The sequence below is a fragment of the Pelorhabdus sp. sgz311002 genome, from assembly GCF_056134285.1.
The window spans coordinates 1-57,671 of record NZ_JBWBCL010000011.1 but is presented as its reverse complement, the minus strand read 5'-3'; the positions used below and the strand labels follow the sequence as shown (position 1 = coordinate 57,671).

Below are 57,671 nucleotides of genomic sequence, written 5' to 3'. Positions count from 1 at the left end.
GTTTTTTCATTGCAGCCTCTTGTTGAAAATGCCATTCGCCACGGATTAAGCCGCAAAAAAGGCGGCGGTCAAGTTGAGATTAAAGCGTGGCCGGAAGGTAAGTTTTTATATGTACAGGTCCAGGATAATGGCGTAGGTATAGCCAAAGAGACGTTACAGTCTTTTGAGCAAGGCGAGATGGTGCTGCCTTCTTCTAGCGGTACAGGGATTGGTTTACAGAATGTGAATAAACGGTTACAGTCGCTTTATGGCGCTGAATATGGTTTAGCGATTACCAGCCAAATTGATGCAGGGACGACAGTGACTGTTTGTTTACCTTATATGATTACAAGGGGGAATCCATAATGAAAGCGCTTACGGCTGTAGTTGTTGATGATGAAGCTGTTATGGCTGATTTGCTCCGTCGTATCTTAGAGGAAAACTGCAATACTCAGGTTCTTGGCATTGGCTATGATGGCGATGAGGCTTTGACTTTAGTAGAGAAATTTAAGCCTGATTTACTCTTTCTGGATATTCAGATGCCGGGACAAAGTGGTTTAGAAATTGCGGCTCAATTAGCAAAAGCGACGGACAGCCCTTTGATTGTTTTTGTGACAGCTTATGATGACTATTCGCTACAAGCCTTTTCAGTGAATGCGCTTGATTATGTATTAAAGCCTTTTGACGAAGAAGATATTCAAAGGGTTCTGCAAAAAATCCGCAAGCTCTATTTTAAAAGTATTCTGATTGATAACCGCAGCCGCAAGCAGCAGTCTGTGCCTTATATTAAAAGGCTGGGCGTTACGGCTAATGAGAAAACAACGATTCTTGACGTAGAAAAGATTCAGTTTATCTGTGCAGAAAACCGTGAAGTGTTTCTGCAGACTGTAGATGGTGATAAATATTATACAAAGTATTCCTTGCAGGAGTTTGAGCAGAAGCTTGATCCTGCCAGCTTCTTTCGCTGTCATCGCAATTATATTGTCAATATGAATGAGGTACGGGAAATTGCATCATGGTTCAATCGCGGTTATTTGTTGAAGCTGGGCGGTGCTAAAGGAGCAGAGATTCCTGTGAGCAGAGCCAATACGAAGCGTCTTGAATTCTATGTGAACTTATAACGAGTCTTGCGTGAATAAACGACCGCTTTGTGGTTGCTTTTGGCTGATTCAGTGAAAATTTTGCCACAAAAATCAAAAAAATTATTATAATAAGGCTAAGATGAGATTGTGATGAGGGGAGATAAGTCGATGAATTTGCCTACGATGTATCGCGTAAAACAGGTTTTCTCACGTCCCTTAGTGAACGATTTGCCAAAAACGGTAGCAGAAGAACTAGAAAAACTCAATTTGACTGTCAAAATTAAACCAGGACAAAAAATTGGAATTACGGCGGGCAGCCGTGGCATACAAAATTTGCTGCCACTACTCAAACTGACAATTGATTTTGTGCGGGCCTTAGGCGGCGAACCTTATTTGCTTGCCGCGATGGGAAGCCATGGCGGCGGTACGGCGGCAGGGCAAAAAGAAATGCTCGATGGCCTCGGTATTACGGAAGAAGCTCTTGGGGCGCCTGTTCTGACTTGTGCTGAATCGAAGCTCATTGCCCGTACGGTAAGCGGCCTTGCTACGTATATGCTGGAGTCTGCTTTGTCTATGGATGGTATTATCGTCGTAAACCGCGTCAAAACCCATACTTCCTTTAAAGGAACTGTAGAGAGCGGTCTCATAAAAAAACTCGTTGTCGGCCTGGGAGGCCCGAAAGGCGCCCAGCAGTTCCATAGTTTTGGCCCGGCGGAATTGCCGCGGCTCTTAACCGAAATCGGTCAAGTAATTTTAGATCATGTACCTGTTCTCGGCGGTCTGGCTATTGTGGAAAATGCCTATGAAGAAACAGCGCTTATTCAAGGGATTGATCGGGAAAATATGATTGAAACAGAAAGTAAAGTTCTTGAATACTCGAAATCGCTTATGCCTGCTTTACCAGTTTCCGAGCTGGATCTATTAATTATTCAGGAAATGGGAAAAAATTTTAGTGGTACAGGCATTGATACGAATATTATTGGCCGGGCTCGGATTCATGGTGTGGCCGAGCCGGAGTCGCCGTCGATTCAGCGTATCGCCGTACTTGATTTGTCGGAAGAGTCCCATGGAAATGCCACCGGCGTGGGGATGGCTGATTTTGTGACGGAAAAATTAGTGCAAAAAATGGATCGACCGAAAACGTATCTTAATTGTCTTACAAGCACTTTTGTCGTGCGAGCGGCCATACCGATGTATTTTGCTACCGAAGAAAAAGTGATGGAAGCAGCACTCTATAGTTTATCCGGTATTGAACCGGAAAAACTTCGCCTAGTCATTATCCCTAATACGCTATTCTTGTCAGAGTGTTTTGTATCGGCAGCGATTGTGCCAGAACTTTCGGAACGGTCCGATATAATCATTGGGGAAACATATCCCCTTACTTTTGATCAGGACGGAAATATAGCGCTTCGTATTTAGTATTTTTGAAATCTTAACTTGTAGATAACTCGCCAGGTAGTAGATCGAGCGAGTTCTATTTAGCTAATCAAAAAAGAAACGGCAGTCTCATCAACAAAGTATGAGACTGCCGTTTTTTCGTATTCTTATTTATTTATCTATCGAGGTGTTATTTATTATTATCTAGCGGATTATTTAGCAAGGTGAAGCGTTCATCATCGGTTACGGTGAGCGGCTGCTTTTGCTGCAATTGGTCAATCAAAATATCTTGTACATCAATCCCTGTATCTTCGCGATTTCTAGCGGTAGTAAAGCAGGGATAGCCGTCGCCGCCGCTGGCCAGAAAATCATTCGTAACTACTTTATAAAACTTATCGGAATCAAGGGGGCTACCATCGGCGAGGGTTGCTGAGATAATTCGTTCATTCGGCTCCTGGGCAGTATCATAGACGACAGTAAGCCCTGAGAATTGAAGCATGCCTACCTTTGGGTTTAGGATGCCATAACTGAGAATTTGGCGAATTTCTCTGCCGGTAAGCTCCATGGTACTTAACGTATTATGGAAAGGAAGAACTTCATAAAGATTGCCTAAAGTAATCGGTCCAGTAGCGAAACTGGCGCGGAGACCGCCGCCATTTTGAAAGGCCACATCTGCTCCGGTCGCCTGGCGCATGGCATCAGTGACCCATTGTCCCATAAGTGATACGCTGGGATGATACCGTTCGTGGACCATCGGGGCGCCAATTTGGCCGATGACTTGTTTTTTCGTTGCCGCTATCTGCGCTTCATAGGTGCGAACAATGGTTTTTACAGTAGGATCAGGCGTGAGGGAGAGTTTAGTGAGATCAAACGTTTCTTCTTGGGCGGCAACGACTCGTTTTTCTTTTTTCGAATAGGTGAGCCGAATTTCTCCTACATGTTGGCCGCGATAGCCTGCTTGGACTATGGGAATCTCATTGACGTTGCCAGCGACAACGAGATGCGTATGACCTGTTACGATGGCGGCCACAGCGTTTTTAGGCAGTGCATTCGCCAGATCAGCCGCCTCGCCAGTAATTCTTCCCGTATTGTCTTGAACGCTGCCAATATGGCCTAATAGGATCACAAGATCGGCTCCGGACTGTTTGATGGCTGGCAGTAGATTCTTTACCGTCGTAGCGGGATTTTCAAAGGAGTAGTCTTTTACGATGCGCGGATTGGTTTTGGTTGTTGTTTCTGGTGTGGTCAGCGGAATAATAGCAATTTTCAAGTGATCTTTTGTTACAATCATAAAAGGCTGCTTTGTGTTAGGGTAAGGCAGAGCAAAGGCGGGAATTTCTTCTTGCAATCTAATATTGGCGCCGCCCCAAGGAAAGCGAGAGTTTTCTTTTAGTTTCGTTAAAGCAGGTATTCCCCAGTCAAATTCATGATTGCCAATGGATAGTGCATCAAAGGCAAGAGCATTCATCATGGCTAGGACCGGTTTGCCATAAAGCAGGTTGGAATCAACTGTTCCTTGGAACATGTCACCAGCCGATAGCAGCAGTGTACCTGTTGGATTTTTAGCGCGTTCTTGCTGAATAAATGTAGCTAATCCAGCGGCGCCTGGATCTTTGCCAGGACCTTTATTGGCAAGGGCGCCGTGAAAATCATTTACAGAAAGGATCGTTAAGTATACTTGTTCCTGATCTTCCGAAGCCAAGACCAGACTATTGATGGAGAGCAGTAAAATGGTAAGGAATGTTAGCAGGAGCGGCCGAAAAGAACAAAGCAATACCTTTGATTTTTGCAAAGTTAGAACCTCCCGAGGTTACGGTTAGAATTTATTTTTTAAGAAGACTTGTTTGGATGTTGTTACATTTACACTTTGATCACCGTCTTGATCCAACTTAATTTCTACGGTCTGATTATGAACGGAAACATTTGGTGAGACGTGATATTCTTGTTTTTTAGGCTGTTTAATTGAGTAGTCGTAGTCTGATAAATTGGGTGATGGAGCTGGTTTATTAAAATTTTTATTTAGCTGAGGCTGAAATGTTTCTGCTTTTTCTTCGCTTGGTTCTTCTAAACTTGGTGATTTTTGCGATACTGAAGCATCAGATGGTGCTTTTTCGCTTGTTTTGACTGGTACCCCAGTGGGGGGCGGCGGTGCGGTCGGATAAACAACTGCTTCTTCCTTGGCAGCTGCGGGTGGCTCGTTTGGCGTGAGTAACATATAAGAAGCGGCTCCTGTTATCAAAGCGACTGAGGCGGCGAGTGCGACAGTGAAAGATTTGCGCATTATCTTTCTCCTTTCTAGCACGAGCTTTTTTATTAGCTCTTGCTTTATTCTCCAGAAAAGGAAACGTTCCTTTTTGATTGGATAAAATCATTCTAAATTATATATCGTAGAAAGAGATGTTAAGACTTATTCATTAGAATAATAAATTCTAATGAATAATATGTATTATGAATACACATAACTTTTCTATTGCTAAAGGTAGATAGACGCTATATAATAAAGACAAGTAGAAGATAATAATAACTACTTACGAAAGCGACTTAGATTGAGAGGGGTGAGTCCAATGGGACAGGATGTTGAAATAGAACAGCCGGAATCCAAGGGGGTTGATCCATTGAATCTCTCAGCTAAACCGGTGACAACTGAATAGATTTCAACAATGGCGTTTTCATGAAAACGACAGTAACTACGATCCATATCGTAGATAGAAAGAATAAAGAGAAATGCGAGAGCATTTCTCTTTTTATTTTATCTACGAAAGAATAAATTTCAAAGTCTGGCAGTTAAGTAAAAAGCGAACAAACTATCGCCATGTGGATAACGAAGCAAGTTTTATCGACTGAATTTGTGGATAAATGATGCGAATAAAAGAATTAGGCTTGTTTAAATGTGGATAACTCTGTTGATAAGGTGTTGAAATGGTGTATAACTTTGTTTTTTCTCTTTGTCATAATTTTGTCATAGAAATAAAGTATGATACATACAAAGATAAGTTGTGGTTAAAGCTTATCGAAAAAAGTATAAAATATTGTCAAGGATGACAAGGAGGTACATAATTATGAAAAAAACAATTATGGCTATTGTAACAGGGACTCTTTTAACAGCTGTTCCGGTATTTGCTGCTCCATTAAGTGATGTACAAGAAGGGCAAACTGTACTTGGCTACAATCATTATAATTTAGATCAAAACGGTAATTCTGTGAAGGATGATAGCTTTTATTTGGAAGCCGGCGTTGCTCCCAAGATAATTGTTGGCGTGGAACGAAATGGTTATGCGTTTCCCAACAATTATGATGCAAAGACAACTGATGTTTATGCACAATATAAAGTAAATGACAATGTTCGTTTGATTGCTGGTAACCGTGATTTCAGCAATGGCGGCGGCGACAAATTCTTTTATGGAGTGGGTCTGTCAGCCAATTTAGCACAAAATGTAGATGGCTATGTATCGGCTACCACAAATAGCCGTTATACGGAATGGCAGACTGGTGTCAATTATAATATGGACAATCAGACAACTTTGAATGTAGGGTATAAGTCTTATAAAGAAGATGGCAGCTCGCGGCTGGATGGAGTCGGCTTCGGCATTAGCCATAAATTCTAAGAAGAAAGCAGGCCTAGAGCCTGCTTTTTTCTTGTAGTCTTTAAAAAATTGGGAATTTGTGTTATACTAAACACGTTATTAAAATTTTTGTGGGGGCGTAGCTCAGATGGGAGAGCGTTTGGCTCGCATTCAAAAGGTCAGGGGTTCGATCCCCCTCGTCTCCACCACTAAAACCTATGCTGCTCGGGGCTTTCAAGCCTCGGGCAATTTTTGTTTATGTAACCTTGTCCCTTATACTGTCCCTTACGAACAATTTTCGCGGATAGTGTGCCACGTGTTGCGGCCACACTTCCACATGATCAGAAAGCCAGTGTCAATACGGTAGCAAGAATTATGGGTGAAAATCGATGGCATTCAAAAACAATGAAGCAGTATTAGGAGGGAGTACAAATTATTATAATATACTTGGAAGAACGCATTGGGGGAAGGAAAAGAAGTTAAGGTTAATATTGAGCTGATTTATCAATGAAATTCAATGAGGCCCTCTAAATTTAAAGTAGATTATACTATTGATGGTAAGGCGTATTCTGAGCGAATTTCGAACTAAAAGGGGGAAAACTAGTGGATAATAGAGGAATGAAACAGTTATTTCAAAAAATAGCGGAATCGTTAATCAATATTATTCCGGATGATTGGGATAAAATTTATTTGTATGCGGAAATAAGAGATGGATATGAAAAAGTATTCTTTTATTATTATACAGAAGAAAGTAGTTCCTCTGTATATAGTCTTGACATTACGGATAAACATAATATTGATAAAAGAGAGTTTGATGAAAGGGAAAATGATTTATATGATTGCTTTAGGGAATTATATAAAAATTTTAAAGTACAGGGACAGGAACCATGGACAAATCTTACATTTATTTTAGACAGTACAGGAAAAATGAAGATTGACTATGGCTATGAAGATATTTCTCAAATAAGTTCAGTAGAAAAGCAAGAAAAATGGGAATCTAAATATTTATTATGTAGGAATTAATAACTACAATGCTTATGTGGCAATAAACGAGATAAGTGGACGTGAAAAATCTGCTGACCTAAATAACTAAAATCAGAAATGAAGAAAAAGTCTGTAAATAAAAGATGCGGGTCTTCTATGATAAAATCATGTGACTAAAAGGTATATCAATGATTATTGATAGGTGTAACGAGTGTAAAATTAATGTCGCGACGGTCACGTTACACTTATCAAAGGTTTTTTGAATCAGACACTTTAATATAGTAATCAAATTAAATAATCAGAGTCACCATAATTATTGCAGTAGGAACAGGTTTAACCAGTACAATAGATATGGTAAGGGGAAATTTTACTACAAAAACATTAAAACAGTTGAAGTAAGTAGTTCCGATTGTAAAATGAGAATACAAAAACCGAAGCAACTTAGAAAATTTTAAGGCGATGATTTTTGGATTAGTGATTTATATTCAACATTTAAGCCATTAGATCTGAGGTGATTAGGCGATGAAAGTCAAATATATAGATTCAACCGAGATGGTACAAAATTTAACGCTAAATAAAAAATATATAGTTTTTGCCATTGAATTTAGTAATAATTTAGCTGATTCAGGAGAATTTATTAAATTTTGTTTGCAGAATGATAGCGGAAGTATAGTTCCTTACTCTGCAAAATTATTTGAAGTTGTAGCAGATAAATTAAGTTCCGAATGGATTTTTAATCATAAGAGAATAAATAATTATTGGATTTTACCAAAAGAAATATCTTATAATTCTTTCTGGGAAGACTTTTATAACGATGAGATTATTGCACGAAAAAAATTCAATCATGTTAAGGAAATACTCTACTTGGACGAATTAGAAGATGATGAATTAAAAGATATCTTTGATAGTAATAAGGAAGATGAGATTGAATTTATCCTAAATCTTTTAATGAAAGAAAAATGCGTTAAGTATGTAAATATTGTTATTAATTATGCCTTAACAGAATTGAGTGGCTACAGAAAAAATAGTACGTTGATTGCTGCTTTTAAATATCTTAGTAATTTTAAACAAAAAGAAGTGGATGATTTTTATATAGAATACTTAACCAATATAGAAAAAGGCAGTGACGAACTAACAGAAATTATTAATGCTTATTTTCAAGATTAAACGATTCGTGAGGTCGGTTATGTCTTGACTGGTAAAAAAGGAAAAAGGTAGAGGGGAATTCAGTGAAGATCTAACTCTTGGTCCATCTCGAAAGTTGTTGTTTCACCTCGTACAATTTTTTTCATAACCTGTTTTTTAAATTCTCGGTCATACTTTGGGTTGATCATTTTGAATACCTCTGTTTTCTTCTATCGTATGAGGCATTCTCCATGTTTATCAAATCTGGTTAAGGTTATAGACGGTAAAATGGTTTTAAAAGCTAATGTTGAGTATGCTACGAATGAAGGCTACAAATATGTAACTGATAGTATAGTAAAGGCGGTTTAATGATGGCAAAAAAAATCAAACTATACCGTGGGGATGTTTTAGAGGTGGCTTTAGATGATGATGGTTTTAGAGGATACCTTGTATTTCTTGATGTACACAAAAATTGGAAAAGTTCTTTATTTGGTTTAATTGCTGTTGAACCAAGACAAGAAGGATACAAAATAGAAGAATTAATTGGACGAGAGTATGTTGCACAACTTATGGTTTTTGTTGATCCGAAATGGCCTAAAATCGGTACATTATTATTACCGGATAACTTTGTGTGGCCTGATTTATATAGTAAGAGCCTTACACATAAGGGGAAAATTTTTGTGTACAAATATGGAGAAGGTGAGCCTTACAAGGAAATTAATGAAGGTGATGATCTAGGAAATGCTCAGCCGCGTGATATATATTATTCAGGTGCGTTAACAACATATTATCGAAGGTCTCTTCGCAAGCATGGTCTATATAATAAACCTGAACCTTTACCAAAGCCAACAACACCGATGACAGAAGCTGGAGAAATGTCAAATGCTGGCATATATGGTGATGCATGGTCTTATTATCGAATCCAGGTTCATAAAAAGAAAAGAAGTATGACAGAGGCTACAAAAGCTACTAAACGCAAGTTTTCCGACGAACTTCTTTGCTCCGACACTGCATTACAATTATATTTGGGAATCGCTAAAGCTCAGATAGAATTTGATCATTTATTACCGGAAATAAAGGATGAGGTTCTGAAACGTATCGAAGAAGAAAAAAGTTATCTTGCTAATGAAGAATGGTTATCTAAGCAGGTCGATAAAATTAGGGGAAAGTTTTTAGATAAATAGGGCACATGTTAGGCGGAAGGGGTTATTGACAACCTAAACCGGGTCATGGGGATAAGAGCAGTGTCCCTGGAATATAGGTATATCAGTGTAAAAAAGAACGAGATCCTGGGAAAATCCGTTAAACTCCTTTGATCTCTGGTTTTATAAGACTGTCAATATCTATGGCGGACAGGATATCACGGACGGTGTACTCAAGAAAATAACGGGTAAATAAAACATTCAGAGGGTAAAGGACAATCAACCATGAGAGCATTAGAGAAGATTTTGGAAGAATTTATAGATGCATGCTTGAAGGAGGAAGATTCTCTAAAACGGGGTGGCTCTAAAACGGGAAATAAACAATATCGTATAATCCAGGGAATTAGACGTGATTTGAGAGAGAATCCTATTTATGGGTTAGAAAAATTAATTCCTTTTTTAGAACATCCAAGTGCAAATGTTAGGTTGAATACCGCATTTACTTTAATCCCAATATTACCAGAACAAGCAAGAGCGGTGTTGCAGGTATTGGCAGCCGGTAGAGGAACAATTGCATTTACTGCAGAAATGACTTTGTCCGAATGGGAAAAAGGGAATTTAAAGTTTGATTTTTAGATATTAATATAAAAAAATGAGGGCAACGGATAATCAATCATCCGTTACCCTCTGTTTTTATATTAGTGACTTCTGGTAATATAAAATCATAGTGGCCAAAGTCTAGGAGACGAAAATATAGGGGTGACTGCGGTATAAACAAAATACAATTGCAAGCAAGGCTGACTATTGGAAACATTAGACAAGATATGTACTCACTTAAGGGTGGTTTTCCAAATGAAGCGTATTGCCTTTCTGAAGTGAATAGTAAATGGGAAGTATATTATAGTGAGCGAGGAAATAAAAATGAGTTAAAAGTATTCGAAGACGAAGAAGAAGCTTGCGAATATTTTTATGATTGGATGACACGAGTTTTAAAAAATATGAGGTTGATATAGGCATCCTTTTCATAGATGAAGCAAAGTCATTGGAAGAAAAAATCTGCTGACCTGGCTTCGGCGTTAGTATGGGCAGGTTGATGGGAAATATTTAGCTCTCGGAACTGCAGGGCAATCGATAAAGTAACAATGGCGGCGTGAATGGTTCATTCACTATAGGAAAAACTGACTCTAAAGGAAAAGCACAAAACTATTTACAGACCCGAGACATGTTTATCTATTTTCGGCCAGATTATGATTCTGTTTTATAATATAAAGGTGTTATAAATTATATTATGCGTTTACTTATTGGCCAGATTATGATTCTTTTATCGGCCAAGATATGATTCTAGTCACAATATCTCAGAACCCTTTTTGTATATTAAACTAGAAACATAGTAGGATCATTCATTATATTGAGATCAGAAAGTATAGCGTAAAAGGATGGGGAATCAATGGATACGATGCATCTGGAGTATTTTATCGAAGTGGCCCGCCAAAAAAATTTTAGTAAAGCTGCAGAAATACTGCATATATCTCAACCATCTGTCAGTAAAGCAATCAAAGATTTAGAAACTCAGTTGGGAGTAACCTTGTTTTATCGCAATACAAAATTTGTTGAATTGACTGATTCCGGTAGAGCCATTCTGGAGCAAGCGCAGCAGATCGTATCTTCTGTTCATAATATTACGGCTCGCTTAGATGGTCTGACTAAATTGCAGTCTGGTAAAATCCATATTGGTTTGCCACCTATAACTGGGATCACTCCTTTTTCTAAACTGCTCGGATTATTCAAACAAGAATATCCCAATATAACGATCCAGTTATTTGAATATGGAGCAAAAAAGATTGAGCCTGCAATCAATGATGGGCTCTTGGATTTTGGCATTAGTATTCCGCCGGAAGATAGCAGCACCTTTGAACGAATTAGTTTTTCCTGGGATTCACTTCAGATCATTATGAATCAAGACAATCCTTTATCACACGATAAGGTAATTGACTTTGCTACGCTGCGGGAAGAACAATTTATATTGTATGATCAGGATTTTAAACTTCATGATAAGATTATTGCGCGTTGTAAAGAAGCCGGATTTTATCCTAAGATTGTATTTGAAACAGGACAACGTGAGTTAATGGTTCAAATGGTTGCTGCGAATTTAGGTATAGCCTTGCTCCCTAGTGCGATATGTAAAGCGTTTGATAGCAAGGCAGTTATTTCACGTTCCTTTAATGATTCACAGATCTATTTGGAATTGGCGTTAGTTTGGAAACGAGAACGGTATCTTTCTCATGCTGTTCGTGAATTCTTCAAATTTGCTAAGGCTTTTTTTGCCGCAGAATCATCAGCTCCTTACTTATTCAAAATCTAAATACACTGAATTATATATAAGAATTTCACTTTTCAGTCTTAATTCAGTATAATTCAAAGCAAAAGTGGTAGAGGAGCTGGCTTACTATGAAACCAATGAGACTGCATCATGTGGGGATCGTTCTTCCTACAGTAGAAAAAGCGCATAGCCTAATGGAGAAAATTGGTTTAGAAGTGGATTATACCGGATTTGTTGAAGCTTATCATGCGGATTTGATTTTTACGAAATATAAAGAGAATGAGAGTCCTCTCGAGTTCATTATTCCGAAAGAAGGGGTTCTTACCGAGTTTAATAATGGCAAAGGCGGCATTGCTCATTTGGCTTTTGAAGTGGATGATGTGGAGGCCGTACGTCAAGAATTTGAAGCAAAAGGTTTAGGTATGCTTGAACAGCATGCTGTGCAAGGAACTAGCGATATTATCGTCAATTTCGTCCGCCCGAAGCATACGGAAGGCATTTTAGTTGAATTTGTCCAGACTGTCGGAGAAATTAAACGGTAACGAATCGTACGTGGTCGTATTTATTGTGGTTATTCCCTCTATAGGACTTATAATGATTGATGTGATAGGAAGCAGAAAATGGCTGGATGGCCAGGCTCTGCTTCTTTTTTATTGCAGACTGCGATGAATTTTACACCTAAAACAAGAAACTATTAATTTTTAACTGGATAACGTTTTCCGCTAGCAATATCAAATTTAGGTTTATTTCAATAAAGAATTTAAATAAAAAAATGTAGTTTTTCGTAATCAATATATGATTTATTAAAGGGGAAAATGCTGATTTATCTAGGATTTTAGGGGGTAGCTAGGTGATTACAAAGAATATAGAAAATAGTAGGAAAAATTGAAAAAATATCTTGACGATTGTCAGAAAAGTAAATATAATAAAAAACAAGGAAAACGTTATCCGTAAGTTGCTTGCTGAATACTTACTTGCTCAGAGTGCGCGCCGAACAGGAAAGTATATAAGCAAGATTCAATAACTTCAAACTATAAAATAAAGAGGAAGTGTTAAGAATGAGTGAAAAATGGATGGGATTGAACCCCGCAATTATGGTACCTTTGAATGATGACTATTCAATTAATGAAAAAGAATTAAGAGCTTATGTGGAATGGCTGATTACACACAAACATATCACTGGCTTAGTTACTAATGGCCACACCGGAGAAATTACGGGCTTCAATCGGGAAGAAAGAAAATTAGTTACGCAGATTGTAGCTGATCAGGCTAAAGGCCGAGTTCGCGTTATCTCTGGCGTATGCGCGGAAGGTACTTTTGAAGCGATTGACCATGCCAAAGATGCTAAAGAAGCAGGGGCAGATGCGATTCTTCTGATGCCGCCTCATCTGTGGTTGCGTTTTGGCATGAAACCTCAGACTCCAATCAAGTTTGTAAAAGATGTTGCCGAAGCAGCTGATATCAATATTGTAATCCACCTGTATCCTTCTAATACCAAAGGTTTCTATCCGGTAGAAACGCTTGTAGAAATGACGAAAATCCCGCAAGTTGTAGCAATTAAAATGGGAACAAGAAATCAGGCTCTCTATGAACGCGATGTAAGAATTCTGAAAGAAAAAGCGCCTCATGTAGGATTGTGGACTTGTCATGATGAATATCTCATGTCTTCCTTGATCCAGGAATTAGACGGAGCATTAATTGGCTTCTGCGGATGCGTACCTGAACTGATCAGCAATCTCTATCAAAAAATTCAAGAAGGCGATTTGAAAGAAATTTTAAAAGCCAATACTCCTGTATCGAAAATGTCAGCAGCGATTTATGGTGTCGGCGAACCTACTGGCGAAGCCCATGCTCGCATGAAAGAAGTTTTATATCAGCGCGGTATCTTTAGCTCCGCATTAATGCGTCCGCCTATTATGCCTTTGTCACAGGAGGAAAAAGACGGAGTAACAGCAGCCATTAAATTAGGCGATGTAGAAAAGGTCAAATTGGCATAAAAAACTCAGATACATTTGCGCTGCATCTGAGAAAGCTTATAGGCCTTGCTAACCAATAGCCTAATAAATTGACTATAGCATAAGCTACTTAAACAATTTATAACGAATGGGAAACTCGATTTTTCATGAATAATCGGTTTCCCCTTCTTTTTAGTAATTCAACGTTACAGGATATCGATTTCCCATTTTTCATATGTATTTTCACATTATCTTTATAGTTTAATATACACAATTATATTATGATTGACTGTATAGGAAAAACCTATATAATAAATGTCGAAGAAAACGTTATCCTTAGAGTTATTATGAAAGATCAATGTGTAAAGTGAATACGTATGAATAAAAGGGGATGTTAATTTGGCGAGAATCTCAATAGATGATGTGGCGAAGCGAGCTGGAGTTTCTATTCCAACTGTTTCTAGGGTAATTAATAATTCCAGCCATCCTGTTTCGGAAAAGACTAAAAAGAAAGTAATGAAAGCAATTCAGGAATTAGATTATCGGCCTGATATTTCGGCACAAGGTTTGCGGCAGTCCTTTAATAACATTATTGCGCTGATTACGCGAGATATTTCAGACCCTTATTTTGGTGAAATGGCTAGAGGTGTTACTGAAACTGCCAATAAATACGGAATTTTGACATTTGTCTGTAATACAGGTAGGAATCCAGAAAATGAAATTCAATATCATGAATTGCTCTGGCAGTATAAAGTTCGCGGGATTATTTTAGGTGGCGGCGGACTTAATTTAGAATCTTATAAGCAAAAATTACTACAGCAAATCAATCGTTTTCAAAATAACGGTCATAAGATTGTTGCTTTAGCGCCGCAAGGCCTCGATATGGACTATGTCGCGATTGACAATCGCAGCGCCGGTGAAGTGATTACCAATTACTTAATTGAACGAGGCCATACTTCCATTGCCTATCTTAGCGGTCCTGAAAATACGTATACCGCCCTGGAAAGGTTAGACGGATACAAATTAAGTATGAGAAATCATGGCTTGATGGTAGATGATTTAATGATTGCTTACAGCGATAACTCCTGGAAAGGCGGTTATGAAGCAGCAAATCTTCTATTGGATCGGGCACTACCTTTTACTGGGGTATGTTGTAGCAATGATAATATTGCTATAGGTGCGCTGCGGGCTTTGCGAGAAAGAGGTTTTGAGGTTCCTGATGATATTTCTATGATTAGTATTGGGGATTTACCAAATGCGAATTATATTACGCCGCCGCTTACCGCTTTAAAGGTTCCGCTTTATGATATGGGGGCGAAGGCGGTTGATGTCATCATGGAAGGCGAAAATCAAAAATATAATGCCAACATTATCTTCAATACTGCCATTATTGAAAGAAAGTCTGTAAGTGCGATTTAATAACTTTAAATTGTGAAAATGAGCATAAAAAAGCTCAGATACATTTGCGCTGTATCTGAGAAAAAATGTAGGCCTTGCTAACCAATAACCTACTACTTTGACTATAGCATAGTCAAAGAATTTAAGCAATTTATAACGAATGGGAAACTCGATTTTTCAGCAATAATCGGTTTTCCTTTCTTTTTCACTGAAATTTAACAGAAAAAAATAAATATCGAAAAAAATCCCAATATTCTGCTTTGGTTAAGTTGGATGCAATAGTATAAATAAAAAGCAACCAGGTTGATGGGAAATGGAGATGATAACTTGAATATTACACTTTCTCTAGCTGATTGGGTTTATATGCTTACTATTCTTGTGATACTGATTACCCTGGCAATGCGTAAGGACGCTCTGATTCCTTCGGTTGTAGGGCTTATCATAACTGGTTCTGTCTTAAAAGGGAATATTTTTGAAGGGCTAGTCGTTGCTTTTAATGCTATTTCTGCAGCAACGATTGATTTACTGAGTATCATTATGACTATTGCTTTTGTGGTTATGATGAATAAAGTCATGGAGGATACCGGAGCCTATCGCGTGCTTATTGCACCGTTACGGAATTTTTTAAATAACCCCTTTATTGCCTATTGGGTTATTGGACTTACCTGTTTCTTTCTTTCCTTATGTATTAGGCCAACCTCTACTGTATTATTAATTGGTACGTTACTTGTACCAGTGGCTATTGTGGCAGGCATGCCGCGGATTGTTGCTGGTATGGCCCTAGCTATATATGGCAAAGGGATCGCTTTATCGGGAGACTTTATTACGCTTGGTACAGCCAATATCACAGCAAAGTCCACGAATTTACCGATTATGGATGTCTTAGCGGGCATTACTCCGGTATGGGCGGCAACATCAATTGTAGCTGTTGTTATTACAACCATTATTTCTTATCGAATTATTCATAAACGGCGAGGCGAAGATGCTGCTTGCAGTGAGATGCAAGAAAAAGCTCGTTTGGCCTTTGAAGATGTACAAGCTAGTATGGTAGGAAAGGTTATGGCCTTCCTTATGCCTTTGTCCTATCTCATCGACATTATTGTTATGCTGAATTACAAAGTGTTTCAAGGCGGAAATGCCATTGCTTTGATTGGTGCAACGACACTAGCATTGGCTATCGTTGCCGGGATTGGTCAATATAAAGCCGAAGCTTTTGATAAATTAATTGAATTTTCAAGAAAAGGTTGGGCTTTTGCTTTTACGGTATTTGGGCCTGTGGTAGTTATTGCGGGGCTCTTTTGGCTGGGCGGCGATCATATTAAATCGATTGTGGGCAATCCCAAATTGCAGGGACTTACATATGACTGGGGATATTGGCTTGCTGCCCATATTCCGCTAAATATATTTGCCGTTGCCGCGATTTGTATGCTTGCTAGTGTATTGGCAGCTTTTGACGGTTCTGGTTTTGCTGCCATTCCGCTGGGAGCCACACTAGCCGTATCGTTAGGTACTGCTATTGGCGCTAAGGTAGTTTACTTAGTAGCTGGGGCGGTTATGGCTGCGATTTGGACAGGGGCGACGCTTGTACCATGGGGATTTCTTGCTGTATCTGCCGCAATGGTGGGAGTCGATACACAGGATCTGGCGCGTAAAAACCTTATTCCTTGTGGTCTCGGACTAGTAGGCGCTTATTGCATGGTTGTATTTTTGGCGTAATTTAAGCTGTGTTTATTATTAACTTTTAATTTAGGAGGAGATTTTTCGTGAGAAAAATTACGTATATATTGCTATTCCTGTTGGTACTATGCTTTTCTACTACGGCCTTTGCCGCCGAGAATTATAGTGATGTAAGTCCCTCTCACTGGGCTTATCAAGCAGTTAAACAGTTAAGCAATGCGGGAATTATTACTGGCGTTGAGAAAGATACTTTTGCTGGTGATAAGTCCATAAGTCGTTATGAGATGGCTCAAATGGTATTTAGAGCCATGGAGAAGTATGATAAAGCCGATGCAAATCAAAAGCTACTAATTGATGCGTTAAGAGCGGAGTACAACGATATTTATAAAAAACTGCTTGATCATGATAAACGGCTGGGAAAATTAGAAAGTGATCAAGGCAAGGTTTTATTTACAGGTATGCTGAGTGCTAGATATAAAAATCAAGATTATTCTTCTAAAGCAGCAACAGATCAAGTATTAAATCAATACCGTATTCGTTTGGATGCCAAGGTAAAAGTTGATGAAGATTCTTCAGTTGGCTTTCGTTTTGTAACGAAGGCTCCTAATAAAAATAATCTCTGGAATGATTCATGGACAAGTGCTGGCGGGGAAAATCAAACCACGGCGAATGGCACTAATAATACCTATAGTAATTTGATTGATCGCTACTACTATACGACGAAGCTAGGGAAGGATACTTCGTTTACTTTAGGGGAACAAGCCTTAGTGCTTGATCCAATGAATATCATTGTTGACAGTACGTTTTATAGCTATGGCGGCGGTAAAGTAAGTCATAAAATTAAGGGGCTTGGCGATGAAGCTAATGTTACAGCACAGTATGGGACTTTTTATAAAGGCGTAACTCTCACTGGTTTTACTGGTTGGGGCAATAAAAAAGCTACCGATTTTAATAATGTAAACATTGCATCCATCGTTCTGAATGGAAAAGTAAATGGTGTAAAATATCAACTCGGCTATGCTGACTTTAAAAATGATACAGCGAAAGTCGATTTGCTAAGATATACATTTGCTAATGTGGGCTTCCTTGTAGCGCCTAAGGTCGGTCTTGACTTTGAATATGGTAGAAATAGCGCCGACGTACAAGGGCGATTTGCAACGGCCAAAATTACCTATGGTGATCAAGTTCTGAAGAAAAAAGGACAATGGAATGTATCATACCAATATCTTGATGCCCAAAAGAATGCCATCTTCAACCGCTATGCTATGTTGGAAGGCGCTTCCGGTGCGAATGTGAATCATGCGCAGCAAATTACTGATGCGAGAATTAATTATGCTTTTTCACCGACAACCTCGTTTTACATTCAAAGATTAGCAATCAATGATAAAGATGCGCCGAATTCTGTAAACGATAGTGTAATCTGGAAGGCTGAACTTGATGTGAAATTCTAGATAGGGCGCTTCAATGCGTTAGCCAATATTATTATCAAAAAAGAACTTTGGGCGTAGACTCTTTAGAGTTCTGCGCTCAAAGCATTTGGAACAGCGTGGGAGGCTGAAAATATGCCAATTGGCGTTATAACAAACGCGACTACTGTATTGATTGGCGGGATTATTGGCGGCTTGCTGGGGCATAAAATTTCCCAACGATTGCGGGAAAAGTTGCCTCTCATACTTGGTGCGGCCTCTATGGCCATGGGAATTGTAAGTATGGAGAAGATACAGGATCTTCCAGCCGTTGTATTAGCCGTGATTTTGGGAACAGCCCTAGGGGAATTTGCTAAGCTTGAAACAGCTATTGAATGGGGCGCTGGAAAAGTCCGTGTTTTATTAGACAAAGTTCTATCAAATAAAGAAAGCAGCCAAGATGAAGCGGATTTTATGGAAAAGTTTATTGGTGTTCTAGTGTTATTTTGTGCTAGTGGCACAGGGGTGTTTGGCGCATTACAGTCAGGTATGACTGGCGATCAAACGATTTTACTGACAAAATCAATCTTAGATCTATTCTCAGCCATCATATTTGCCGCGTCGTTGGGATTTATTGTGGCAGTTATTTTTATTCCGCAATTTTTAGTCCTTATGACGTTATTCTTGGGAGCTACCTTGATTATGCCCATGACTACACCAGCCATGCTAGCTGATTTTAATGCTGCCGGAGGTATTCTTATGTTGGCAACAGGCTTTAGAATTTGCGGTATACTGTCGTTTCCTATTGGGAACATGCTTCCAGCTATGGTAATTGTTATGCCCTTATCCTATGTATGGTCGCAATATATTATGTAATTGATTCATAATGGAATGGAGCTGAAAAAATGTACTTTTTAACTTATGAGATAAATGGTTCACAGGAAATTGGCGTACTTACAACTGATAAACAGAAGATCATTCCACTATTAGCGGCAGAAAGATACTATTTTGGGGAGATTACTTTACCGAATAGTATGATTGCGTTCATTGAAACGGGAGATACTGCTTTATTACGAATTGAATTAATCGCTAAGCGCGTTGTAGCGGATACTAAGTTTCCGTTGTTAATTCCAGTAGACCAAGTTAAGGTTTTAGCACCGATTCCAAGGACAAGGAAGAATATTTTTTGTATTGCTAAAAACTATAAAACTCCTGGGGAGTTACCACCGCACCCAGTTATTTTTACGAAGGCGCCAACGTCAATTATTGGCGATGGTGATACAATTCCTTGCCATAAAGAAATAACACAGTCCTTGGACTATGAAGGAGAAATGGCGGTTGTTATTGGAAAAAAGGCTTCTTACGTTACCAAAGAAGCTGCAATGGATTATGTCTTTGGCTACACCATAATCAACGATATTACAGCAAGGGATTTACAGAAACAACATGTCCAGTGGTTTAGAGGAAAGAGCCTTGATGGTTCCGCACCGATGGGGCCTTATTTGATTCATAAAAAGGATATTGTGAATGTCAATGATTTGACTATTGTTACAAAAGTGAATGGTGAAGAACGACAAAATGGCAATACTCGAGATTTTATTTTTGATATTCCTACTTTAATTAGTCTTATTTCGGCAGGTATTACCTTGGAACCGGGAGACGTTATTGCTACAGGAACGCCTGAGGGAATGGGCGCAAGTCTTAATCCACCGCAATTTCTAAAATGTGGTGACGAAATTGAAATAACCATTCGTGATATTGGGACACTCAAAAATTGCGTGGAATAGCTTTAATAAGGAGGAGTTGCAGTGAACAGCCTTCGTACTCGCTTACTCGTCATGGTTTTAACCATTTTGGTTATTTCATTAGGCATACTAGCGAGTTTAAGTTATTATTTTTCGAAACAATATCTTGCCGCAAGCGTGGAAGAAACTGCGATTACTATGGGAAATGGCTATGCGAAACGAGTGGAAAGCGCCGTTCAAGAACGAGTCGATTTTCTCCAGGGAATTAGTAATGATCTGAATCTGCGGCCGAATCGTAATCGCGCTACAATGGTTGCAACTTTAGCAAGGGCCTTAAAAAAGAGTACCATGTTTGATACGATCAATTTTGTTTTTTTAGATGGAACTACAGTTCGTTTTGATGGAAAAGTGATTAATCTAGCGGATCGCGCCTATTTACAAAAAGCGATCCAGACAAAGGAAGTTGTTGTTTCTGAGCCGGTTATCGGACGCGGTACTAATAAGGCTATGATCGTTATAGCAGTACCAATACTAGATAATGGCAACTTAGTTGGAATTCTTAATGGAACAACTTCTTTAGAGATTTTGAGTGAATTTGTTAATGAAATTCATTTTAAAGAGTCCGGTTACGGCGCTATTATTGATCAGACGGGACTTTTGTTGACTCATAAAAATCCAGAGATAATCGGGAAGATTAATTTCTTAGAGAACAAAATAGATTCCAGTATTTCTGTAAAATCGAATGGAATCGATAATCGCTTTACAGAGTTGCTAAAGAACAGTTTGGCTAGTGACAAACCGGCAAGTGGAAAGTTTGCTTCTATCGACAATATCCCTAGCGTTGGGATCGTTTCATCCATTCATTTGCCAGGAAATCAGCGCTGGGCTTTCGTAATCTCCGCGCCAGAAGCCGAAGTTACAAAAGAGGTCGGTATCTTAACGAAGCTATTACTGGTAATCACTTTAGCAGCTATTGGCCTAGCAGGCAGCCTAATTTATTTCTTTAGCAAAAAATTTGCTGAGCCGATTATTGTGCTTAGAGATGAGGCGCTACTAATGGCACAGGGAGATTTGCGTCAGCGAGAGATAAGTGCTAATACGAAAGATGAAATCGGGCAGTTATTTAAAGCGTTTCAAAGTATGGGGAAAAACTTGCGAGAATTTATTGGGAATGTGCAGAGTCGCTCAGAAACTGTTGCAGCATCAAGTCAGCAATTAACGGCAGTTTCCTATCAATCGGCTGAAGCTGCTAGTCAAGTTGCTAATTCGGTTACGCAGATTGCAATTGGGTCAGAGCGACAATCCGGTGTTGTGAAGCAGGCCGCTAGAGCGACAAGCGAGATTGCAGAACATATTGATCAGATTTCTAGCGCTAGTAAAGATGTGGCTCAGATTACCCAAGAAGCCTTTGAGTTTACGCGACAGGGTCGCAGCGCCATAGAAAGAATCACGTTGCAGATGGACACCATTGTAAGTGAAGCGGAAACGGTACGAAGTATTATTGGCGAATTGGCAAAAGGGTCAAAAGAGATTGGGGAGATCATCAGCCTTATTTCGTCAATTACTGGTCAGACCAATTTATTAGCGCTCAATGCTGCTATTGAGGCGGCGCGGGCTGGCGAAGCTGGGCGAGGCTTTGCCGTTGTTGCTGAGGAAGTTCGTAAGCTGGCGGAGGAATCGAATCAGGCGGCCCAAAGGATTTCAGAACTGATTCAAAAAAATCAGGTTGATATGCAAGGAGCAATTCGAGCGACGAATGCCAACAGCGACAGTGCGAAAAATGGCATAGAAGTCATTACTGTAGCGGATAAGAATTTTCATGAGATTTCCTCATCAGTAGAACATTTATCAGAACAAGTTCGCGGGATTGCGGCATCAATTGATCGAATAGCTGTAAGTAGCGACTATCTAGTTGCATCAATACAAGAAGTTGATAAAATTAGTCGAGAAAATGCGGCAGAAACAGAATCGGTGTCGGCGACGACGGAAGAACAATCGGCAACAATGGAGGAAATCGCTGCTTCTAGTCAGGCTTTGGCGCAGATATCAGTGGAACTAAATGATGCAATTTCTAAATTTAAGTGTAGGTAAAGCTTGTATTATATGACTGGGGACAAGATTTTTCTTGTCCCCAGGATTGCATTTTATGTTATTTATCATTATCGGCAATAAGACTTACAATTTGCAGGGATGCGTTGCTCCTTTCCCACTCGAGTGCTACAATGGGCGTGAAAGGAGTCTTTACATTGGATTATTTATGGTTAATTTTCGCGTTATTATCAGCCGTTACGGCTTCATTGGTCGCCATTTTTGGGAAAATCGGCTTACAGTCCGTTGATGCCAATACAGCTACCGCGGTTCGATCTATTGTTATGGCGATTTTTCTCATTGCTGTTGTGGTCTATCAGGGGAATTTAAAGCAGATACCGCTGGTCATTGCGGATAAGAAAACCTTTACTTTTATTGTTTTGAGCGGCATCGCCGGAGCTTTATCCTGGCTGTTTTACTTTTTAGCGTTAAAGTATGGCAAAGTAGCGCAGGTTGCGCCGATTGACAAGCTAAGTGTTGTAATAGCTACTATTTTGGCTGTTATTGTATTAGGCGAAAAAATAAATTTGCTCAATGGAATTGGCGTTGGGTTTATTGCATTAGGCGCTGTATTAGTTGCCTTAAGTTGAAGTTTCATTTCAACCTTTATTTCAGTTGCAGTTCTAATTGTGTGATTCGTTCTGTTAATTGCTTGATTTGCTCAGCCGTTGGATCAGGTTTATTAGACTTATCCGTCTTATCGGGATTAGTCTGCTCAGCTTGATTATCAAGCGATTCTCGCTGGGATGCGGCAATTAATAAAACACAGCCAATACCGACAAGATAATTTCCTAATACGTTTTCTTTATCCTTGTCATTAAGGTATACGATCAGTGCAAGCCCTAAGATACAGCCTGTGACAGCTAAGGCTAAGCCACTTAGATTCCATAGGTTCATCTCGGGACACCCCGCTATCAGGATATTCTAGCGGGGGCTTTTTTGTGAAGAGACATAATTGTTTTGTTATTTTCGTTTGAGGTTAAAGAGGCTGCCGTGGAAGTTTTTGTTTTCTGCGGCAGCCTCTTTACGGTTATTTGTTTGTCGCTGTCTCCAGCATGAAATCGCGAAAGAGTAAAGTTAATATATACAGTATATATAAATCTTGTGAGTTGAAAATTAAAAAGTTTAATGATAAAATTTAATTATATTAAAAAAAGTATAAAATAATAAACAAAAAATAATAGAATAGTGAACGAGAAATAAAGAAAAATGAAGCGGATGGCATGTTGAGTGAATGACATATGAAGCTGATAACTTATGAAGCTGATAAGGTTTAAATGATACATAAAAATTAACAGGGAAGTACTTACTTAGCGACACTATTTAAAAGTATTCTATATATAAGATAAAGATAAGGGCGGTGAAAGTATTGAAAAGTATACGTACTAAATTAGTGGTTATTATGGCAGCAATTTGTTTGAGTTCCTTACTCCTACTTGGCGGTTTAAATTATTGGCGGGCTTTAGATGTGATTACTGATAATGCGAAAAATAATATGAGTGAACAGGCTATAACGTCAGCGGAAGATGTTGGAAGCTGGCTCAATGCGAGAAAAGCGGAAATTAATTTTTTAGCGGCGGCGCCAGTGATTCAGGGAGGGAAAGCCGAAGAAATTCAGCCTTTTTTGCGTGCGGTGATGAAAGCAAATCCGGCCTATGGGATTCTCGGATTTATTTATCCCAATGGGTCTTCGGTTAATACGTTGGGAACATCAGTAAATTTAGGCGATCGGCCTTATTTTAAAGCGGCTATTCAGGGGAATATAGCAGTTTCTGATCCTTTAATACCGAAGTCAGGCGGCGGTCTTCTGACAGCAGTAGCTGTACCGGTGAAAGTGAATGGGCAAATCATTGGCGTGCTTTACGGCAGTATCAATATGCAGGACTTGACGCAAAGAGTACTAGCAATGAAAACAGGGAAAACAGGCTATGCTGTGTTGACGCAGTCTGATGGTCTTACGATTGCCCATGCAGACCCGCAAGTGGCGATGAAAGAAAACATTTTAACGAAAGAGACTGTATCAGAGCAGGAGAAAGAGACGAATCGTAAGATTGTCGCTGGCGAAAAAGGAATTGTACGAGTCAAAGAAAATGGGATTGATAGTTTTATTGCGTATGCGCCTGTACCAGGAACTTCTTGGGCGTTAAGCCTTCATGCTCCTGTTGCTGAAATGACGAGCGGCGCAGCTTCTTTAACTATGATTTCGCTACTGACAACAGCTGTAATTTTATTTTTAGCTATTTTATTAATTAGCCGCTATGCCAAGAAAATCGCAGCTCCTATTCAAGCAATGGCCTTAGTTGCTCAGCAGGTGGCGGACGGCGATTTACGAGCTTGTACGATAACTACTAGAAGTGATGATGAAATTGGTCGACTCAGTCAGTCCTTTGTAACAATGACAGGAAATCTTCGTCAACTGATTCAACATATTTCAGCAATGACAGAACAAGTGGCAGTCTCGTCAGGCGAACTGACGCAAAATGCGGAACAGTCGGCTCAGGCTTCCAGTCAAATTGCTGGCTCGATTACGACAGTAGCAGACGGCGCCACAAATCAATTGCAGGCAGTGAATACGTCAATGACGTTGAGTGGTCAAATGGCGCAAGAACTGCAAACAGCAGCGCTTAGTGCGGAAGCTGTGGCGGAAAAGTCATCACAGGCTTTAGATAAGACAGCGAAAGGTCGTCAAGCTGTTTCTCAGGCTGTACAGCAAATCAATGAAGTATCAGATACAGTTAACTCTTCGGCGCAAATAGTAGAAAAGCTAGGCGAGCGGTCTAAGGAAATCGGCCAGATTGTTGATGTAATTTCGAGTATTTCCAATCAGACGAATTTGCTTGCTTTAAATGCTGCGATTGAAGCAGCCCGGGCTGGCGAGCAAGGAAAGGGATTTGCTGTTGTTGCGGAAGAAGTGCGCAAGCTTGCTGAACAATCGCAGGAATCGGCGAAAAAAATTGCCGATTTGATTCGTTTTGTTCAAATAGATACGGAACAGGCTGTAGCCGCTATGGCCCAGGGAACGGAACAAGTAAGATCAGGGGCTGTTGTCGTAAATCAAGCGGGTCAGGTCTTTAGTGAAATTGAAACCTTTGTTGCTACTGTAGCTGATCAGGTGAAGCAAGTTTCCGTGATTATTGCTGAAAATGCCGCCAAAGGGCAGCAAATTGTTACATCAGTCAAGGATGTGGAATTGTTAAGTAATAAAGCGGTCAGTGAAAGTCAGATTGTATCAGCGGCAACGGAGGAACAATCAGCGTCCATTGAGGAAATCGCTTCAGCAAGTCAGATTTTAGCCAATACGGCGCAAAACCTAAAGGAGGCAGCTAGTAAATTTAAAGTATAAAGTGAATGACAAAATAGAAAATCTTACGAAAAGAAGCGGCAGTTTTGTCGCTTTTTTTTATTTTTTTTCAAGGCAGGCAATTGCTTTTTAGGCTACATAAAATAAAGTAAGCGAAGAAAGGAGGTTGAATACCTATGGATCTGAGCTGCCCCTATTGTGATCGCTGGCGTCGTTATCACGGCCACTATGGCTTTGGCGGCGGGCTGGCTTTGGGACTTGGCTTAGGTTATTTAATTGGCGGTCCTGGTTACTACTATCCACATTACTATTACACTTATCCAGGGTATTATCACGGTTACTATCCAGGCTATTATATTCGCCGGTGACTTTTGGTTTAGCTCATCGAAAAGCCGTTTTTGCTTTCACTTTTATCAGCAGTGAAGCAAGGACGGTTTTCTCTTTTCTACCTAAGAAAAGAGAAGTTATGATGGCGGTGAACCAAGTAGCTTTTTATATTTATCTATGAATACTGTATACATTCGAAAAACGAATATATTGCGGCAAGATTTTATGTTATAGTGAAACTATGAAAAGATATAATTTAGCAAGTCAAATTACCCATTCACAACGATCCCTGCCAACTATGCTTGTAGGACTGATTCGGGAATCGATTCTTTCCGGCGAAATTAAGGAGGGAACGCAGTTAAAGCAGGAAGAGCTTGCTGTTAAATACGGCGTAAGTATTAGTGCTTTGCGGGAAGCTCTGAAGGGCTTAGAAGCCGAAGGTCTTGTAAAATTTTACCCGAATCGCGGCGCCATGGTGACAGAACTATCAGTCGAAGAAGCCCAGGAAATTTTTGATATTCGTCTATTTCTCGAATTGGGAGCCTTGGAGTTAGCTATTCCGAATATGACGGAAGCAGATTTTACAGCAGCGGCAGAAATCTTGGCAGCTGCCAATGAAGAGGGCGCTGGAGCCAAATGGGGCGAACTCAACTGGCAGTTTCATGAAGTTCTCTATCGTCAAACAAAACGGCCCAAGCTTTTGGAACTGATTCGCCAAATGCACAATAATGTGGAACGGTATATGCGACTCTATTTATTTACGCTTCATTATCAAACCTGTTCGCAAGCGGAACATCAAGAATTGCTTGCTGCTTGTCGCAAAGGGGATATAGCTCTGGCGCAGCAGTGGCTGAGGCGGCATATGGCGGCAGCCAGTGAACGGCTTGTAGAATATTTACTTCATACACACAACGCCTAAGGGGGAAAAAAGATGTCAACAGAAAGAATTGAACGTTTTAAACACTCTTACATTGAATCAAAACCGTCAATCAGTGTAAAGCGAGCCGTGGAGTTTACTAAATCCCATCAGGCGAGTGAAGGCGAATCGGTCATTGTTCGTCGGGCTAAAGCTTTTTTTGATGTGTGCCATACGATTCCTGTGACAATTTTTGAGGAAGAAGTTTTAGTCGGCGCGATTGGGGAATTCCGTCGTAGCGGCATTGTCTGCCCAGAATATTCCTGGCAGTGGGTCGATCGCGAAATGGATTCTTTTGAAACAAGAACGCAAGACCCTTATCAAATTGACGATATTTCCAAGCAGATTCTGCGCAAAGAAGTATTTCCTTATTGGAAAGGAAAATCTCTTGAAGAAACTTTCCTGGCTCGTCTTAATAAGGACACAGCGAAAGTGGTTGTTGATACTGGTATTGTCGATAATGATTCCAAATGGCGCAGCGCTGTTGGCGAAGTAACGGCTGATTACCAAGATATTGTTTTCAAGAAAGGCTTTAGCGGCTTGCAACAAGAAGCTTTGGCCCACTTAGCGCAATTAGAGCCAACTTCCATTGAAAATATGGATAAAATCGACTTTTATCGCTCGGCAGCACTTGTAGCTGAAGGGATCGGCGTTCTCGCGTCACGCTATGCCAAAATGGCGGCTGATCTTGCTGCAAAAGAAACTTCGGCAGAGCGCAAAGCGGAACTCTTGGAAATCGCAGCAGTTTGTAGCAAAGCGCCGATGAACCCGCCAGAAACTTTCTATGAAGCGATTCAGACTGTTTGGTTTACTCAGCTTGGCTCCATCTTATCGGAAAATTCCCTGGCCTTAAATATCGGTCGTTTCGATCAGTATATGTATCCTTACTATGCGGCAGATATTGAAGCAGGTCGCATTACCAAGGAAAAAGCTCAGGAACTAATTGAAGCTTTATGGATTAAATTATCAGAATGGGTTTGGGCGATTTCAAGTAATACAGCCCAATTTTTTGCAGGCTATAATTCTTTCCAAAACTTGACGCTTGGTGGCAGAACGCGCGACGGTCAAGATGCTACGAACGAACTTTCCTATATGTGCCTTCAGGCTACGGAAAATGTAAAAACCCATCAGCCTGGTCTCAGTGTGCGGATTCATCCTGACAGTCCTGATGAATTTTTGCTCGCTGTCTGCAAGCTGATTCGTGTGGGTACTGGCTTCCCAGCGGTTCATAATGACCGTGTCGGTTCGGCTATGCTTATTGCTGCTGGATTGTCACCGGAAGACGCTCGCGATTGGAGCAACTGCGGCTGCGTCGTACCTCATTTCCGGAAAATCGGCGAATGGACTTCCGCAGTAAACATTAACTTTGCTGCAGCGATTGAATATGTATTAAGTGACGGCGTAAGCCGAGTAACTGGCCAGGAAATCGGTCTGACCGAAAATGGCGAGCTCGTAAGCTATGAAGCAGTAAAAGCTGCCTTCTTCCGTCAATTAGAGAATCTTGTGAAGCATGGCGTAATTGCTACGCTTACGGCACAGCAGATTCATTCAGAAATTGTACCGCGTCCTTATTTGTCACTGCTTGTTGACGGCTGCATGGAAAAAGGAAAAGACCTTAGCAAGGGCGGCGCTAAATATAATGTAGGCCCAGTCTTAACGGGTATTGGCGTAGCTGATTCGGCCAACTCATTGGCAGCGATGAAAAAGCTCGTCTTTGAAGAACAGCGTTATACGCTGAGCGATTTTAAGGCCGCTCTAGCCGCCAATTGGGAAGGCTATGAAGAACTGCGTCAGGCAGCGCTGGCTTGCCCGAAATATGGCAATGATGATCCTTATGTCGATTCGATTGCTGTAGAAATTACTGATTTTTATCATAAAATTGTTCATGATTATAACGATTTCTTCGGCTCTCCCTTTAACTCAGCCTTTATGGGTATTTCCAACTATATCCCGGCAGGCAGCGTAATTGGTGCAACGCCTGATGGCCGCAGAGCGAAGAGTCCTTTAACAGAAGGTGTTTCGCCCCATGCTGGTACGGATTTGACAAGCCCTACGGCGGCAATGCGTTCCGCCGCAAAAATCAACCATGATATTCATTCTGGCGGTACTTTGCTGAATGTTAAATTCGCACCGGAACTGCTAGCATCTGACCGCAGTCTGAAAAACCTTGCCTCGCTCATTCGCGCGTACTTTGCCCTTGGCGCCTTCCACGTACAATTCAATGTTATTTCGACAGAAACGCTGCGCAAAGCGCAAGAGAAGCCAGAAGAATATAAAGACCTGCTTGTTCGTGTTGCTGGTTACAGCACGCAGTTTGTAAACTTGTCCCGGGAAGCGCAAGACGCGATTATTGAAAGAACGACCTATGAAACCCTCTAAAGAAGGAACTATTTTTCAAGTACAGCGGTGGTCCGTCCATGATGGTGACGGCATTCGGACGACAGTCTTTTTTAAAGGCTGTCCGCTCCGCTGTCGCTGGTGTGCGAACCCTGAATCGTGGCAACGCGATAAGGATATCTGGTTTTTTGCCGATAAATGCGTTCACTGCGGCCGCTGTATGAATGTATGTCCGCAGCAGGCGATCTTCCAAGCCGATGGCAAGATTCAGTTTGATCGAACGAAATGCAACGGTTGTGGGAAATGTGCTTCTGTCTGTCCGACGGGAGCGAGAAAGCTGCTCGGAGAAACGGTTTCAGCTGCCGAACTAGTGCGCCGTCTTGCCAGAGATGCTGTCTTTTACCGGGAATCAGGCGGCGGAGTGACCTTTTCTGGTGGTGAACCCTTTATGCAGCCAGAGTTTTTGCGCGAACTTGTTTTCGCTTGTAAGCGCCAAGGAATTGATACGGCTGTAGAAACTTCCGGTTTTTTTGAACTCGAACCGGTCAAGGATATTATTGAAGCTTTAGACTTTATTTTTATCGATCTTAAAGTAGTAAATTCGCAGCAGCATCAGAACTGGACTGGAACAGAAAATGAACGGATTTTAGCGAATATCGCTGCCATTTCTAAATTGAATCAGGAAGTGGTTGTTCGAGTTCCGCTGATGGAAGAAGTAAATAGTAGTGAAGAAAACATGGAAGCTCTTTGTGAGTTTTTACAGGCCGAAACAAAGGTTAAGGGCGTCGAACTGTTGACGTATCATAATCTTGGTCAAAATAAATATCAAGCGATTGGCAATCAAAGTGAAGATTTTACGGCGCCTTCCGAAGAAAAAATTGCTCTGCTTAAACAAAAGATAACTGATCATGGTATTACCGTATTTGATTTCACCTAAAGCAGTATGAACGAAAAGTAAGACTCTTTAGACCTGTGACGCGATTGGTTAGTTGCACGAAAGACAAAGCCCGGAAGTTTCTCTAATAAAGGAGAAACTTCCGGGCTTTTTGCTTATTAAAGATCATCGTTGAAAGTAGAGTTTTATTAAGATCGATTTTTGATTGAATTTCATTAAGGAGAATGATATGATTCAATTATAGTTAATTTATTTATAAATAATTAATGGAGTGATTTCGAAGGTTACCTGCTAAAAAGTGGGCGGGGTGATGGCAAAGATAATGGCGGTTTCGGCATCACTTTGATTTTCCCATTTATGCTGTATACCTGGCGGGATTCGTACACTGTCTCCTGTTTGCAGTGTAATGATTTGGTTTCCTAAGTGGAGGAGACATTCACCAGATTCTACGTAGGCCATTTCTTCCCCGGTATGAGATAGGAGCTCTTGAAAGGAGACGGAATGGGGTTCAAGCTTCATAACGGCCATTTCGATGGAACCGCTAAGGTCGGGGCTGAGCAGTGTATATTCCAGATTTGATTGAGGCTGTTTAATTTTTCTACCTGTTCCGGCACGAACCACAAGATTGGTCGCTGAAAGTTCTTCTAAAAAGAATGTAAACAAGGGAACTCCTAAGGCGGTAGCAATAGATCGCAGGGTATTGAGCGAGGGATTTACATGGCCCTTTTCAATCTGACTGACCATCGACGGCGATAATTGAATTTTTTCGGCAAGCTCCCGTAATTTCATCTCTTGACTTAAGCGAACCTGGGCAATACGAGCACCAAGATTTTGATTTTCATTTGTATGGCTCATGCAGTCTTCCTCCATCGTCGGCAATTCTACAGTAAAGTTTCTCTGTGTAAATGACCTTTCATTTATGATGCTGATCCTATTATAGCAGACTGAAAAAAATAAATTCTACATTTGGAGGGAAAAAAATGTTAGATTTTAAAATTGTCAAGGGAACCATTGTCGACGGCAGCGGTTTAGCTGCCTATGAAGGCGATCTCGGCATAAAAGATGGCCGGATTGTTGCTTTAGGCGATTTGAGTGCAATGGATAGTCGTGAAATCTTTGATGCTTCAGGAATGATGGTAGCACCGGGATTTATTGATATGCATACTCATTCGGATCTTTCTTTTTATTATGACGAGAGAGCGAACAGTAAATTGTGTAGTGGTGTGACGACAGAAGTGATTGGTAACTGCGGGATTGGCGTAGCGCCGATTGATGAAGCAAACCGGCACTTACTGATTGATTATTTAGGAACAAGACTGATTGGATCGATCCCCGTAAAAATAGAACTTCCTTGGCAAAGTTTTGCTGAATATCTCGCCTATTTCAATGACCACAAGCCAGCTGTGAATTTGGCGCCCTTAGTCGGACAAGGCGTTATTCGGATTGCGGCAATGGGATTTTCCCGCGGCGAGCCAACGACAGAGCAGTTATACAAGATGGAAAAGCTTACCGAAACAGCTATGGCCGAAGGGGCGCTTGGGTTAAGCAGCGGTCTAGTTTATTTGCCTGGTGAATATTCCTCGGCAGACGAGATTGCCTCGCTTTGTAAAAAAATCAAGTCCTATGGCGGTTTTTACGCGACTCATATTCGTACCGAAAGCGATGGGATTTTAGGCGCGATTGATGAAGCGCTTACCATTGGCGAAATGGCAGAGGTGCCCGTCCACTTATCGCACATGAAGCTTCTCAGTCAGAATATGCTTGGCAAGACGGATCTTGTGCTTGAGAAACTGGCCCAGGCGCGAAGCCGGGGAATTGCAGTGACTTATGACGTGTATCCTTATCAGGCTGGTCTTACTTCTCTATCGGCTTGTCTGCCTCCCTGGATTTTTGAGGGCGGTGTCGAGAAGATGATCGAGCGGCTGGGCGATAAAGCGATTCGGCGGCAAGTTCAGACGGAAATTGAGCAAGGGTTACCTAACTGGCAAAATTTTGTTAAGTCAGCCGGTGGTTGGAGTAAGTTTTATGTTTCCTCAGTAAAATCTGAGAAAAATAAAGTACTGGAAGGACAGTTTATTACAGAAATAGCAAAGCAACAAGGCACGGATCCTTATAGCGTCGTTTTTGATTTACTGATTGCTGAAAAAGGCCGGGTTCAGATGAATTATTTTGCGATGGCGGAAGACGATGTTATGACTTTCCTCAAGCAAGATGAAGCTATGATCGGTTCAGACGCGATGAGTCTCACGGCAGAAGGCTTGTTAGCTTTTGGTAAGCCTCATCCGCGCGCTTTTGGTACGCCTACGTGTTTTCTTTGTCGGTATGTACGCGAGAAAAAATTATTAACTTGGGAACAGGCGATTCAAAAGATGACTGGGCTGCCAGCCAAGCGACTGGGTCTAAAAGAACGCGGCTTGATTCAAACTGGCTACTTTGCCGATTTAGTTGTGTTTGATCCGGCAACGATTGCCGATCAAGCTACTTATCAAGAGCCTAAGCAGTATTCTCAGGGGATTCATGCTGTATTTGTAAATGGACAGACCGCTTTGCTGCGAGGGCAGCAACTCGTTCAAGCCGGACAGATCGTCGGCCGGAGCCAGTGATACAATAAAGGAGAAGACAACGATGCAGATAGAAGAACTAGTTACTCCCAGCATTTTAGTGGAACAAAATATTTTAGCAAATAATATTGCGGCTATGGCTCAGATATGCAGTGAGCAAGGGAAAGAACTGTGGCCGATGGTTAAGACCCATAAAAGCAGTGAAGTAGCTAAACTACAGGTAAAAGCAGGCGTAGCCGGCTTTCTGACAGGAACGCTTGATGAAGCGGAACTTCTGGTAAGTCAGGGGGTGGAACGGATTATGCTGGCTTATCCCGTAGCGGGTCAGGCCAATCTTGCCAGAGTAGCCGCTTTGGCCCGGCAGGCGAGGGTTTTGATCAGTCTCGATGGCTTGGCAGCGGCAGAACAACTGCAAGCTTATCTGGTTAAAGCGTCTGTCAAAGTAGACTATTTAATAATTGTAGATTCTGGCTTACATCGCTTTGGGGTGGCGCCCCAAGCGACGGTTTCCTTGGTCAAATCTTTGGCGGCGCTTACGCAGCTTCGTTTTCGCGGGATTGCCACTCATCCGGGCCATGTCTATGGACAGAGTTCTTACGAGGGAGTCAAAACTGTGGCGGCAGAAGAGGCGGCGGCTTTACAAGCAGCGGCCAAGCTGCTTGCGTCGGCAGGCTACCCCTGTGAAATGATTGCTACAGGCAGTACGCCCACAGCCGCTTTGGTCAGTCGCCAGGCGTTTATTACAGCGCTGCGACCAGGTAATTACGTTTATAATGACGCTATCCAAGTATCGCTTGGCGTTGCTACCGAAGCAGACTGCGCCTTGACGGTTTTGGCTACTGTCATAGCGCAGCCGCAAGAAGATATGCTCTTGATTGATGCAGGCAGCAAATGTTTCGGTCTTGATAAAGGCGCTCATAGCGTATCGCTTGTTTCCGGCTATGGACTGATTCAAGGGCATCCGGAACTTGTACTTGAGAGCTTATCGGAAGAAGTGGGGAAAATTAAGGTTCTTGGCGCAACAACAGTGCAGGTTGGACAGAAGTTAACGGTAATCCCTAATCATTCCTGTTCAGCGGCGAATATGACAAATTTTCTCGTTCTGCATCAGCAGGGCCGGGTAACTGGCCGAATCACTGTAGATGCCAGAGGAAATTCGAAAGCGCGGTTTTAACGAGAATATAGATTGATATATTTTGAGAGAAGGTGTGAGAAGCTATGATGGAACAGAAAATTGCTGGTAAAACAGTGACTCAGTGGCAGACGGAGTATCCCTTACTGACCGAGATGTTACAAACGAAAGAAGTATTTTGGATGAATCCGTTGGCCGTAGCTGGCGGAGAAAAAGCGTCACGAGAACTCGGTGAAGCTGATATTGACGATGCCGAAGCAAGATTGGCGCGGTTTGCTCCCTATATTACTAAGGTTTTTCCTGAAACGAGTGCAAGGAAGGGAATCATTGAATCTCCGTTAAAGAAGATTCCTCAGATGAAGCAAGCCCTAGCGGCGATGTACGATGCCGCGATTGACGGGGAACTTTATTTAAAGTGTGATAATGACCTGCCGATTTCCGGGTCGATTAAGGCGCGCGGCGGAATTTATGAAGTATTGAAAGTCGCAGAAGACATTGCTAAAGCAGCGGGCATTCTGACAGAAGCAAGCGATTATGCGCTGTTAGCTGATGATGCTTGCAAACAACTTTTTTCATCTCACTCCATTGTGGTTGGTTCTACAGGGAATCTCGGTCTTAGTATTGGGATTATGAGCGCTGCTTTAGGTTTTCAGGTCACTGTCCATATGTCAGCAGACGCGAAGCAATGGAAAAAAGACTTATTGCGGCAAAAAGGCGTTACCGTTGTAGAGCATCAGGCCGATTATGGTAAGGCCGTAGCGGCAGGCCGCGAGCAATCGGCCCAAGATCCGAAAAGTTATTTTGTGGACGATGAAAATTCCAAGAATCTGTTTCTCGGCTATGCTGTAGCAGCGAAACGGCTCAAGCGGCAGCTTGACGAGCAAGGAATCCTTGTTGATGCGGATCATCCGCTCTTTGTCTATCTTCCTTGCGGTGTCGGCGGTGGTCCTGGCGGCGTCACTTTTGGTCTTAAAACTGTATTTGGTGACGCGGCTCACTGTTTTTTTGCCGAGCCGACTCATTCGCCAGCCATGCTCTTAGGTTTGATGACTGGCAAACATGAAGCCATATCGGTCCAAGAGTTTGGCATTGATAATCTGACAGCGGCCGATGGTCTGGCAGTAGGACGGCCATCTGGCTTTGTGGGCCGCTTTTTAGCAAAGGATATTAGCGGCGTCTTTACCATCGAGGATGATCGTCTTTACGAACTTTTAGCAATCCTGGCTGATCAAGAGGGGATTTATGCTGAACCGTCCGCACTAGCTGGTTTTGGCGGTCCTGCCGCGTTTAACCGGGAAAGCGCAGGCCAAGAGTATGTAAGGAAACAGGGCCTTAGTGATAAAATGGGTCAGGAAACTCATGTTGTTTGGGCTACTGGCGGTAGTATGGTGCCTGAGAACGTGATGGCTGATTTTTATCGTCAGGGCAAAGAAAAACTACCGAAATAATAAAGTGGTCCATGATAATAAGACGATTCATTATAAAAAACCTGAAAGTATGGAAAAAGTGCCTGCTTGTAAAATTCTCCCTATCATGTATGATGAAAAGAGAGTTATTTCCCGGCAATAGCAAAAAATAAAGCTGGTTTTAACGGGAATTTTAACTTGGAAACTTTGAACATGATAAAGGAGGTCTTTCCATGTCTCATGTATTAACTCCCTTGACAGAAGGTTTGTTGCCTCTAAAAAACCGCCTGATTATGCCGCCAATGGCTACTGCCAAGGCAGAAGACGACGGTTCTGTCAGTGAGGCCGTTCTAGCGTATTATCGTGAGAAATCGGCAGGCGGTCATTTATCTTTAATTATTATTGAGCACAGCTTTATTGATCCTAAGGGCAAGGCAAGTTTAAAGCAGTTGTCGGTGCATGATGACTCGATGATTCCGGGACTACGTCAATTAGCTGATGTCATTCATCAAAATGGTGTAAAAGCTGTCATGCAGCTGAATCATGCTGGCAGCGCTACTGATGAAACGGTCATAGGCGCTACGCCGAAAAGCGCTTCCGCCGTGAAAAATCCTCGCAAAGGCAGTTTACCTGAGGCGTTGACGAAATCAGAAATAAAAGAGCTTGTTGACGCCTTTGCGGCAGCGGCAGTGCGGGTGAAAGCGGCTGGTTTTGATGGCGTAGAAATTCATTCGGCTCATGGTTATTTATTAAATCAGTTTTTTTCACCGCTGACTAATCAGCGTTGTGATGAATATGGCGGATCTCTCTTAAATCGGATTCGGTTTCATTTAGAAGTGATTGCGGCGGTGCGAGAAGCTGTCGGTCCAACTTTTCCTGTTTTGCTGCGACTAGGGGCTGGTGATTTTACGCCAGGAGGAACAACGGCAGAGGATAGTCGGCAGGCAGCGGCTGAATTTGCTAAGGCTGGCATTGATATTCTCGATATTTCCGGCGGCTTTTGCGGCTATGTGATTCCAGGCCGCAGCGAAGCTGGTTATTTTGCAAAGTTGAGCAGCGCGGTAAAAGAGGCAGTCTCGATTCCCGTGATTTTAACTGGCGGGGTTACCCAGGTTCAACAGGCAGAAGCGTTGCTTGCCGCAGGCAAAGCCGATTTGATCGGTGTAGGTCGGGCGCTATTACAGGATTCGGCTTGGGCGCAGCGGGCTTTTGACGAATTAGCAGGAGGAAAATGATGAAGGCTGCTTTGTTACAAATGGACATTGCTCTTGGTGATGTAGCGGCCAATCATGCTAAGGCTGAGGCCATGATGGCGGAAGCGGTTTGGCGCGGCGCAGAGCTTATTGTGCTACCGGAATTGTGGACTACAGGCTATTGTCTTGAGACGATCGCGCCTTTAGCTGAGCGTGAAGTCGACTCTCCGACGCTGCGATTGCTGCAGCGCTTTGCTCAGCGTCATAAAGTGCAAATTATCGGCGGATCAATTCCCGAATTCGATCAGGGGAATATTTATAATACGGCTTATACGATTACTTCTGCTGGTGAGGTGGTAGCTAAATACCGGAAGATTCACCTTGTCCGCTTGATGGAGGAAGAAAAATATTTAACGCCAGGTGACCAGCAATGTTTGTTTTCGCTAAAGCCAAATGATACTCAGGCCGCAACGATGATTTGTTATGATCTGCGATTTACCGAACTGGCGCGATCTTTAGCGTTGAAGGGCTGTCAAATCTTATTTATTCCTGCCGAATGGCCAACTGTTCGCGGGCTTCATTGGCGGTCTTTACTTATTGCTAGAGCGATTGAAAATCAAATGTATGTGGTTGCTGTAAATCGCATTGGTAAAGATGCGAGCAATCAGTTTTATGGTCATTCTCTTGTGGTGAATCCTTGGGGCGAGGTCATTGCCGAAGGAACGGAAGACCAGGAAGAAATCCTACTAGCTGATATTGATTTGGCTGTGGTAGCCGAGGTGCGCGGGAAGATTTCTGTTTTTGCTGATCGGCGCCCAGAGTGTTATTAGAATAAGACAGAAGTAAAAAGATACCTTGTATTGCCGCAACCTGACTAGATTTTTGATCCTATTACAGAAAGATACCCCTATTTATGAAAACATATCATAAATAGGGGTATTTTATACGGTCGTTTACAGTATAGGATTAATTAATCGTCATAACTCTGAGAGTAGGCAATTTCCAACTTATCATTGGGAAGTTCTTTTTCCCAACGAGCAACGACAACTGTTGCTACACAGTTTCCGATGAGGTTACAAGCCGTACGAGCCATATCCAATATGCGGTCTACGCCAAGGATAATGCCAATGCCCTCTACGGGTAAACCAAAAGCGGCGGCCGTTCCGGCAATAACGATTAGCGAAGCGCCTGGTACGGCGGCAATGCCTTTCGTGGAAAGCATAAGTGTAATCAGCATAATGATCTGATGGGACAGATCAAAAGGAACACCATAAACCTGAGCGATAAACACAACAGCGAGAGCGCTGTAGAGCGTCGATCCGTCTAGGTTAAAAGTATAGCCTGTAGGCAATACGAAAGTAACAATGTGTTTGGGGATACCGAACTTTTCGAGTTTTTCCATCGCTAAAGGCAGAGCCGCTTCGCTGGAAGCTGTTGAGAAAGCGATCAAAATTGGTTCTTTAATAGCGCGGAGCAAGTGGAAGAAGTTTACACGAATTACTAGCGAAGCGCCTAAGAGTACCAAGAAGATGAACAGCACCAAAGCGAAGTAGAGTGAGCCGATCAGTTTGGCCAGAGGAATCAACATACCAAGACCGAATTTGCCGACCGTGAAGGAAATCAAAGCAAATACGCCGATCGGAGCAAGTTTCATAACATACCAAGTGAATTTGAACATGATTTCCGCTACGCTGACTGCCAGTTTTACAACAGGTTCGCCTGTTTTGCCCATAGCGGCAGCGGCTACGCCGAAGAAGGTAGAGAAGAAAATGATTTGCAGCATATCGCCGCGACCCATAGCGTCAACAATATTAGTCGGAACAATGTTAACGATCATATCAATCATGCTGATGGATTTTTTGGCAGCGGCAGCTACGGAAGCCGTATCACCTGCTGCTACCTGGACGCCAACGCCAGGCTGGAATACATTTACTACAAATAGACCGACACAGAGGGCTAAGGTGGTAGCAATTTCAAACCAGATAATTGCTTTGGCGCCAAGGCGGCCTAACTGTTTAAAATCGCCTGTTCCGGCAATACCCATAATCAGTGAACTGAATACGAGAGGCACGACGATCATTTTAATCATACGAATGAACATGTCGCCAACCGGTTTTAATTGTGTTCCATAGTCTGGGAACGCATAGCCGAAAATAATACCTAATACAAGTCCGATGAAGATTTGCGTTGTCAAACCGATCCCTTTTTTCGGTTTGCCCGCAGCAGCTTGCGTGCTCATAAAATCCCTCTTTTCTGTTATATTTATAAATTTAGCGGCGAAAAAAATTATAGAAATCTACTGGAAACTCGGTTGCTTTGCCGCTAATTTCAATTTCATTGTAAGTACACTGCTACAGCAAACTACAGAAACATACAGAAAGTTTTTTGCCGTAGTAACAGTATACAAAATACAAAGCCGTATTTTTGTATTTTTATCAAAATGAGAGAAAAACTCCCAGGTTTCTCGTGAAACACCTGGGAGTTGGATTAAAGGATTAAGCCAATTATTTATAATTATTCATTTGAGAGAAACAGTAGACTTTCAGCGAATTTTTTGATATTTAGTTTACCGCGGTAAGAACTCTTACCTTGAATGAAGGCCATTTCTTGACGTACTTCCTTAAATTCGAAGAGTGTACCGCTATAAAGCTGGAATTTATCATTGTGGTAATCTTCAATGCCGGTACTGGCAATATTGCGAAAGGCTTTTGCAATGGTTCGTCTAACGCGCTGTTGCAGCGTTTTTACATCTTGCCCTAACAGTGGCGAAAGTTTTTCGAAGATTTCATGAAGCTGATAGGTTTGACCGTCGCCAGCCTCTAAGCGATCGTAAATGAGTAAAACCATCTGATAGAGCGTTTCGGCGCCGCTTTCGCCAAGGATTCCCAGATCGGAAAAAATGCGGTAGATACGCGAGCGTTTGTCGCCCTGATCTTGCTCCGGTTTTTTTTCCGGGCCTTTGTTGAATTTGGCGGTTGTTTCTGAAATCAATGACATGACGGTACGCAGTCGGCGGCTTTCTTCCACTTTTTGAATGACTGATACGACTTCCAGCACATTGAGCGGTTTGTGAATATAAAAGTCAATGCCGCTTTGGTAGGCTTGCGTAATCATCGGTTGGCTGGAGCTTTGGGAAATCATAATAAAAGAAGCGCTGCTTCCTTTACTGCGTAGGTTTTGAATGAGCTGAACACCGTCTTGCCCGGGCAATAATAAATCGACTAAGGCTAGATCTGGCGAGTAATCTAAAATGGCTTTTTCTGCTTCGAGACCATCGCCATATTCGGCAATGACTGTTCCAAGCTTATACTTTTCCACAATATTGCAAAATATTTTCCGTAAACTCATATCATCATCAACAATTATAAAACGCATCGAGAAAACCACCTTTATGAAAGTCTTGTCTGCAGTTGTCAGATGTTTTCTAGATCATTTGCCTGAGCTAGGGCGGCAAGGGGGAGCTGAACGGTGAATAGTGTTTTGCCTGGTTCGGAAGCTACTTTGATGCTGCCGCCAAGATGTTCTGTAAGATTAGTAACATGGGATAGGCCAAGACCTGTTGATAACTGTCCCGTCTGTTCCGAAAATTTAGTTGAGTAGCCTGGGGCGAAAATGAGCTCAAGATCGCTTGCTTTAATTCCCTGGCCGTTATCGCTTACGGTAAGAATGAGTCTTTCGCCGCGGCGGTCGCCAGTAATCATAATGACGCCGTCAGAACCTACGGCATCGATGGCGTTCATGATTAGATTATCAAGAATGGATACAAGAGTAAAATGTTTGTCGGTAATTAAATCATAGTGGTTAATAAAGGTAATATGAATTTTTTTGGGCAAGGCTAATACAAAGCGTTTCGTATTTTGCTCCATGAGTTGAAAGATTTCTGATAGCCACATACCCGGTTCGCCAGGGGAATGTTCTAAAATACTTTCGATCCCTTGAGTAACTCGGTAATAGTCTTTTTTTACTTCATGGATATCTCGGGCGATCGCCAGAGCTTGGGCTGCCGGGGAAGCGGGGTCCGTCAGCGATGCGGGGTCTTTGGCGGAAAGCTTCTTATAGAGAGTATGTCCCTTTTGCATGACAAGTTCAATATCTTGGGAGGATTTTTGCAGAAAAAACAGTTCTGACTTCAGTTTGGCAATCATCAGGGTCAGAGCAGCGTAGCGGATCGCCTGATCTTCGGCAAGTAGAAAGGAGCGGTAGTTACGAAACGCATAGTAGCCATAGACGGCAATAATCGCTCGAAGTATGGCAATGCCAATAACACTGGCTAGGATGGATTCCGCATTGCGACCGTAGAGCTCCTGACGCGAAATCAGTTCCACGCAATTGCTGGCTATGTCGGTTATGCTTAGCAGTAACAAGAGGGCTGGTACATTTTCCAAGTAATCGCGAATTTTTAATAAGGTAAATAAGAGTCCGAAGGTAAGATAATATAAAAAAGAGGGGAAGTTGTGGAGGATTACGGACCAAAGTTCTTCACCGCCGAAACAGTAGAGAGAGGCGGAACGAAAGAGAAAAATAACCAAGCCGCATATTGTTGTAATTCTTAATACAGGCAAATGGCGAAAATAAAGCAGGAGAGACGATAAGATGGCTACACTTGAGGTGAAGCGAAAATAGCTGTCAAACGGATAGATGTAGATCATTCCCGCAAGGCTGACAAGTAGAATGATGTGAATGAAGATAAGCTTCGCCTTCCTTCCTGCTAAAAAGTCTATAAAGAAGCCTTCCCAGTTTGTAATAGGAAGGCTGATAGCTGCTACTGGCAGCAAAAGATTCAATCATATTATAGCAAAAGCATTGCTACTTGTCTCGTTCTCTTACATAGCTGGCTTGGCGATTTTGCTCTTTAAGCGTTTAATATCTTTGCGAAGGCAAAAAGCGGTTACCAGGGCTGACGCTAAATCAGAAACGGGTCCGGCGGCCCAGATCCCAGTAAGACCCCAAAGATGGGAGAACAGGAATACGAGGGGGATCAGTACAATGATTTGGCGCAGCGTATTAAATAAAATGGAATAATAGGCTTTACCAATCGCCTGAAAATAATTCGCGCCAATGATTTGAAAACCGATAATCGGCATTAGACAAAGAAAAACTTGCAGGCCCGTACTGCCAAGGGCGATTAATTGCGGCTCTTCATTAAAGACGGCGATGATTTTTTCGGGGAAGCATTCTACCACCGCAAAGCCGACGAGGCAAATCAGCGTGGAGATCAAGATGGCTTTAGACAGAGTTTCCAGGACACGGTCATATTGTTTGGCGCCGTAATTATAGCCGAGAATCGGCTGGCTGCCTTGGCTGATGCCGATTACTGGCATCATGACAAGCATGAGAATCCGGTTGACGATCCCAAAGGCTGCGACGGCAAGAACGCCGCCATAAGCCTGAATTTGCAGATTGAGAACAACCATAACGGCGCTGGCGCCGATCTGCATGGAAAATGGCGCTAGACCGAGTTTTGTAATGCTTAACAGGATTTTTTGTTTGATCCTTAGATCGCGCATATGAAGCTTAAGTAAGCCCTTGCCGCGAATAAAATAGGTCATAACCCAGACTGCTGCAAAGGCCTGAGCGCAAATCGTTGCAAAAGCAGAGCCTTTGATTCCCATATTCAGATGAAAGATGAAAATATAATTGAGAATTCCATTGATGATTGCGGCGATGACTTGCGTTGCCAGAGCTGTACGCGGATCGCCCTGGGCGCGAATCACGTTGTTTAAGCCAAAGCCGACATGAAAGAAGACACTGCCGAGTAGAATGACTGATGTGAAGTCCTGAGCATAAGGCAGTACCTCTGGGGTTACTCCCAGAACGTTGATTAATAAAGGATCAAGAAAGTAGAGGGCGAGGCTTGTGGTAATAAAGACAAAGAAAATCATCATGGTTACAGCATTGCCGAGTGTCTGTTCGGCAAGATCTTGCTTCTTCTGTCCTAAATATAAGGAGACTAAGGTGGCGGCGCCGACGCCAACCAGCATGCCAACAGCCATGAGAATTGTCATGATGGGGAAGGCCACGGTGACGGCTGTTAAAGCCAGTTCATTGACGCCGCGGCCCACAAAAATACTATCGATGACGTTATAAAGAGCCCCGACAAGCATCCCAGTCACAGCTGGCAGGGAAAATTTCCACAAAAGCGAAGAGACCGCGTCTTCGCCTAAAAAATTAGCTTTATTCATATAATACCTCCTGGCAGGCAGGGTGAGAGAAAAGAAAGAAAGCCAGAGAATGGCTTTCTTCGCTTTCGCATTGCATTGTTTGTCCGTTGCCTATAGGAACAGTATACGTATCTTGCGAAGGACTGTCAACGCAAGGTTTCTGACTTTTAAGGCAGCTGTGTTGCGCCCATGAGGAATTTATCGCACTCTCTGGCAGCGCTTCGTCCTTCCTGGATTGCCCAGACGACAAGACTCTGGCCGCGGCGCATATCACCAGCGGCAAAGACACCAGGAATATTGGTGGTAAAGCGGCCGAACTCCGCTTTGACGTTGGAACGACCGTCTTGTTCCAATTTCAAACCCTGCAGTAGTGTTTGTTCTGGTCCGGTAAAGCCCATTGCTAGCAGGACAAGTTGGGCTGGCAGGACTTTTTCTGTTCCGGGAATTTCTTCGCAGACAAATTGGCCGTTCGCGTTTTTCTTCCATTCGACTTTCACTGTGTGCACTTCTTTGATGCGACCTTCGCGGTCGCCGACGAATTTCTTTGTTGTTGTGCAGTAGCGGCGAGGGTCAGCGCCAAAGCGGGCTGCCGCTTCTTCCTGGCCGTAATCAATTTTGTGAACGCGGGGAAACTGCGGCCAAGGATTGTCGTTCGTCCGAGTCAGTGGGAGCTGTGGCATGATTTCTAGCTGGGTTACGGTGCGGCAGCCATGACGGACTGAAGTTCCTACACAATCTGTGCCGGTATCGCCGCCGCCGATAATTACGACATCAGCGCCTGTCGCTGAGATATAGGCGCCATCTTGTAGCTTGGAATCAAGCAGACTCTTCGTATTGGCTGTAAGAAAATCAACAGCAAAATGAATGCCTTGTAAGTCGCGGCCTTCAACCTTTAAATCCCGAGGAGTCGTAGAGCCAGCGCAAAGTACGACGGCGTCAAAGTCTTTTAAAAGCTGGTCGGCGGGAATGTCCTTACCGACTTCCGTATTTAAGACGAACTCAATGCCTTCTTCTTTCATGAGTTCAACCCGGCGTAGTACCAGGTCTTTATTGAGTTTCATGTTAGGAATGCCGTACATCAGGAGGCCGCCGGGGCGGTCAGCTCGTTCAAAGACAGTAACAAGGTGACCTGCTTTATTGAGTTGGGCGGCGCAGGCCAGTCCTGCTGGGCCTGAACCAATAACGGCGGCTTTTTTGCCGGTGCGCGTAGCTGGTGGCTGCGGTTGAATCCATTGACTGCCAAAGGCTCGGTCAATAATGGCGCATTCTAGGTTCTTTATTGTTACAGGCGTAGCGGCGAGACCAGCGGTACAGGCGCCTTCGCAAGGGGCTGGGCAAACCCGGCCAGTAAGCTCTGGGAAGTTATTTGTTTTCGCAAGGCGGCTGTAAGCTTCTTGCCACAAGCCGTGATACACAAGGTCATTCCATTCTGGCATTAAGTTATGGAGCGGACAACCTGATACCATGCCGCTGATCATTAGGCCTGTATGGCAAAAGGGCGTGCCGCATTCCATACAGCGGCTAGCCTGTGTTTGCAATTCTTCTTCTGGCAGGGTCAAGTGAAACTCCTGCCAGTCTTTAATTCGTTCCTGCGGTTGGCGGTCTGCCGGTAAAGCCGCTTGATAATCCATAAAACCTGTTGGTTTTCCCATAGTGATTTCATCCTTTCTGGCGAGAGTTTCTTAGTTGCCGCCTACGCGGGAGGCTTCCCGGCTATTTTCTTCAAAAGCCCGCATAATAGCAGCTTCTTTCGATAGACCCTTCGCAAGATGCTGCTGCACTCCAGCAAGAGCCCGTTTGTAGTCCTTCGGAATTACGCGGATAAAATAGCGTTGCGATTGATACCAGTTGGTGAGCAGTCGCTGGGCCACTTCGCTCTTGGTGTAGGCATAGTGATTTTCGAGCATCGTTTTTACAAAGGTCACTTCGTCATTTTGTTCTAGTTTTTCTAATGTGACCATTTCCAGGTTGGCTGAAATGGCAAATTGGTTTTCCGGATCATATACATAGGCGATACCGCCTGACATGCCTGCGGCAAAGTTGCGCCCCGTTTTTCCAAGGATAATTACGCGGCCGCCTGTCATGTACTCGCAGCCGTGTTCGCCGACGCCTTCGACAACGACATTGGCGCCGCTGTTTCTGACACAGAACCGTTCGCCAGCTACGCCGCGAACGTAGGCTTCGCCGGAGGTCGCGCCATAAAAGGCCACATTGCCAATAATGATATTGTGTTCGGCGGCGTAAGACGTTTCTTTCGGCGGATATACAATGATTTTACCGCCAGAAAGACCTTTGCCGACATGGTCGTTCGAGTCGCCTTCTAAAGCCAGTGTCATTCCCCGGGGAATAAAGGCGCCGAAGCTTTGTCCGGCCGAACCGGTAAATTTGAGATATAAAGTATCTTCCGGCAGCCCTTCCGCGCCGTAGCGTGAGGTGATTTCGTGACCAAGGATCGTGCCGACTACGCGGTCTGTATTTTTTATGGGAAGACTTACTGATACTTTTTCCTTATGGTCGATTGCTGGGGCGCAAAGCGAGCGCAGCAATCGATTATCCATAGCTTTTTCCAAGTTGTGATCCTGTTTCTTGGAGCAATAGGCTGTCATCGTAGCGGCTGTTTGCGGCTGATACAAGAGTGCTGAGATATCGACTGATTTTGCCTTCCAATGGGTAATGTCGCTTTTTTGCTCTAAGAGATCGGTTCGGCCAATTAGCTCATTGACTGTTTTAATGCCGAGCTCAGCCATAATTTCTCTAAGCTGACTGGCAATAAAGTGCATGAAGTTCACTACATGCTCTGGTTTGCCAGCAAAGTTTTGCCGCAGTTTAGGATTTTGTGTGGCGACACCGACCGGGCAAGTGTCAAGGTTGCAGACCCGCATCATGACACAGCCCATTACGACAAGCGGAGCCGTGGCGAAGCCAAATTCTTCGGCGCCTAATAGAGCGGCAATGGCTACATCGCGGCCTGTCATGAGTTTGCCATCTGTTTCTACAGTGACGCGATCGCGCAGATTATTTAACAGCAGTGTCTGATGCGTTTCGGCGAGACCTACTTCCCAGGGAAGCCCAGTATGACGAATGCTGGTTCGCGGTGATGCGCCGGTACCGCCGTCATAGCCGCTGATTAAAATGACATCGGCTCTTGCTTTGGCTACCCCGGCAGCAATTGTGCCAACGCCAGCTTCAGCGACAAGTTTTACGTTGATGCGCGCCTTCGGATTGGCATTTTTCAAGTCGTGAATCAGTTCCGCCAGATCTTCAATGGAATAGATATCGTGATGGGGCGGCGGAGAAATAAGACCAACGCCTGCCGTTGTGCCGCGAACTTCAGCGACCCAAGGATAGACTTTTTTGCCTGGCAGCTGACCGCCTTCGCCTGGTTTAGCGCCTTGAGCCATTTTGATCTGAATTTCATCAGCATGGGCAAGATAATGGCTTGTTACGCCGAAACGACCAGAGGCAATCTGCTTGATCGCACTGGAGCGGCTATCGCCATTGGCGAGCGGGATAAACCGTTCGGGATTTTCGCCACCTTCGCCGGTATTGCTTTTACCGCCAATACGGTTCATGGCAATCGCGAGGCATTCGTGGGCTTCCTGACTTAAGGAGCCATAGCTCATGGCGCCTGTTTTAAAGCGATGACAAATTGATTCCACTGATTCGACTTCGTCGAGTGAGAGGGCTTTCTTGGCTTTTTTAAACTGTAGCAAACCACGCAGCGTCAAACTGGAGTGGTGCTGATCAATCAAGGAAGTATATTGTTTAAACAACTCATAGTCGCCTTTTTGGCAGGCCTGTTGCAGTGTCGTAATTGTTTCAGGATTGTAAAGATGTTCTTCGCCGCCGGAACGCCATTGATACGTGGAGCCACTGTCAAGTGTTTCGTCGCGGCCAGCTTGCGTCGTAAAGGCGCGACTATGGCGCAGCTTTGTTTCAGTCGCAATTTCAGCTAAGCCAATACCTTCCATACAGGCCGGCGTATCAGTAAAGTATTTATCAATAATCTCTTGACTTACGCCGATGGCTTCAAAAATTTGCGCACCCTGGTAACTGGCGATGGTGGAAATCCCCATTTTCGATAAGACTTTAACAATGCCTTTCGTGATGCCTTTGGTGTAGTTGTAAATGGCTTTTTCCACGGTAATGTCAGTAATAAAATGGTTTTCTACCAGATTTTTAATTGTATCAAAAGCGAGATACGGATTAATTCCAGCAGCGCCATAGCCAAGCAGCAAGGCAAAGTGGTGAACTTCCCGCGGTTCGCCTGTTTCCACTAAGAGACTTGCCTTAAGGCGTGTTTCCTGAAGAACCATGTGACGCTGCAGGCAGGCTGTTGCCAAAAGTGCTGGGATCGGCGCTAATTTTTCATCAACGGAGCGGTCCGATAAAATGAGCAGGTTTTTTCCTTGGGCAATATACTTATCGGACAAGGCGCAAAGGTTTTCTAAGGCTTTGGCCAGACCTTCGCCGCCTTCGGCTAGTGGATAGACCATCGGGAGAGTTACAGCTTCAAAGCCTTTCTCCTTAATGTGGCGCAGTTTTGCCAGTTCATCATTGGTCAAAATAGGCGTATCAACGCGGATTTGACGGCAGCTTTCCGGCTGAGGATCAATGAGGTTTCGTTCTGGCCCAATTGCTGTGCCTGTGGAAGTAACGATGGCTTCACGGAGACCATCAATCGGCGGGTTGGTTACTTGCGCAAAGAGCTGTTTGAAATAATTGTAGAAGAGCTGCGGTTTATCCGATAATACGGCTAAGGGGCTGTCCATACCCATGGCGCCGATGGGGTCAGCGCCGTCTTTGGCCATCGGGCGGAAGAGCTTAGTCAGCTCTTCGAAAGTATAGCCGAAGGCTTGTTGCGCTTTCGTGAGCGGCAATTCCAGCGTCGGCGGTGTTGGCGCTGCTGGCAATTCGCTCAAAGACAGGATATTTTCGTCAAGCCATTGTTGGTAAGGGAAGGCGTTGACGACGCGGTTTTTAATTTCTTCGTCAGAAACGATGCGGCCTGCTTCCATATCGACAAGGAGCATCTTGCCAGGACGGAGCCGTTCTTTGACGGCGATGTTTTCTGGCGCGATATTTACGACGCCTACTTCCGAGGCTAGAACGATCGTATCATCTTTTGTTACATAATAGCGGGCTGGGCGCAGACCATTACGGTCTAAGATCGCACCGATGATTTTACCGTCCGTAAAGGCTACGGCGGCAGGGCCATCCCAAGGTTCCATCATGCAGCTATGATATTCGAAAAAGGCTTTTTTCTCATCGCTCATGCTTTCGTGATTCGACCAAGGTTCTGGTACCATCATCATGGCAGCATGGGGGAGTGAGCGGCCAGCCATAGTCAAAAATTCAAGACAGTTGTCGAACATGCCGGAATCGCTGCCTGACGCATCAATGACTGGCAGCAGTTTTTTCATGTCACTGCCAAATAAGGGCGATTCGCATAATGCTTGTCTGGCGTGCATCCAGTTCAAATTGCCGCGGCGCGTATTGATTTCGCCGTTATGCATAATGTAGCGGTAGGGATGGGCTCTTTCCCAGCTCGGGAAAGTATTGGTGCTGAAGCGGGAGTGGACCATGGCAACAGCTGTTTCGACCATGGGATGTTGCAAGTCAATGAAAAATTCATCAAGCTGCTTCGGTGTGAGCATGCCTTTATAGACGATTGTCGCAGCCGATAAGCTGGAGAAGTAGAAAAGCTCGCAGCCGGCAAGGCCGTAGCGTATTTCATTTTCGGCTCGCTTGCGGATGACGTAGAGTTTGCGTTCAAAAGCTTTTTCATCTTGGGCAAGGCGGCGGAGCGTAAGATCATCAGGCGCAATAAAAACCTGACGAATTGTTGGTTGCGCCGCTTTAGCTGTTTCGCCAATCATGGAGGTATCGCAGGGGACCGTACGCCAACCAAGGAGTTTTTGACCTTGCTCAGCAATGATTTTCCCTAGCTTTTCTTCGCATTGTTTCTGTAGTTTCTTTTCCTGCGGTAAAAAGACCATGCCGACGCCGTACTTACCAGCAGGCGGCAAGTCAATATTGAGAAAAGTACATTCATGTTTGAATAGTTTATGAGGGATTTGCAATAAGACGCCAGCGCCATCGCCGGAATTTGTATCAGCACCAGCTCCGCCACGGTGTTCCATGTTGAGTAGAACCGTCAGAGCCTGATGAAGAATTTCATTTGATTTTTTACCTTTAATGTTTGCCACGACGCCAATACCGCAGGCGTCATGTTCATACGCTGGATTATAAAGTCCCTGTTTGGGCGGTAAACCTGTGTTTCCCATCTGCTTGGCCTGCCTTTCATCATACAAAATAATAAAACCATGAAAAAACATAAGAATTTAGGATTGTAAACAGAAGTTCGTTATTGCTTTTTAAAAGAACAAAATATAACAACTTCACTTCTATTTAATTATATAAAAAGATATTTGTAACAACCCCGGCTGTTAATGTTCCACATAAACGGATAAAATCCTCTTTTTACTGTAAGAAATAGTGAATATGTAAGCAAGTATTATGTATTTTTATCCATAATTTTAGGAAAAGTATGAACAATTCGCCGCTGTCTTTATTCTGTGGTATGATGGAAGAATAGAAAATAAAGTAAAAAGTATGGAGTAGAGTAAAACTCAAAATGAAGGTGTTTTATGGAGACGTGGCGGAGAAATTTATTAGTTTGCTGGTTTGCTGTTTTTGTCGTATCGGTAGGTATGAGTCAAATGGCGCCGATGCTTCCTTTATATATTGAGCATATGGGCATCCATGACCCCGCGGAGATTTCCCGCTGGTCCGGTATTGTTTTTGGCTGTAATTTCGTGTCACTGGCGATCTTTTCGCCGATATGGGGGAAGTTTTCTGATCGCTATGGCCGCAAAACGATGATTTTACGCGCTAGTTTATGGTTGTCCATTATTATGGCAGCTATGGGATTTGCGCAATCGGTCTATCAGCTTATGGGGCTACGGTTGCTGCAAGGGGCTTTATCGGGGTTTCAACCTGCCGTTATTACGCTGATTGCGACGCAGACGCCGAAGGAACGGTCAGGCTGGGCTTTAGGCATGCTCTTTAGCGGCCAGGTCGGCGGTACGCTGCTGGGACCTGTATTTGGCGGCTATTTAACGGAAGTTATTGGGTTTCGAGAAACGTTCTTTGTCATTGGCGGCTTTTGTTTTGTTGCTTTTCTCGCTTGCGTCATCTTTGTGGCGGAGGAGAAGAAAACCGTTACGAAACAAGTCTTAAAGAGCGGCGAAATCTGGTCTTCCTTGACGCAGCCGAAAACGACGATCTGTTTATTCGTAACAACCTTAATGATTCAATTTGCCTTAATGTCCGTGCAGCCGATTTTGACAGTGTATATTAAACATATTTCGGAAAGCTCCGAGCATATTGCGATTGTGGCCGGGGCTGTTTTCGCCGCTTCCGGCTTGGCTAGCGTATTGGCGGCGCCGGTACTTGGTAAGTTGTCTGATCGGTTGGGGCCGCAGCGAGTTTTATTGGCGGCGCTCTTTGCAGCGGGACTGCTCTTTATTCCGCAGGCTTTTGTGGAAAGCCCGATGGAACTTGGTGTTTTGCGCTTTTTAGTCGGTCTTGCCGTAGCTGGATTGCTGCCATCCATTAATACGCTTATCCGGCAGACGACGCCAGATAAAGTGGCTGGGCGTATTTTTGGTTATAACCAATCGGCGCAGCATTCCGGTGTGGTATTAGGCTCGATTGGCGGCGGGCAAATTGCGGCCAACTTTGGGATTCACTATGTATTTTATATAACAGCAGCGCTGCTTCTATGTAATGCTTTTTGGGTTTATCGCACAATTTATCAAATCAGAAAGCCCTTGTGATGGGTAAAGCGGGATCTAGAAGACTTATGGTCATAACGCATGTGATAAGGCAAGGCGGTGTAAAGCGTGGGAGAAGGCAAGAACGATTCGGTGGAGCGCTTACAGGCAAGACTTCAAGCTGCTGAGGTGCAGCAGCTTGATGATGACTGGAAGGCAGCGGCGCTACAGGAGCTTACGGCAATAGCAGAAGAGCTAAAACTGGCTTTGTCGCTCGATTTTCGTGAAATTGGCGATCACTTGTATGACGGCGTTTATGTTGCCGATGGGACGGGCAAAACACTTTATATTAATAAGGCTTATACGCGGATTACAGGAATTCATCCGGATGAGATCCTTGGCCGATCCGTGGAAGAAATTTTGCGCGACGGTCTGTACAGCAATGCTGTGACGCCTGAAGTAATTCGGCAGAAGAAACGCGTCAACTCGATGGGAGAAAGCTTGCGAAACGGCAGGAAAATGTTGATTACCGGCAGTCCCATATTTAATGAAGCAGGCGATGTTGCCAAGGTCGTTGTGGTAGATCGGGAAATTACTGACTTATGGGCCATGAAGGCGGACTTGGAGTCGTCAAAGCAAAAAATCAAGGCTGTTGAAGAAGATAAGGAGAAAGGCAAGCAGGAAATTGAGCACTTACGGAGTCGGGCGCTCAATAAGAACCTAATTGGCCAAAGTCGGGCTATGCAGGATGTTGCCCAGGCCATTGAGCAAGTGGCTGGACTAGAAGTTACTGTTCTCATAACGGGTGAGACTGGCGTAGGCAAAGAAGTCGTCGCCAATGAAATTTATCGGAACAGCAAACGCTGTGACGGACCTTTTATCAAAGTCAACTGTGCGGCAATACCGCCGAATTTACTGGAAGCAGAGCTGTTTGGCTATGAAAAAGGCGCCTTTACGGGTGCGGCAACAACGGGAAAACTGGGCATGTTTGAGCTAGCCAATCAGGGGACGCTGCTGCTTGATGAAATTGGCGATATGCCCCTAGGACTGCAATCGAAGCTGCTGCGAGTCATTCAGCATCGCGAAGTGACGCGGATTGGCGCCACGAAGCCTGTCCTACTTGATATGCGGCTCATTGCGGCGACAAATTGCGATCTGAGGGATTTGGTAAAGCAAGGGAAATTTCGAGAAGACCTCTACTATCGCCTAAATGTGTTCCCCATTGAAGTGCCGCCGCTACGGTTGCGGCAGAGTGATATTTCTCTATTAGTACAACATTTTCTAGATACCTATAAAGTAAAATATAATAAAGAAATTGGGATTGATCAGGCGGGATTTGCGTTACTAAAGGAATACATTTGGCCGGGAAATATCAGAGAGCTGCAAAATATTTTAGAGCGACTCATTATTATTTCCAGCCACGGATCGACAGTCCCGGCAGAGCAGATTGGTCGGTTGCTTCACCTTGATGATGAATTTCTGGCCGGGGAAGTTGGGGAAATAGGCTTAAAAGAAGTAGTTGCCGCCGTAGAAAAGCGCACAATTGAGCGGGCGCTCCAAAAATACGGCAGTACGCGGAAAGCGGCAAAAATTTTAGGAATTGACCAATCAACCATTGTAAAAAAAGCGAAAAAACTAGGCATTACCTTAGCGTAACAGCGGCTGTGTTCATTTGTGGACACAGCCTTTTTGTGTGATGACGAATTGCATCGCAGTGATGGCTTTTTTCATCAGCGGCTAAATGATTAGAAAATATAGTTTTTTCTGAAAATACAAATTGAGATGATGATTTTTTTCATCGACATAGAGGGAAAAGAGCGGGAAAAGCCTTGATTTATCAGGGATTTCTTTTGGCATTTAACTTGCAATAAATATGGGTAAATTTGAGTATGAGGTGATTGATATGGAAAAAGTTATTATTACTGTGGCGACGACAGGCGCTTTTCCGACGAAACAGCATAACCCTAATATTCCTTTGACGCCAAAAGAAATTGCTGATGATGTTTACGCTTGTTGGCAGGCTGGCGCCGCGATTGCTCACTTGCATATGCGTGATGACGAAGGCCGCGGTACGATGAATAAGGAAAAATTTAGAGAAACAGTAGAGCGGATTCGGGAGAAATGCGATATTGTCTTGAATTTGACAACTTCCGGCGATCTTTTCGCAACAGAAGAAACGCGGATGGAGCATATTATAGAACTTAAACCGCCTATGGCATCTTATGATGCGGGATCAATGAACTGGATGCATAGCGGCTTATTTTTAAATCCGCCAGCTTTTCTGGAAAAACTCGGCAAAGTTATGCTAGAAAATCAAGTAAAACCGGAAATTGAAATTTTCGATGCAGGCATGCTTTATAACTCCTTCTACTATATGAAGAAAGGCGTACTGGCTTCGCCAGCGCATTATCAATTTGTTTTGGGAGCCGATGGCGGTACGGCGGCTACAGTAGAAAATCTCGTCTATTTGAAGAGCTTGCTTCCGGCTGATGCTACCTGGTCCGCCTTGGGAATCGGAAAAGGCCATTTGCCCATTTTATATGCTACGCTTGCTTTGGGCGGTCACATCCGTGTGGGAATGGAAGATAATGTTTATTATGCGAAAAACCAACTGGCTGAATCGAATGCGCAGTTTGTAGCAAGAGCAGCTCGCTTAATTAAAGAGGCCAATAAAGCCGTAGCAACGCCTGATGAAGCAAGAGAAATTTTACAACTGAAAAATCGCTAAAGGGAGATGTCTTCATGATTGAAAAAATTGCTGTTCTTGGTTCAGGCACGATGGGGCATGGGATTGCCGAAGCCTTTGCTATGCACGGTTTTCCTGTTAACTTATATGATACAGATGCAGTACGACTCAAGGCCGCTAAAGAAGAAATTGCTGCGGAATTGCAACTGCTTGTAGCGGAAGAATATATTGACGCAAGTGTCGCTGAAAAAGCCTTAAGTCTGATTTCTTTGCAGACAGACTTAAAGGAAGCGGTGAAAGACCGTGATTATGTTATTGAAGCAGTGCCGGAAATTATCGCGTTAAAACAAGATCTCTTTGCATTGCTTGATCAGCTTTGCCCCAGTCATACAATTTTAGCAAGCAATACGTCAAGTCTAAAGCTCGCTGATATGATGGAAAAAGTATCGCCAGCGCGGCGGGAAAGAATGCTCGTAAATCACTGGTATAATCCTGGCCATATTATGCCGATTGTAGAAATGTCTTTTTTCGGCAATATGCCTGAGTCGATTTACCAAGAAGTCGAAGCCTTATTTGCGGCAATTGAAAAGCAGACTGTCAAGGTACTAAAAGATGTGCCTGGTCTTGTGGCGAACCGAATTCAGCAAGGTGTGGCGAGAGAAGTTTTCTCCATTATTGAACAGGGGATCGCCGCACCGGAAGATGTCGATAAAGCGTTGAAATTCGGTCCCGCTTTCCGTTATGCTACAACAGGACAGCTCGAAGTTGCTGATTTTGGCGGCCTTGATATTTGGTGTACTGTTGGCGATAATCTACTCAAAGTGATGGATGCTTCCACCGCGGCGAATCCGCTGCTAAAAGAAAAGGTAGCAGAAGGCAAGCTTGGCGCGAAATCTGGTGAAGGGTTTTTTAAATATCCGCCAGAAACTTTAGCGGAAAAACGGGAAGTTTTCTTGAAAAAGTTGATTCATCAGCTAAAAGCCGCTAAATATTATGTAGATAAATAATCGATGTTTGCGAAACGAGGCAAACGACAAAATACGGATGAAATGAGAGTGTGGCGATGATTAATCGAATCTTAATGTTTTTCGTCAATTTGATGCAGAAATATTTGCCTGATCCGTTCACTATCGCTTGGGGAATTACGCTCGTTGTTTGTGCTATGGCGATTTTTATTACTCATAAGACGCCAATTGATATTATTAATTACTGGGGCCAGGGTTTTTTCGATATCTTAGCTTTTGCTATGCAGATGACTATGGTACTCGTAACAGGCTATGCTTTGGCCGCCGCTAATGTGGTCAGACGATTCTTAGAATCGATTGTAAAAATACCCAAAACGCCGAAACAGACGATCTTATTTATTGGCATTTCTTCGATGGTGCTGTACTGGTTTAACTGGGGCCTTGGACTCATTGCTGGCGGACTGTTGGCGCGGGCGGCGGCAAAACAGCATCCTAAGGTCGATTTTCGCCTGATGGTGACAGCGGCCTTTTCGGGGATTATTATCACTCATGGCGGACTCTCCGCCTCGGTGCCGCTACTAATTAATACAAAAGGTCACTTTTTAGAAAAGGAAATCGGCCTTGTACCTTTGACTCAGACGATTTTTCATCCACAGGCTTTATTTATCACGATTGCTTTGGCCATTGTGATTCCGCTAATTTGTGTATTAATGATGCCCAAAGAAGAAGAACGCGTTTTGGCCGATCCGAGTCTTTTAGAGGATGAACCAGCCGCTGTTTTGGCAACACCGAAAGAAAAACAGCTTGCTGATCGGCTTGATGAAAGTTCACTGCTTAAATATTCCCTGGGGCTCATGGGTGTTGTCTTTCTGGGCGGATATTTTGTGAAAAATGGTTTTAACCTAAATGTGAATATCTTGATTTTCCTCTTTATCACGCTGGGGGTATTGGCGCACGGCTCGCTGTTAGAATATTCTCAGGCCATGAGCAAAGGGGCGGCTACAGCGGGCGGCATTATCCTACAGTTCCCTTTCTATGCTGGAATTATGGGAATCATGAAAGGCAGCGGACTTGTCTTTGTTATCTCTGATTGGCTGCTTAAGTTAGCTACGCCGGAGACCTTTCAAATGTATTGCTATTTTTCCTCGCTCATTATTAGTATTTTTGTTCCGTCAGCAGGCGGGCACTGGGTAGTGCAAGCCCCCTTTATGCTACCGGCTGCAGCGCAGCTTGGCGTTGAGCCTTGGAAAGTGGCTATGGGCGTGGCCTGGGGCGAGAGCATCTGGAATGTCGTTTGTCCCTTCTGGGCGTTACCGCTTTTGGCAATTGCCAATATTAGTATCCGTGATCTCATTGGTTTTTCCATGCTGCTCTTTATCATTGGGAATGTGATTGCCATCACCGGGATCTTTCTTTTCCCGCACTAACATGACAAGAGCCTCCGACCTGGTATCAGGCGGAGGCTCGCTACATTCATGGCAGCAATTAAGCTGCTGTTGCTTCAAGATGGTCAAGATCCTCGAGTGCCGCAAAGAAAGCGTCGGCATTCTTGTAGAAGTTAGGCAGGCGATAGGTAAAGGCGGCTCTTTCTAAGGAAATGGACAAGTCTTCGTAGCCTGTTTGATCAAGACGCAGGCAGACAAGAAGATGATTTTTCTTGGCCCGTAGGGTTTTTGTTAAGACGAGATTCGTGAAAGTTGCTTCAGCTTCCGTTGTTGTTTCAAAACCCATAGCTTTCAGTTTCGCTTGATAAGCGTTAATTTTATTGTCTATGATGTCTTGGCTCACCGTGAGCTCAGGCATATGCAGGGAATTGAGAAATGCAATGATTGACATAATCATCGGCCTCCTTAAATTTGAGTGATTTGTTATGCTTTGATTATAGTCACGAGTTGGAGTTTCGTAAAATATATATACATTATCATTTCATTGATCTGATTTATGATCTGAAAAGTGTAAAGAATTGCAACAGGTTATTTTAGTGATATTTTTCACGAAAAATTTTCGGAAAATTATAGACAGCATCATAGATTTTGAGTATAATGGGGCTGTAAGCTGGATTGCTGGTATGACCACTTGGTTTAAAAAACGGGGGTATGACCGTGGACAGCTATTTTTTCTTAGACAAATAAGTGAAAAAAATAACAAAGTATCTTTAAAGAAACAAATTTATAGCTCTTCCCAACGGGATAATGTGAAAAAATTCTCAAATAAAACAAAAAATTAGGATGGTGAGTCAATTGAAAGAAGTTGTTATTGTAAGTGCAGTTCGTACGCCTATTGGAAATTTTAACGGGTCATTAGCCTCTTTATCTGCTGTGGAACTAGGTGAGATTGTCATTAAAGCGGCGCTGGAGCGGGCGAAAATTACAGCGGATCTAGTTGATGAAGTCATTATGGGGAATGTTTTACAGGCAGGTCTTGGTCAAAATCCAGCGCGCCAGGCGTCAGTTAAAGCAGGCATCCCGCAAGAAACGCCAGCCTATACAGTGAATAAAGTTTGCGGCAGCGGTTTGAAAACCGTTACTTTGGCAGCACAGGCAATTTTAGCTGGTGATGCTGATGTTATTGTGGCAGGCGGTATGGAAAGCATGTCGAATGCGCCGTATCTATTAGGAAGAGAAGCTCGCTGGGGCTATCGTATGGGGCATCAGAAAGTCATTGATAGTATGATTCAAGATGGACTTTGGTGTGCCTTCAACGACTATCATATGGGAATCACTGCAGAGAATGTGGCAGAAAAATTTGGTATTACCCGTGAAATGCAAGATGAATTAGCGGCTGAGTCACAGCAAAAAGCTATTAAGGCGATTGAAACAGGGGCGTTCAAAACAGAGATCGTGCCTGTAGTGATTCATTCGCGGCGCGGTGATACTATTTTTGATACTGATGAATATCCTAAAGCCGGTACAACAGCCGAATCTGTAGCAAAATTAAAACCGGCCTTCAAGAAAGATGGTACGGTAACTGCGGCAAATGCATCGGGTATTAATGATGGAGCGGCCGCACTTGTAGTGATGAGTGGCGAAAAATGCCGTGAACTGGGTTTGACACCATTAGTGAAACTTACTGGCTACGGCTCAGCTGGCGTCGATCCGGCCATTATGGGAATCGGACCTGTTCCAGCGACGCAAAAGGCCTTGAAGAAAGCGGGAATTTCCGTAAAAGATATTGATTTGATCGAAGCCAACGAAGCGTTTGCAGCACAGTTTTTAGCTGTGGGTAATGAACTTGGTTTCGATGCGGCTAAAGTCAATGTAAATGGCGGCGCCATTGCATTAGGTCATCCTATTGGCGCGAGTGGCGCTCGAATTCTGGTATCGCTGATTCACTCGCTGCAACAGCGTGAGGCGAAAATCGGATTAGCAACGCTTTGTATTGGCGGCGGGCAGGGAATTGCCGCTGTCGTGGAAAAGATATAAAGGCAAGTTTTTTGCAATTATACAACAGGAGGCCGAAAGTATGGAAATCGTAGTTTGTGTCAAGCAAGTGCCTGACACGACGGAAGTAAAGATTGATCCCGTAACGAACACGCTCGTTCGCCAGGGAGTACCGAGCATTGTCAATCCTTTTGATAAAAATGCTTTGGAAGCGGCGCTGCAGCTCAAAGAAAAAGAAGGCGGCAAAGTGACCGTCGTCTCCATGGGACCGCCTCAGGCGAAAGACGCCCTGAAAGAATGTTTGGCTATGGGAGCTGATGAAGCGATCCTGATTAGCGATCGCGCCTTCGGCGGCGCCGATACGCTGGCGACAAGCTACACCATTGCCTCAGCCATCAAAAAGATCGCTACCTATGATCTGATTCTCTGTGGCAAACAGGCCATTGATGGCGATACGGCTCAAGTTGGACCGGAAATTGCTGAGCATTTAGGCATTTCCCAGATTACCTGCTGTTCTAAATTCGAAGTGCAGGGCGATACGCTCCGCGTCGAACGCGAACATGAAGAAGGCTATGAAGTGATCGAAGGGAAATTCCCGCTATTAGCTACGGTCGTGAAATCAGCAAATGAGCCGCGCTTTCCAACGGTACGCGGTACTATGAAAGCCAATCGTAAAGAAATTCCTGTATGGACGCTGGCTGAAATTGAGGTAGATGAAAAACGCATCGGCCTCAAAGGGTCGCCGACACAGGTTAGCAAAATATTTACCCCTCCTTCCCGCTCGGGCGGTCA

46 protein-coding genes and 1 tRNA gene (1 of these 47 running past the window's edge) are annotated in these 57,671 nt (G+C 43.3%); 36 read left to right on the top strand and 11 right to left on the bottom strand.

Annotation, left to right across the window (positions count from 1 at the left end):
• From AC0NJP_RS14625 to AC0NJP_RS14615, 3 genes are all read left to right on the top strand, one after another.
• Nucleotides 1-345: the 3' portion of a LytS/YhcK type 5TM receptor domain-containing protein gene (locus AC0NJP_RS14625; protein ID WP_474700299.1), read on the top strand. 1,374 nt of this gene lie to the left of the window's left edge; 345 of the gene's 1,719 nt are visible here — the last part of the coding sequence; its start codon lies beyond the left edge, outside the window; it ends in the stop codon at nucleotides 343-345.
• Nucleotides 345-1,100: a LytR/AlgR family response regulator transcription factor gene (locus AC0NJP_RS14620; RefSeq protein ID WP_474040947.1), complete on the top strand. Its 756-nt coding sequence runs from the start codon at nucleotides 345-347 to the stop codon at nucleotides 1,098-1,100. Before AC0NJP_RS14625 ends, AC0NJP_RS14620 begins: the two co-directional genes overlap by 1 nt.
• A 129-nt stretch (nucleotides 1,101-1,229) precedes the next feature.
• Entirely contained in the window at nucleotides 1,230-2,480 is a 1,251-nt protein-coding gene (locus AC0NJP_RS14615; protein ID WP_474700298.1) for a nickel pincer cofactor-dependent isomerase, group 22, read from the top strand.
• A 148-nt stretch (nucleotides 2,481-2,628) separates the two neighbouring features.
• On the opposite strand, the gene AC0NJP_RS14610 is transcribed toward AC0NJP_RS14615, so the two are convergent.
• A complete protein-coding gene (locus AC0NJP_RS14610; RefSeq protein WP_474700297.1) occupies nucleotides 2,629-4,230 on the bottom strand; it encodes a bifunctional metallophosphatase/5'-nucleotidase in 1,602 nt (533 codons plus the stop codon).
• Between the two features lie 24 nt (nucleotides 4,231-4,254).
• Nucleotides 4,255-4,719, bottom strand: coding sequence for a hypothetical protein (locus tag AC0NJP_RS14605; RefSeq protein WP_474700296.1), 465 nt, complete (start codon nucleotides 4,717-4,719; stop codon nucleotides 4,255-4,257).
• Between the two features lie 778 nt (nucleotides 4,720-5,497).
• On the opposite strand from AC0NJP_RS14605, the gene AC0NJP_RS14600 reads away from it, so the two are divergent.
• The 16 genes from AC0NJP_RS14600 to AC0NJP_RS14525 all read left to right on the top strand — a co-directional run bounded on the left by AC0NJP_RS14600 (nucleotide 5,498) and on the right by AC0NJP_RS14525 (nucleotide 22,431).
• Nucleotides 5,498-6,043, top strand: a complete 546-nt coding sequence (locus AC0NJP_RS14600; protein ID WP_474700295.1) for a hypothetical protein — start codon at nucleotides 5,498-5,500, stop codon at nucleotides 6,041-6,043.
• A gap of 91 nt (nucleotides 6,044-6,134) precedes the next feature.
• Nucleotides 6,135-6,210 (top strand) — tRNA-Ala (locus AC0NJP_RS14595).
• Between the two features lie 394 nt (nucleotides 6,211-6,604).
• A complete protein-coding gene (locus tag AC0NJP_RS14590) occupies nucleotides 6,605-7,024 on the top strand; it encodes an immunity protein YezG family protein (RefSeq protein WP_474700294.1) in 420 nt (139 codons plus the stop codon).
• A 483-nt stretch (nucleotides 7,025-7,507) separates the two neighbouring features.
• Entirely contained in the window at nucleotides 7,508-8,152 is a 645-nt protein-coding gene (locus AC0NJP_RS14585; protein ID WP_474700293.1) for a hypothetical protein, read from the top strand.
• Nucleotides 8,153-8,478: 326 nt separating this feature from the next.
• Entirely contained in the window at nucleotides 8,479-9,294 is an 816-nt protein-coding gene (locus AC0NJP_RS14580) for a hypothetical protein (protein ID WP_474700292.1), read from the top strand.
• A gap of 243 nt (nucleotides 9,295-9,537) precedes the next feature.
• Nucleotides 9,538-9,888 carry a DUF2019 domain-containing protein gene (locus AC0NJP_RS14575; protein ID WP_474700291.1) on the top strand — a complete coding sequence of 117 codons (351 nt, stop codon included), beginning with the start codon at nucleotides 9,538-9,540 and terminating at the stop codon, nucleotides 9,886-9,888.
• 811 nt (nucleotides 9,889-10,699) lie between these two features.
• Nucleotides 10,700-11,614, top strand: coding sequence for a LysR family transcriptional regulator (locus AC0NJP_RS14570; protein WP_474700290.1), 915 nt, complete (start codon nucleotides 10,700-10,702; stop codon nucleotides 11,612-11,614).
• Nucleotides 11,615-11,700: 86 nt separating this feature from the next.
• A complete protein-coding gene (locus AC0NJP_RS14565) occupies nucleotides 11,701-12,114 on the top strand; it encodes a VOC family protein (RefSeq protein WP_474700289.1) in 414 nt (137 codons plus the stop codon).
• 516 nt (nucleotides 12,115-12,630) lie between these two features.
• Entirely contained in the window at nucleotides 12,631-13,569 is a 939-nt protein-coding gene (locus tag AC0NJP_RS14560; RefSeq protein WP_474700288.1) for a dihydrodipicolinate synthase family protein, read from the top strand.
• 357 nt (nucleotides 13,570-13,926) lie between these two features.
• Complete coding sequence (locus AC0NJP_RS14555; protein ID WP_474700287.1) at nucleotides 13,927-14,946, top strand: LacI family DNA-binding transcriptional regulator; 1,020 nt, start codon at nucleotides 13,927-13,929, stop codon at nucleotides 14,944-14,946.
• Nucleotides 14,947-15,252: 306 nt separating this feature from the next.
• The gene (locus AC0NJP_RS14550; protein WP_474700286.1) at nucleotides 15,253-16,641 is read left to right on the top strand and encodes a hypothetical protein; all 1,389 of its coding nucleotides are present in this window, start codon (nucleotides 15,253-15,255) and stop codon (nucleotides 16,639-16,641) included.
• A gap of 47 nt (nucleotides 16,642-16,688) precedes the next feature.
• Nucleotides 16,689-18,053 carry an S-layer homology domain-containing protein gene (locus tag AC0NJP_RS14545; RefSeq protein WP_474700285.1) on the top strand — a complete coding sequence of 455 codons (1,365 nt, stop codon included), beginning with the start codon at nucleotides 16,689-16,691 and terminating at the stop codon, nucleotides 18,051-18,053.
• Nucleotides 18,054-18,164: 111 nt separating this feature from the next.
• Entirely contained in the window at nucleotides 18,165-18,884 is a 720-nt protein-coding gene (locus AC0NJP_RS14540; protein ID WP_474700284.1) for a DUF554 domain-containing protein, read from the top strand.
• A gap of 29 nt (nucleotides 18,885-18,913) precedes the next feature.
• Nucleotides 18,914-19,795: a fumarylacetoacetate hydrolase family protein gene (locus tag AC0NJP_RS14535; RefSeq protein WP_474700283.1), complete on the top strand. Its 882-nt coding sequence runs from the start codon at nucleotides 18,914-18,916 to the stop codon at nucleotides 19,793-19,795.
• A 21-nt stretch (nucleotides 19,796-19,816) separates the two neighbouring features.
• Nucleotides 19,817-21,844 carry a methyl-accepting chemotaxis protein gene (locus AC0NJP_RS14530; protein WP_474700282.1) on the top strand — a complete coding sequence of 676 codons (2,028 nt, stop codon included), beginning with the start codon at nucleotides 19,817-19,819 and terminating at the stop codon, nucleotides 21,842-21,844.
• 155 nt (nucleotides 21,845-21,999) lie between these two features.
• The gene (locus tag AC0NJP_RS14525) at nucleotides 22,000-22,431 is read left to right on the top strand and encodes an EamA family transporter (RefSeq protein ID WP_474040961.1); all 432 of its coding nucleotides are present in this window, start codon (nucleotides 22,000-22,002) and stop codon (nucleotides 22,429-22,431) included.
• Nucleotides 22,432-22,447: 16 nt separating this feature from the next.
• Here the strand turns inward: AC0NJP_RS14525 and AC0NJP_RS14520 are convergent, their stop codons facing one another.
• Entirely contained in the window at nucleotides 22,448-22,738 is a 291-nt protein-coding gene (locus tag AC0NJP_RS14520; RefSeq protein WP_474040962.1) for a hypothetical protein, read from the bottom strand.
• 472 nt (nucleotides 22,739-23,210) lie between these two features.
• Between AC0NJP_RS14520 and AC0NJP_RS14515 the strand changes: the two genes are divergently transcribed.
• The 5 genes from AC0NJP_RS14515 to AC0NJP_RS14495 all read left to right on the top strand — a co-directional run bounded on the left by AC0NJP_RS14515 (nucleotide 23,211) and on the right by AC0NJP_RS14495 (nucleotide 29,659).
• Nucleotides 23,211-25,184 carry a methyl-accepting chemotaxis protein gene (locus tag AC0NJP_RS14515; RefSeq protein ID WP_474700281.1) on the top strand — a complete coding sequence of 658 codons (1,974 nt, stop codon included), beginning with the start codon at nucleotides 23,211-23,213 and terminating at the stop codon, nucleotides 25,182-25,184.
• Between the two features lie 134 nt (nucleotides 25,185-25,318).
• Nucleotides 25,319-25,510 carry a hypothetical protein gene (locus AC0NJP_RS14510; protein WP_474700280.1) on the top strand — a complete coding sequence of 64 codons (192 nt, stop codon included), beginning with the start codon at nucleotides 25,319-25,321 and terminating at the stop codon, nucleotides 25,508-25,510.
• Nucleotides 25,511-25,710: 200 nt separating this feature from the next.
• Complete coding sequence (locus AC0NJP_RS14505; protein ID WP_474040965.1) at nucleotides 25,711-26,388, top strand: GntR family transcriptional regulator; 678 nt, start codon at nucleotides 25,711-25,713, stop codon at nucleotides 26,386-26,388.
• A 12-nt stretch (nucleotides 26,389-26,400) separates the two neighbouring features.
• Nucleotides 26,401-28,764, top strand: a complete 2,364-nt coding sequence (locus AC0NJP_RS14500) for a glycyl radical protein (RefSeq protein WP_474700279.1) — start codon at nucleotides 26,401-26,403, stop codon at nucleotides 28,762-28,764.
• On the top strand, nucleotides 28,751-29,659 hold the full coding sequence (locus tag AC0NJP_RS14495) for a glycyl-radical enzyme activating protein (RefSeq protein WP_474700278.1): 909 nt from the start codon (nucleotides 28,751-28,753) through the stop codon (nucleotides 29,657-29,659). The genes AC0NJP_RS14500 and AC0NJP_RS14495 overlap by 14 nt, the downstream gene beginning before the upstream one ends.
• Nucleotides 29,660-29,908: 249 nt before the next feature.
• Here AC0NJP_RS14495 and AC0NJP_RS14490 read toward each other — a convergent pair whose 3' ends face one another.
• Nucleotides 29,909-30,472, bottom strand: coding sequence for a helix-turn-helix domain-containing protein (locus AC0NJP_RS14490; protein WP_474040968.1), 564 nt, complete (start codon nucleotides 30,470-30,472; stop codon nucleotides 29,909-29,911).
• Nucleotides 30,473-30,597: 125 nt separating this feature from the next.
• Here AC0NJP_RS14490 and AC0NJP_RS14485 point away from each other — a divergent pair, with 125 nt between their 5' ends.
• The 5 genes from AC0NJP_RS14485 to AC0NJP_RS14465 all read left to right on the top strand — a co-directional run bounded on the left by AC0NJP_RS14485 (nucleotide 30,598) and on the right by AC0NJP_RS14465 (nucleotide 36,739).
• Nucleotides 30,598-32,220: an N-acyl-D-amino-acid deacylase family protein gene (locus tag AC0NJP_RS14485; protein WP_474700277.1), complete on the top strand. Its 1,623-nt coding sequence runs from the start codon at nucleotides 30,598-30,600 to the stop codon at nucleotides 32,218-32,220.
• Nucleotides 32,221-32,242: 22 nt separating this feature from the next.
• Nucleotides 32,243-33,352 (top strand): alanine racemase, encoded by a 1,110-nt coding sequence (locus AC0NJP_RS14480; protein WP_474700276.1) that lies wholly within the window; start codon nucleotides 32,243-32,245, stop codon nucleotides 33,350-33,352.
• Nucleotides 33,353-33,396: 44 nt separating this feature from the next.
• Complete coding sequence (locus AC0NJP_RS14475; protein WP_474700275.1) at nucleotides 33,397-34,758, top strand: D-serine ammonia-lyase; 1,362 nt, start codon at nucleotides 33,397-33,399, stop codon at nucleotides 34,756-34,758.
• Between the two features lie 191 nt (nucleotides 34,759-34,949).
• Complete coding sequence (locus AC0NJP_RS14470; RefSeq protein WP_474700274.1) at nucleotides 34,950-35,951, top strand: NADH:flavin oxidoreductase; 1,002 nt, start codon at nucleotides 34,950-34,952, stop codon at nucleotides 35,949-35,951.
• Complete coding sequence (locus AC0NJP_RS14465; RefSeq protein WP_474700273.1) at nucleotides 35,948-36,739, top strand: carbon-nitrogen family hydrolase; 792 nt, start codon at nucleotides 35,948-35,950, stop codon at nucleotides 36,737-36,739. The genes AC0NJP_RS14470 and AC0NJP_RS14465 overlap by 4 nt, the downstream gene beginning before the upstream one ends.
• Before the next feature lie 140 nt (nucleotides 36,740-36,879).
• Here AC0NJP_RS14465 and AC0NJP_RS14460 read toward each other — a convergent pair whose 3' ends face one another.
• The 6 genes from AC0NJP_RS14460 to gltB all read right to left on the bottom strand — a co-directional run bounded on the left by AC0NJP_RS14460 (nucleotide 36,880) and on the right by gltB (nucleotide 48,357).
• Entirely contained in the window at nucleotides 36,880-38,148 is a 1,269-nt protein-coding gene (locus tag AC0NJP_RS14460; protein WP_474700272.1) for a dicarboxylate/amino acid:cation symporter, read from the bottom strand.
• A 275-nt stretch (nucleotides 38,149-38,423) separates the two neighbouring features.
• Nucleotides 38,424-39,284, bottom strand: coding sequence for a response regulator (locus AC0NJP_RS14455; RefSeq protein ID WP_474700271.1), 861 nt, complete (start codon nucleotides 39,282-39,284; stop codon nucleotides 38,424-38,426).
• Nucleotides 39,285-39,322: 38 nt separating this feature from the next.
• The gene (locus AC0NJP_RS14450) at nucleotides 39,323-40,558 is read right to left on the bottom strand and encodes an ATP-binding protein (protein ID WP_474700270.1); all 1,236 of its coding nucleotides are present in this window, start codon (nucleotides 40,556-40,558) and stop codon (nucleotides 39,323-39,325) included.
• Nucleotides 40,559-40,732: 174 nt separating this feature from the next.
• Nucleotides 40,733-42,091 (bottom strand): MATE family efflux transporter, encoded by a 1,359-nt coding sequence (locus AC0NJP_RS14445; RefSeq protein ID WP_474700269.1) that lies wholly within the window; start codon nucleotides 42,089-42,091, stop codon nucleotides 40,733-40,735.
• 146 nt (nucleotides 42,092-42,237) lie between these two features.
• Nucleotides 42,238-43,722, bottom strand: coding sequence for a glutamate synthase subunit beta (locus AC0NJP_RS14440; RefSeq protein ID WP_474700268.1), 1,485 nt, complete (start codon nucleotides 43,720-43,722; stop codon nucleotides 42,238-42,240).
• Between the two features lie 30 nt (nucleotides 43,723-43,752).
• A complete protein-coding gene (gene gltB, locus AC0NJP_RS14435) occupies nucleotides 43,753-48,357 on the bottom strand; it encodes a glutamate synthase large subunit (RefSeq protein WP_474700267.1) in 4,605 nt (1,534 codons plus the stop codon).
• A gap of 363 nt (nucleotides 48,358-48,720) precedes the next feature.
• On the opposite strand from gltB, the gene AC0NJP_RS14430 reads away from it, so the two are divergent.
• The 5 genes from AC0NJP_RS14430 to AC0NJP_RS14410 all read left to right on the top strand — a co-directional run bounded on the left by AC0NJP_RS14430 (nucleotide 48,721) and on the right by AC0NJP_RS14410 (nucleotide 54,926).
• Nucleotides 48,721-49,911, top strand: a complete 1,191-nt coding sequence (locus AC0NJP_RS14430; RefSeq protein ID WP_474700266.1) for a multidrug efflux MFS transporter — start codon at nucleotides 48,721-48,723, stop codon at nucleotides 49,909-49,911.
• Between the two features lie 66 nt (nucleotides 49,912-49,977).
• Nucleotides 49,978-51,504, top strand: a complete 1,527-nt coding sequence (locus tag AC0NJP_RS14425; RefSeq protein ID WP_474700265.1) for a sigma-54 interaction domain-containing protein — start codon at nucleotides 49,978-49,980, stop codon at nucleotides 51,502-51,504.
• 247 nt (nucleotides 51,505-51,751) lie between these two features.
• Entirely contained in the window at nucleotides 51,752-52,576 is an 825-nt protein-coding gene (locus AC0NJP_RS14420) for a beta-keto acid cleavage family enzyme (RefSeq protein WP_474040983.1), read from the top strand.
• Between the two features lie 14 nt (nucleotides 52,577-52,590).
• Nucleotides 52,591-53,541, top strand: coding sequence for a 3-hydroxyacyl-CoA dehydrogenase family protein (locus tag AC0NJP_RS14415; protein WP_474700264.1), 951 nt, complete (start codon nucleotides 52,591-52,593; stop codon nucleotides 53,539-53,541).
• Nucleotides 53,542-53,597: 56 nt separating this feature from the next.
• Nucleotides 53,598-54,926 (top strand): short-chain fatty acid transporter, encoded by a 1,329-nt coding sequence (locus AC0NJP_RS14410; RefSeq protein WP_474700263.1) that lies wholly within the window; start codon nucleotides 53,598-53,600, stop codon nucleotides 54,924-54,926.
• A gap of 58 nt (nucleotides 54,927-54,984) precedes the next feature.
• On the opposite strand, the gene AC0NJP_RS14405 is transcribed toward AC0NJP_RS14410, so the two are convergent.
• Complete coding sequence (locus tag AC0NJP_RS14405) at nucleotides 54,985-55,335, bottom strand: hypothetical protein (protein WP_474040986.1); 351 nt, start codon at nucleotides 55,333-55,335, stop codon at nucleotides 54,985-54,987.
• Nucleotides 55,336-55,739: 404 nt separating this feature from the next.
• On the opposite strand from AC0NJP_RS14405, the gene AC0NJP_RS14400 reads away from it, so the two are divergent.
• Together AC0NJP_RS14400 and AC0NJP_RS14395 are read left to right on the top strand one after the other, a co-directional pair.
• On the top strand, nucleotides 55,740-56,921 hold the full coding sequence (locus tag AC0NJP_RS14400) for an acetyl-CoA C-acetyltransferase (protein WP_474700262.1): 1,182 nt from the start codon (nucleotides 55,740-55,742) through the stop codon (nucleotides 56,919-56,921).
• 40 nt (nucleotides 56,922-56,961) lie between these two features.
• On the top strand, nucleotides 56,962-57,671 hold a 710-nt coding region (locus tag AC0NJP_RS14395; protein ID WP_474700261.1), incomplete at its 3' end, for an electron transfer flavoprotein subunit beta/FixA family protein.

Coding starts and splice junctions, on each gene's coding strand:
- AC0NJP_RS14505 (WP_474040965.1), top strand. CDS start 25,711: ATGAAAAGATATAATTTAGCAAGTCAAATTACCCATTCACAACGATCC.
- AC0NJP_RS14585 (WP_474700293.1), top strand. CDS start 7,508: ATGAAAGTCAAATATATAGATTCAACCGAGATGGTACAAAATTTAACG.
- AC0NJP_RS14465 (WP_474700273.1), top strand. CDS start 35,948: ATGATGAAGGCTGCTTTGTTACAAATGGACATTGCTCTTGGTGATGTA.
- AC0NJP_RS14440 (WP_474700268.1), bottom strand. CDS start 43,722: ATGGGAAAACCAACAGGTTTTATGGATTATCAAGCGGCTTTACCGGCA.
- AC0NJP_RS14470 (WP_474700274.1), top strand. CDS start 34,950: ATGTCTCATGTATTAACTCCCTTGACAGAAGGTTTGTTGCCTCTAAAA.
- AC0NJP_RS14535 (WP_474700283.1), top strand. CDS start 18,914: ATGTACTTTTTAACTTATGAGATAAATGGTTCACAGGAAATTGGCGTA.
- AC0NJP_RS14495 (WP_474700278.1), top strand. CDS start 28,751: ATGAAACCCTCTAAAGAAGGAACTATTTTTCAAGTACAGCGGTGGTCC.
- AC0NJP_RS14560 (WP_474700288.1), top strand. CDS start 12,631: ATGAGTGAAAAATGGATGGGATTGAACCCCGCAATTATGGTACCTTTG.
- AC0NJP_RS14480 (WP_474700276.1), top strand. CDS start 32,243: ATGCAGATAGAAGAACTAGTTACTCCCAGCATTTTAGTGGAACAAAAT.
- AC0NJP_RS14450 (WP_474700270.1), bottom strand. CDS start 40,558: ATGATCTACATCTATCCGTTTGACAGCTATTTTCGCTTCACCTCAAGT.
- AC0NJP_RS14485 (WP_474700277.1), top strand. CDS start 30,598: ATGTTAGATTTTAAAATTGTCAAGGGAACCATTGTCGACGGCAGCGGT.
- AC0NJP_RS14455 (WP_474700271.1), bottom strand. CDS start 39,284: ATGCGTTTTATAATTGTTGATGATGATATGAGTTTACGGAAAATATTT.
- AC0NJP_RS14600 (WP_474700295.1), top strand. CDS start 5,498: ATGAAAAAAACAATTATGGCTATTGTAACAGGGACTCTTTTAACAGCT.
- AC0NJP_RS14605 (WP_474700296.1), bottom strand. CDS start 4,719: ATGCGCAAATCTTTCACTGTCGCACTCGCCGCCTCAGTCGCTTTGATA.
- AC0NJP_RS14460 (WP_474700272.1), bottom strand. CDS start 38,148: ATGAGCACGCAAGCTGCTGCGGGCAAACCGAAAAAAGGGATCGGTTTG.
- AC0NJP_RS14580 (WP_474700292.1), top strand. CDS start 8,479: ATGATGGCAAAAAAAATCAAACTATACCGTGGGGATGTTTTAGAGGTG.
- AC0NJP_RS14430 (WP_474700266.1), top strand. CDS start 48,721: ATGGAGACGTGGCGGAGAAATTTATTAGTTTGCTGGTTTGCTGTTTTT.
- AC0NJP_RS14570 (WP_474700290.1), top strand. CDS start 10,700: ATGGATACGATGCATCTGGAGTATTTTATCGAAGTGGCCCGCCAAAAA.
- AC0NJP_RS14415 (WP_474700264.1), top strand. CDS start 52,591: ATGATTGAAAAAATTGCTGTTCTTGGTTCAGGCACGATGGGGCATGGG.
- AC0NJP_RS14445 (WP_474700269.1), bottom strand. CDS start 42,091: ATGAATAAAGCTAATTTTTTAGGCGAAGACGCGGTCTCTTCGCTTTTG.
- AC0NJP_RS14620 (WP_474040947.1), top strand. CDS start 345: ATGAAAGCGCTTACGGCTGTAGTTGTTGATGATGAAGCTGTTATGGCT.
- AC0NJP_RS14575 (WP_474700291.1), top strand. CDS start 9,538: ATGAGAGCATTAGAGAAGATTTTGGAAGAATTTATAGATGCATGCTTG.
- AC0NJP_RS14410 (WP_474700263.1), top strand. CDS start 53,598: ATGATTAATCGAATCTTAATGTTTTTCGTCAATTTGATGCAGAAATAT.
- AC0NJP_RS14540 (WP_474700284.1), top strand. CDS start 18,165: ATGCCAATTGGCGTTATAACAAACGCGACTACTGTATTGATTGGCGGG.
- AC0NJP_RS14500 (WP_474700279.1), top strand. CDS start 26,401: ATGTCAACAGAAAGAATTGAACGTTTTAAACACTCTTACATTGAATCA.
- AC0NJP_RS14475 (WP_474700275.1), top strand. CDS start 33,397: ATGATGGAACAGAAAATTGCTGGTAAAACAGTGACTCAGTGGCAGACG.
- AC0NJP_RS14510 (WP_474700280.1), top strand. CDS start 25,319: ATGGATCTGAGCTGCCCCTATTGTGATCGCTGGCGTCGTTATCACGGC.
- AC0NJP_RS14490 (WP_474040968.1), bottom strand. CDS start 30,472: ATGAGCCATACAAATGAAAATCAAAATCTTGGTGCTCGTATTGCCCAG.
- AC0NJP_RS14615 (WP_474700298.1), top strand. CDS start 1,230: ATGAATTTGCCTACGATGTATCGCGTAAAACAGGTTTTCTCACGTCCC.
- AC0NJP_RS14420 (WP_474040983.1), top strand. CDS start 51,752: ATGGAAAAAGTTATTATTACTGTGGCGACGACAGGCGCTTTTCCGACG.
- AC0NJP_RS14565 (WP_474700289.1), top strand. CDS start 11,701: ATGAAACCAATGAGACTGCATCATGTGGGGATCGTTCTTCCTACAGTA.
- gltB (WP_474700267.1), bottom strand. CDS start 48,357: ATGGGAAACACAGGTTTACCGCCCAAACAGGGACTTTATAATCCAGCG.
- AC0NJP_RS14520 (WP_474040962.1), bottom strand. CDS start 22,738: ATGAACCTATGGAATCTAAGTGGCTTAGCCTTAGCTGTCACAGGCTGT.
- AC0NJP_RS14405 (WP_474040986.1), bottom strand. CDS start 55,335: ATGTCAATCATTGCATTTCTCAATTCCCTGCATATGCCTGAGCTCACG.